Here is a 53,976-nt window from a genome sequence, read left to right as displayed (position 1 = left end):
CAGAACCAGAAGGAACTCAAGGCGTACTACGGTCAGGTTGACGCGCTCGGTCATGCCCAGTGGAAGGGGTGCTCCCTCAGCCGGGACGACCTGATCCGCCGGGAGGTGATCAAGCGTCTCATCTGTGACTTCAGCCTGAACTTCGCCGCCGTGGAGCAGGCACACGGCCTGGTCTTCAAGGAGTATTTCGCCGAGGATCTCAAGCTGTTGCAGACCTTCATCGACGACGACCTGGTGCGGATGACGGATGACGGGCTGGAGGTGGTCTCCACCGGTCAGCTGCTGATCCGCAACATCTGCATGTGCTTCGACGTCTACCTGCGCAGCAAGGCACGTCAGCAGCAGTTCTCCCGGGTGATCTGATCCGGCCATGCTCGGAAAATAAAAAAACCGCCTCTCGGCGGTTTTTTTATTGGGGGCGGGATGGCATTTAGTCCCGGCGGCTGGCGGCGCGGGCGCTCAGCTCGGCCTTTTCGGCATCGCTCAGGAAGGCCAGCGTCAGGCCATTTTGCTGGGCGGTACGGATTTCCACTGCGGTCATGCCGGCAGCGGGCGCCGCGACTTCGTATTCGTATGGCAAATCTATGCCTTCCACCGCAGGATCGTCGGTGTTGAGGCAGGCCAGCACGCCGGTGGCCAGGAACTGGCGGATCGGGTGCTCGGTGAGGCTCGCCACCGTGGTAGTCTGGATGTTGGAGGTGAGGCAGGATTCGATGCCGATGCGATGCTCCGCCAGATAGGCCATCAGGGCCGGATCCTGAATCGCCTTGACGCCATGGCCGATGCGCTCGGCACCGAGATCGCGAATGGCCTGCCACATGCTCTCGGGGCCGGCGGCTTCACCAGCGTGCACCGTTACGCGCATGCCCGCATCGCGCACCTTGCGAAAATGTTCGATGAACAGCTCACCCGGGAAGCCGAGCTCGTCACCGGCCAGATCGATGGCGACCAGACGATCCCGGTGGGCCAGGCAGGCGGCCAGTTCGGCCTGGCACTGCCCGGTGCCGAAGGTACGGCTCATGATGCCGATGAGATTGGTCTTGATGCCAAAGTCGCGGCTGCCGGCGGCCACGCCGTCGATGATGGCCTCCACCACGCCTTGTGGGTGCAGCTTGTGGGCCATGGCCATGTAGGCGGGGCTGAAGCGCAACTCGGCATAGTCGATGCCGGCGCGCAGCAGATCTTCCACGTTCTCGTAGGCGACCCGGCGGCAGGCATCGTAATCGGCCAGCACGGCCACCCCCCAGTCCAGCTTCTTCAGGAAGGCAACCAGACTCGGCTCATTCTCGACGATCTGCACGTGGGGGCGCAGTGCCTCCAGCTCATCGGCGGGCAGCTGGATGTTGTGCAGGCGGCCCAGCTCGAGAATGGTCTGCGGACGGATGTTGCCGTCCAGATGGCGGTGCAGGTCGGTCAGGGGGAGGGATCTGTCAATCATGGTGGCGCCTTCTGCGAGTCGGTGGAAAGCCTGCCATTCTAGGCAGGGCCCTTAAAAAAGATACCCCGTTTGCATGCAAACGGGGTCTTATTGGCAGGGGATTCGTCAAGGCGTGATGGGAATCGTTTTTCCCAAAGGCTCAAGGAATGTCGAGTTCCTTGAGCTTGCGGGTCAGGGTGTTGCGGCCCCAGCCGAGCAGGCGGGCGGCCTCCTGCTTGTGGCCACGGGTATGTTCCAGCGCGGTTTCCAGCATGATCCGCTCGAACTGGGGCAGGGCATCGGCCAGGATGTCGATCTCCCCCAGCGCCAGCTTGGCGGCCACCCAATCCTGCAACTGCTGCTGCCAGCCACCGGTGAGGGCAGGCTGGCCCGGTTCCGCCGTGCTGGTGATGGGGGTGAGCAGCTCGGTGGGCAGATCGCTCACCAGCACCTCCTGTCCCGAGGCCATCACCGTCAGCCAGCGGCAGACGTTCTCCAGCTGGCGTACGTTGCCCGGCCAGGGCAGGCGACTGACGTAGGCCTGGGTATCCGGGTGCAGGCTCTTGGCCTCCACGTTCAGCTCTTTGGCGGCCCGCAGCAGGAAGTGATGGGCGAGTTGGGGAATGTCCTCTCGCCGCTCCTTGAGGGCGGGGATGTGGATGCGGATGACGTTGAGGCGATGGAACAGATCTTCGCGAAACTCGCCGTCGGCGACCCGCTTCTCCAGGTTCTGGTGGGTGGCGGCGATGATCCGTACATCCACCTGCACCGGTTGGTGGCCACCGACCCGATAGAATTGGCCATCCGCCAGCACCCGCAGCAGCCGGGTCTGCACGTCCAGCGGCATGTCGCCTATCTCGTCGAGGAACAGGGTACCGCCGTCGGCCTGCTCGAAGCGGCCGTGGCGGATGTTGTTGGCACCGGTGAAGGCGCCCTTCTCGTGGCCGAACAGCTCGGATTCGATGAGATCTTTCGGGATGGCCGCCATGTTGAGGGCGATGAAGTTCTTGTGGGCACGGGGGCTGTGCTTGTGCAGGGCATGGGCGACCAGCTCCTTGCCGGTACCGCTCTGACCGTTGATCAGTACCGAGATGCTGGAGCGGGAGAGCCGGCCGATGGCGCGAAACACCTCCTGCATGGCGGGAGCCTCGCCGATGATCTCGGGGCTGTTGCCGGGCTCCTGCTGGCGTGCCTTGCGTTTGGTGCGCTGTTCCTTGAGATGATTCTCGGCGCGGCGTACCAGGGTGACCGCCTCGTCGATGTCGAACGGCTTGGGCAGGTATTCGAAGGCGCCGCGCTGGTAGGCGTTGACCGCACTGTCGAGATCCGAGTGGGCCGTCATGATGATGATGGGCAAGTCGGCCTGTCGACGGTGGATCTGCTCCAGCAAACTGAGGCCATCGATACCCGGCATGCGAATATCGGACAGGATCACGTCCGGTGAACGCATCTCCAGCGAGCTCAGCAGGGCTTCGCCATCGGCAAAGCTCTCGCATTCGAAGCCCTCGCTGCCAAGGGTACGCTCCAGAACCCACCGGATGGAGCTGTCGTCGTCGACGATCCACACTTTTGCTGTCATGAGGTTCCCTTATTTGCGAAGCGGTAGATAGATGGTGAATTCGGTATGGCCGGGCCAGCTGATGCAGTCGATGCGTCCCTTGTGCTGATCGATCAGGTTCTGGGCGATGGAGAGACCGAGGCCGGTGCCCCCCTCCTTGCCGGTGATCATGGGATAGAACAGGGTGTCGCGAATGGCATCGGGGATGCCGGGGCCGTTGTCGATGATCTTGATCTCGGCCGCCAGCCGGTAACGCTGGCCGTGGATGGTGATCTGGAAGGCGGTGCGGGTCTTGATGCGAATAAGGCCGGCCTGCTCACCCAGTGCCTCGGCGGCGTTGCGCACCATGTTGAGGAAGGCCTGCTGCAGCTGATCCGCCTCCATCTCGAACTCGGGAATGCTGGGGTCGTAGTCCCGCTCGATGCGGATCTGGGGCGGTAGTTCCAGATCCACCAGACGGCGCACCTGCTCCAGCACCGAGTGCACGTTGTGCATCTGGTGGCGACCGGGACGCTGGGGGCCGAGCAGGCGATCGACCAGTACCCGCAGGCGGTCCGCCTGTTCGATGATGATGCCGGTATATTCGCGCAGGGCAGGGTCGGGCAACTCCTTTTGCAGCAATTGGGCCGCTCCGCGCAGGCCGCCAAGCGGGTTCTTGATCTCGTGGGCCAGACCGCGCACCAGCTCCTTGGCGGCCTGCTGCTGGGCGTGTTGCTGCAACTCCTGGCTGATCTTCTTCTGTTGATCGATCTTGCGCAGCTCCACCACCATCAGCCGCTGCTCATTGTCCCCCAGGCTGTCGGCCATGGGGCTCACGCTGATCTCGACCAGCCTGGGCTCCCCCTCCACCACCAGGGTGACTTCGCTGTCGGTGAACCCCTGCCCCGAAATGAGGCACTGCTTGAACCGTTGCAAGTCGAGGGAAATGTGCTCAAGCAGATGGGGCAGCTCGATCCCGATCAGTCGTCGTTCGCTGAGGGAGAGCAGCTGTTCGGCCGCCGGGTTGACGAATTGGATGCAGAGCCGCTCATCCATCAGGATGACGGCGGTCAGCAGATTGTCCAAGAGTGTCTTGGCGTGGTCCAGGCGGGTTGGCACAGGTTTCTCCCTAAAACGGTGCTGCACACCAATTATGCACCGATATGGTGCATTGAGTTTACCCGCATCGGTGCATCACATCACCCCTAATTGGCCTTGGGGGTGGCTTTGGGAGCCTGATCCACTGTCGTTCTATGCAGGTAGAAGGTGGTTAGCTTGGATTTAGCAAGGATCGTACCGTCTTTGGCGAGCAGCTCGAGCTGTGCCTCATGGGCACCCCGATCGAGGTTCTCGACCCGGATAGCCAGGCTGTTGTGGGCGAGGGGGGCAGCCTTGCCGTCCAGGGTCAGGCGCACATCGAACTGCACCGGGGCCTGAGGGTGGATCTGGCCCTGGAAGACGATGTTGCCTGTGTTGTCACGCAGGGTGCTGCCGGGCTCAGGAGAGAGCAACTCTATGGTCAGCTGGGTGGCTTCCTGTGCCTTCTTGGCATCGACGCCGGTCAGGCTGTTGAAGTTGTCGACCTGAACCGAGTGCGGTGAGGTGCCGATGAGGGGAGAGACTCGCAGGTCTATCTCCTTGGCATTCTTGCCGGGGGGAGGGGCATCCGTGTAGTGGGTGACGCCATTGGCATCGGTCCAGGAATAGACTCTGGCAGCCTGGGCGGTGCAGGACATCATCAGCAATAGGCCCAGCATCCATGGTACTGTTTTCATCCATCTCTCCTTGACGGGGTTTCACATAATCCTATCAGAGAAAAAACTGTCAGACCGATTGTCGGGTTTGTGGTGGTGATATAGATCCTTTAGTTAGCAAACGCGCCAGCCTGGCCGACGGGACCATGATATTTCAGCCCCTTAGATAAAAAACCCGCCAGATGGCGGGTTTTTCAATTGAGACAAGCTTTCCGGCTTAGACGGAGTAGTACAGCTCGAATTCCAGCGGATGCGGGGTCATGCGGACACGATCCACGTCATGCTGCTTCAGCTCCAGGTAGGAGTTGATGAAGTCATCGCTGAATACGCCACCACGGGTCAGGAATTCGCGATCGCTGTTCAGGGCGGACAGCGCCTCGTCCAAGGAACCGGCAACGGTCGGCACTTCTGCGGCTTCTTCCGGCGGCAGGTCATACAAGTTCTTGTCCATGGCATCGCCCGGATGGATCTTGTTGATGATGCCGTCCAGACCGGCCATCAGCTGGGCGGCGAAGGCCAGGTAGGGGTTGGCAGCCGGATCCGGGAAGCGCACCTCGATACGGCGGGCTTTCGGGCTCGGTACCACCGGGATACGGATGGAGGCAGAGCGGTTGCGGGCGGAGTAGGCCAGCATGACCGGTGCTTCATAACCCGGTACCAGACGCTTGTAGGAGTTGGTGGTCGGGTTGGCGAAGGCGTTGATGGCCTTGGCGTGCTTGATGATGCCGCCGATGTAGTGCAGTGCCATCTCGGACAGACCGCCGTACAGGTCACCGGCGAACAGGTTGACGCCGTTCTTGGCCAGGGACTGGTGGCAGTGCATGCCGGAGCCGTTGTCACCGAACATGGGTTTTGGCATGAAGGTGACGGTCTTGTTGTAGGCGTGGGCCACGTTGTGGATCACGTACTTCAGTACCTGTACTTCATCCGCTTTCAGGGTAAGGGTGTTGAAACGGGTCGCGATCTCGTTCTGACCGGCGGTCGCCACTTCGTGGTGGTGAGCCTCAACGACCTGGCCCATCTCTTCCAGCACCAGACACATGGCGGCGCGGATGTCCTGGGAGGAGTCAACCGGTGCAACCGGGAAGTAGCCACCCTTGACGAAGGGACGGTGACCCTTGTTGCCGTGCTCGTACTCGGTACCCGAGTTCCAGGCCGCTTCTTCGGATTCGATCTTCACGAAGCTGTGGCCCATGGTGTTGGAGAAGGTGATGTTGTCGAACATGAAGAATTCCGGCTCCGGCCCGAACAGCACGGTGTCAGCGATGCCGCTGGACTTCAGGAAATCTTCGGCGCGCTTGGCGATGGAGCGCGGGTCACGGTCGTAGCCTTGCATGGTGGCAGGCTCGAGCACGTCACAGACGATGTTCAGGGTGGTCTCTTCGGTGAAGGGATCCAGCTTGGCGGAGGCCGCATCCGGCATCAGCACCATGTCAGACTCGTTGATGCCCTTCCAGCCGCCGATGGAGGAACCATCGAACATCTTGCCGTCTTCGAAGAACTCTTCGTTGACCTGATGGGAAGGGATAGATACGTGCTGCTCTTTACCCTTGGTGTCGGTAAAACGCAGATCAACAAACTTGACTTCGTGTTCCTGGATCAAGGCCAAAACGTTCTGGGCTGACATGCTAAGTAACCTCCGGTGTTAAAACTCTTTGAGTGAATGCGTCGTCATATTCACATAAGCCAGTATCGTGCCAAGTTTGTGACAGCTTGATTTCAGGGCATTTGCACCGTTTCAGGCTGTCGGGTCACCCGCTCTCGTGCATGGTCGCGCCTCAAAGTGGTGCAACCTTGGATCGTTTTGGTGCACCAGGATGGTGCGCCCACGCCCCGATGCCATCTAAGCAGGCTTTCCACGCGGGGTCCATGATCCAGATCCCCTGTTGTATGCGAATGTGCTGCAATTCTGCTAGGCAGATCACAAAGGCGAGAGTACAATTAGCGCCCAATTTTACCCGGTGATTTGAGGCGAGAATGTTAGAGAATTTACGCAATATTGCGATTATTGCGCACGTTGACCACGGCAAAACGACTCTGGTTGATAAGCTGCTGCAGCAATCCGGTACTCTGGATCGCACCAGCGAAGGTCAGGAACGGATCATGGACTCCAATGATCTGGAACGGGAACGTGGCATCACCATTCTCGCCAAGAACACTGCGATCCGCTGGAACGACTACCGCATCAACATCGTTGATACCCCGGGTCACGCCGACTTCGGTGGTGAAGTTGAGCGCGTGCTGTCCATGGTTGACTCCGTGCTGCTGCTGGTTGACGCCGTTGACGGTCCGATGCCGCAAACCCGTTTCGTGACCCAGAAGGCGTTCGCCCAGGGTCTGAAGCCGATCGTGGTCATCAACAAGATCGACCGTCCGGGTGCTCGTCCTGATTGGGTAATGGACCAGGTATTCGACCTGTTTGACAACCTGGGTGCCACCGATGACCAGCTGGACTTCAAAGTGGTCTACGCCTCTGCACTGAACGGTTGGGCCACCATGGATCTGGACACCGAGTCCGAGAACATGGAACCCCTGTTCCAGGCCATCGTTGACAACGTAGAAGCCCCTGCAGCGGACGCTGACGGTGGTTTCCAGATGCAGATCTCCCAGCTGGACTACAACTCCTACGTCGGTGTTATCGGTATCGGCCGCATCACCCGTGGTCGCGTCAAGACCAACCAGCAAGTCACCATCGTCGGTGCCAACGGCAAGACCCGTACCGGTAAAGTTGGCCAGGTGCTGGGTTACCTGGGTCTGTCCCGTACCGAAGTGACCGACGCCGAAGCTGGCGACATCATTGCCATCACCGGTCTGGGCGAGCTGAAGATCTCCGACACCATCTGTGACAACAATGCCGTCGAAGCCCTGCCGCCGCTCTCCGTTGACGAGCCGACCGTGAACATGACCTTCCAGGTCAACACCTCACCGTTCGCCGGCAAAGAAGGCAAGTTCGTGACCTCCCGCAACATCATGGAGCGTCTGAACCAGGAGCTGGTTCACAACGTGGCCCTGCGCGTGGAAGAGACCGAAGATCCGGACAAGTTCCGCGTCTCCGGCCGTGGTGAACTGCACCTGTCCATCCTGATCGAAAACATGCGTCGCGAAGGCTACGAGCTGGCGGTATCCCGTCCGGAAGTTATCCTGCGCACCATTGACGGCGTTCTGCAGGAACCGTTCGAAACCGTAACCGTCGACGTGGAAGAGATCCACCAGGGTTCAGTGATGGAGCAACTCGGCCTGCGTAAGGGCGAGATGACCAACATGACCCCGGATGGCAAGGGTCGTGTCCGTCTGGACTTCATGATCCCGAGCCGTGGTCTGATCGGTTTCCAGACCGAGTTCCTGACCATGACTTCCGGTACCGGTCTGCTGTACCACACCTTCGACCATTACGGTCCGCACAAGGGTGGCAGCATCGGTGAGCGTCAGAACGGCGTGCTGATCTCCAACGCTACCGGCAAGGCCCTGACCTTCGCCCTGTTCGGTCTGCAAGACCGTGGTCGTCTGTTCATCGGTCACGCGACCGAAGTGTACGAAGGCCAGGTGATCGGTATTCACTCCCGCTCCAACGATCTGACTGTTAACTGCCTGAAGGGCAAACAGTTGACCAACATGCGTGCCTCCGGTACCGACGAAGCCCAGGTGCTGACTCCGCCGATCCGCATGACCCTGGAGCAGGCGCTCGAGTTCATCGACAACGATGAGCTGGTCGAGATCACGCCGAAGGCGATCCGTATCCGCAAGAAACTGCTGACCGAGATGGATCGCAAGCGCGCCGGTCGTGCTTGATATCTGTTCATCGACAGACAGAGAGAGGCCTTCGGGCCTCTTTTTTTATGGCCATTTGTCGCCTTGTCGCCCGCCATCGGCCATCTCCGGCCGGCCATGGGTGGTCAAATGGCCACCCTATCTGACACAATATCCCCATGATGAATTGTTCGAGAACCACGATGCAGCACAAAATCAGCGGCCGCCTGGCTCATGTAATCTCCTTCTTGCGCCACGACGGTGGCCACTTCGCCCAGTTTGTCTGGGGTCGTTTCCAACAGGACAGATTGACCGTGACTGCCGGCTATCTGGCCTATGTGACCCTGCTCTCCCTGGTGCCCATGGTCGCCGTGGTGTTCGGCATGATGTCGGCCTTTCCCGTATTCCAGAGCCTGAAACAGGCGATGGAGCAGTTCGTCTATCACAACTTCGTGCCCACCGCCGGCGAGATGCTCAAGGAGTACATCGACGGCTTCGTGGCCAATGCCACCAACACCACGGCGGTCGGCATCGGCGCCCTGATCGTGGTGGCGCTGATGCTGATCTCGGCCATCGACAAGAACCTCAACTACATCTGGCGCTCGACCCAGAACCGGCCGCTGGCCCAGGCCTTCGCCATGTACTGGATGATCCTGACCCTGGGGCCCGTGCTCATCGGCGCCAGTCTCGCCATCTCCTCCTATATCCTGTCGCTCAAGCTGTTTGCCGCCGACAGCCTGTTCGGGGTGGGCTATCTGCTGCTGCGCAGTCTGCCATTCCTGTTCTCGGTGCTCACCTTCCTGCTGATCTATACCGTGGTGCCGAACTGCAAGGTGCGGCTGAGCCATGCCTTGATCGGTGCCCTGGTGGCAGCCACCCTGTTCGAGCTGGCCAAGCGTGGCTTTGCCATCTACATCACCAACTTCCCCTCCTATCAGGCCATCTACGGTGCCCTGGCGACCATCCCCATCCTGTTCGTCTGGGTCTACCTGAGCTGGTTGGTGGTGTTGCTGGGGGCGGAGACCACCGCCTGCCTCGGTGAATATGAGAAACCGGGGGCGGAGGAGCTGGGCTGAGTCCGGGGCCTGTTGCGGTGATGGCCGTGCCGAGAAGTTGGCCTCTGCCCGCCGCTTATTGCTAACATTGACGACCGCCTTCGGGCGGTCGCTTATTTTTGACATGGACTAAGGAGTCACGGGTGATTGCATTGATTCAACGGGTATCCGAGGCCAGCGTGACCGTGGAGGGCGACGTGGTCGGTGCCATCGACGGCGGTCTGCTGGTGCTGCTCGGGGTGGAGCAGGGGGATGATGAGGCCAAGGCCGACAAGTTGCTGCACAAGGTGAGCGGCTACCGGATCTTCTCCGACGAGGCCGGCAAGATGAATCTCAACGTGAGCCAGGCGGGCGGCAGCCTGCTGGTCGTCTCCCAGTTCACCCTGGCGGCGGATACCGGCAAGGGGATGAGACCCAGCTTCTCCGGCGGGGCCCATCCGGTGGAGGCTGAGCGACTCTACGATTATTTCGTCACCCGGGCGAAGGCGAGTGGCCTGCCGACCGAGACCGGCCGCTTCGCCGCCGACATGAAGGTGCGGCTGCTCAACGACGGCCCGGTGACCTTCTGGCTGCAGGTCTGACGGGCAGTTTATTGTTTGTTTTAGTGGGTTTCATTAGCGTATTCGGTAGGTAAATGTAAATTAATCGATATTAAACACTGCCTCCGGGTGGCATGCCGCCCGGCTCAGGCCTCTCTGCCTCGGCGCTAGGCCTGCTGGCTCATGCTGTGCAGGATGACATTGCGGTAGCCGGGCACGGCGTGGATCTCGGTCGGCCCAATCCACTCCCGGGCCAGCCGCAGCGCCTGCTCCTGCTCCAGTCGGGTGCGGGGCAGCAGGTTGATGATGAGGGTGCCAGAGAGGCGCTGGGCCAATGCCTGATAGAGCGGAGCCTGGAACAACAGCAGCGGGTTGCCATCCTGATTGAACAGATCCAGCAGCACCAGGTCGTAGTGCGCTGTGCTCTGGAGCAGGAACTGGAGGGCATCGGCATGGTGCAGCCGGGGTTCGCGCCTAGAGGAGGGCTGAAAGAACTGCTGGAACAGGGTGATGATCTCGGCGTCCAGATCCACGCAGTCGTGGTGCGCTTCGGGCCAGCGCGTGGCCAGATGGCGGCTGAGATCGCCGCCGCCGAGCCCCAGCTCCAGGATGCGACTCGCCTGGGCTGGCAGCCGTTCTGCGATATGGCGCTGATGGGGCAGGCAGAGCGCGGCCGGATCGGCGAGGCTCATTGCCGACTGCACCACGCCGTCCATCTCCAGCCAGCGGTGCTGGCCATTTTCCAGGATGCAGAGCCGGCGCTCGGGCTTGGCGCTGAGGTGCAATAAGTGGTCGGCTTGGTACGCTTGCAGATTGAAGTCCATGAATTTGCACGGCAAGATGGTTTTCGACCAGTGTAACTCAAGGATGTATCTATGTACCGGGTGGTCACCCCTCAAACGGCAGCCGAACTGGATGCCTACTACCTGTTGCGCTGGGAACTGCTGCGCAAACCCTTCAACCTGCCCATCGGCTCCGAGCGGGACGAATACGACAGCGTCGCCATCCATCGGCTGATGCTGGCCGAGGATGGCACCCCCATCGCCGTCGGCCGGCTGTTCGTCGGAGGTGACGAGGCCCAGATCCGCTTCATGGCGCTGCGCACCGAGTACCGAGGTCAGGGGCTGGGGGCCCGCATGGTGGACGATCTCGAGCAACTCGCCCGCGACGAGAAGGTGACACGACTGGTGATGAATGCGCGCCAGGAGGCGGTGGAGTTCTACCGCCGCTGCGGCTTCCTCGAGGTGGGGGAAGGTCCCGTCTCCTTTGGCCGCATCGCCCACCGCCAGATGATCAAGTCCCTGAGTCCGCTGCAAACCATCCAGTATCGCCCGGAGTGGTGCCAGGATCTCACCACTCGCTGGTCGCGGGGCATTCCCATCAGCGAGAAGATGGGGGTTCACATCACCCATTACGACGGCCAGACCTTCCATCTCAAGGCCAAGCTGGCGGCCAACCTCAATGTGCACGACACCATGTTCGCCGGCAGCATCTACAGCCAGTGCGTGCTGGCGGGATGGGGGCTCATTTGGCTGCAGCTCAAGGAAGCCGGGCTCGGTGGTGATACCGTGCTGGCCGAGGGCAACATCAAGTATTACCGTCCGGTGAACGAGGAGCCGGAGGCGAGGGTGGCCCGCGAGGGAATGCCCGCCGTGCTGGCACCGCTCAAGGAGGGGGAATCGGCCAAGTTCAGCCTCAAGGTGCAGCTATTCAGCGGCCGCAAGTTGGCGGCGGAATTCCAGGGGCAGTACGTGGTGCTGCCGATCAAGCGGGCCGGACACTAGTCTTTCTCTCCCCTGCTAACAAACAAGGCCTCATCGCGAGGCCTTGTTTGTTATTGGGTGCTTGCCGCGGTGGCGGGCCGCCACAGCGGGCTGCTGCGGCCCTGGGCCGGATAGCGCACGCCGGCCTCCCAGTCGCAGGGGGCCTGGGCCGGCAGCTCCCAATTCAGGCTGGGATCATCGAGCGGGCCGCGCCAGCGGGCCAGCAGTTCGGCGCAGCGCTGGCCGTTGAGCACGCCGAGATCCAGCTGCCATTCGCCTTTGGCCAGATCCACGCCCCCCTGTAGGGCGAGCAGGTGGGTGATGGTGGCGGCGCCGGCTTGCTCGATCTCAAGCCGACCCTGCTGTGCCTTGGCCTGCAGCCTGATGCGATAGAAGGGAGTATCGCCCTGCTGCAGCGCCTGCCATAGCTCCGCCGGCGTCAGGCTGGGGGGCTTGCTGCCCTTGAACCACTGATCCAGCAGGGGATCGATCCCGACCTTGTCCCAGAAGGGATCCCTGGCGTCCAGGCTCAGGCTGCCCTGCAGCGTGCTGCGCCAGCCGCCAGGCTCCTGCGTCATCGCCGCCTGCAGATCGGCGCCTATGTCCACCTTGCCCGCCAGAGAGAGGGAGGATGGCGACAGCGGGCGCAGGATCTTGCCCCACTGCTCCAGATCCAGCTGCTTGCCCTGCAGTTGCAGCTGGCTGATCTGACCGGGCTCCTTGCCCCACTGGCCGCTCAGGCTGAGGGAGCCTTCATCCGGCAGTGCGCTGGTCAGCTTGTTGAGCTGCCAGGAGCTGGGGGTCAGTTCCCCATCGAGCTCGCCGTTGCGGGCCGGGAGGCCATCCCACACCAGTTCGAACCACTTGCTCTCGACCCTGGCCCGGCCGAGCAGGGGCCCGGGCTGGCTGCCGCGCAGGCTGAGGTCGGTCAGGTAGAACTGCCAGCCGGTCAGGGACAGCGGCAGGGCATCGTCGAAGGAGAGCACCTTGAGCCTGTCGAACGTCAGCTTGCGCACGTCGATCTGTTGCGGCCGCCAGCTCTGCCAGTCCTGCCACCAACCGTCCGGCAGGCTGATGTCCATGCCGCTCAGCGCCATCTCCTTGAGGGTCAGCTTCTGCAGATCGGGATCCGCAGCCAGCTCCAGGCTGAACTCCCCTTCGTACGCCTTGCCCTGCAACTCGGCATCGATCTGCTGGGGCGAGAAGGCGAGCCGCCCCTTGATCGCTTCCAGCTGGAACAGGCCACGGCCGAGATCCGCGAGGGAGCCGGAGAGGTAGCCGCTCGGCCGCTGGCCGGCCTGCCAGTCGAAGGCGGTCAACTGGCCGCTGAAGTTGTTGAGGGCGATCTCCTGGGCGATGGCATTGACACTGGTCTGGTCGAACTGGCCCCGATCCAGGCTGATCTGGCGCAGGGGAAACTCCCCTTGCTCGAAGTCGCCGAGCTCGACCCGCATGGCGCGCGCCTTGAGTGCGTGCAGCTGCAGACTGCGCTCGGGCCAGTTCAGCACCATGCCGGTCTCCAGCAGGCCATCGAACAGGTTGGCGGTCAGCTTGTCCGCGCTCAGCACCTGACCCTCCAGCCGTCCCTTCAGGTTGAGACGGGCGAGGGTGAACTGGGGCGTCTCCAGCTGGTTGATACTGAGGCTGAGATTGGCCTGGGGTTGGCGCTTGGGATCGATCAGCTCCCAGTCGCTCAGGGTGGCGCTCAGGCCGCGCAGGGTCAGGTCCTGGCTCAGCAGGCTGAGGTTGTCGATGGTGCTGTCGCCGATGGTGAGTGAGCGTACCGGCAGGGTCGGCAATTGGTTGGGGAGCGGCAGCTTGATGACGGGGCGGATGAGGTCCAGATGGGCGATGCGCACATCCCGGTTCAGCCAGTCGATGTTGTCTATCTCCAGATAGATCTTGTCCAGCTGCACCGCATCCCCGTAGTGCACCTGTTCCGCCAGCAGGGTGTAGGGGTGCAGCGGATTGAACACCAGCCGGCCGATGGAGACGGGCACGCCGGTCTGCTGACTGAGCCAGTCGGCGATGGGGCCCCTGGCCCGTTCGGCGTCGAACAGGCCCAACCCCATCCAGACGAACAACAACAGGAAGGCGAACAGATAGAGCAGGGCGCGTAGCCAGGAATTCATCGGTGTGTTCCCTCCCTCGGGGTCTCGTCAGGCATTGGAATCGTGATCCCGCAGTCCCAGCTTGTGGCGGGTCAGCGGGGTGACGGGGGATGGACCATCAGGCCGTCTGGCCATCATCTGCATCTTTCCCTCATCAGGCATTGGAGTAGTGGTCTCTCAGCCCCAGCCAGCGGCGGATCAGCGGGTCGACGTGGCCCGGGTGTTTGTCCATCAGGAAGCGCGCCATCTTCTGCACCTGGGGAATGAGCGACTGGTCACGCACCAGATCGGCGATCTTGAGATCCGCGAGGCCAGTCTGGCGGGTGCCGAGCAGTTCCCCCGGGCCCCGCAGTTCCAGATCCCGCTGGGCGATCAGGAAGCCGTCGCTGGTCTCGCGCAGTACCCCGAGCCGGCTCTGGGCCGTCTTGGAGAGCGGGGCGTGGTAGAGCAGCACGCAGTGAGAGGCCACCGAACCGCGACCGACCCGGCCACGCAGCTGGTGCAACTGGGCTAGCCCGAGCCGCTCCGGGTTTTCGATGATCATCAGGCTGGCGTTCGGCACGTCCACCCCCACCTCGATGACGGTGGTGGCGACCAGCAGCTGCAGTATGCCGGCCTTGAACTCCTCCATCACCCGCTGCTTCTCCACCGGCCGCATCCGGCCGTGCACCAGCCCGATGTGCAGACCGGGCAGCTGGGCCTGCAGCTCGGTGGCGGTATCCTCGGCGGCCTGGCACTCCAGCACCTCGGACTCCTCGATCAGGGTGCAGACCCAGTAGGCCTGCTTGCCCTCCTGGCAGGCCAGCTTGACTCGCTCGATCACGTCGCCCCGGCGGCTGTCCGGCAGGGCGACCGTGGTGATGGGGGTGCGGCCTGGCGGCAGCTCGTCGATGACCGAGGTGTCGAGATCCGCGTAGGCGGTCATCGCCAGGGTGCGGGGGATGGGGGTCGCGGTCATGATCAGCTGATGGGGGTGAACCCCCTCCCGCTCGCCCTTCTCCCGCAGGGCGAGGCGCTGATGCACCCCGAATCTGTGTTGTTCGTCGATGATGACCAGGGCGAGGCGCTGGAACACCACCTGCTCCTGGAAGATGGCGTGGGTGCCCACCACCATCTTGACGCTGCCATCGGCGATGGCGGCCAGCGCTTCTTCTCGCGCCTTGCCTTTCTGCTTGCCCGCCAGCCAGCCGACCTGGATACCGAGGGGCTTCAGCCAGTGGGCGAAGTTGATGGCGTGCTGCTCGGCCAGCAGCTCGGTCGGCGCCATCAGCCCGACCTGACAGCCGTTGCCGATGGCCTGCAGCGCCGCCAGCGCTGCGACGAGTGTCTTGCCGGAACCCACGTCCCCCTGCACCAGCCGCATCATGGGGTAGCTGCGCTGCAGATCCTGGCTGATCTCGGCGACCACTCGGCTCTGGGCTCCGGTCGGCTTGAACGGCAGGGCGCCGAGCAGTTGCTTGACCAGGGTCGGTGCCGGTTTGAGCATCCGGGCCAGCTGGGTTTGCGCCTGGGCGCGCACTTTCAGCACCGACAGGTTGTGAGCCAGCAGCTCTTCGAGCACTAGTCGGCGCTGGGCCGGGTGCTGGCCGCTTTCCAGCAACGCCAGTGCCACCGAGGGGGGTGGGCGGTGCAACAGCCGCAGGGCGGCGGCCAGATCGATTTGTTGGGGATAGAGACCGGCGGGCAGCAGTTCATCCACGCCATAGAGATCAAGCTGGGCCAAGGCCTGATCGGTGAGGCTGCGCAGGCTGAGCTGACGCAGCCCTTCGGTAGTGGGGTAGACGGGAGTGAGGGCCTCTTCGGTCTGGCCGGCCTGCTCCTCGCCGAGCAGCTTGTACTCGGGATGGGCCATCTCCAGCCCGTATTTGCCGGGGCGTACCTCGCCGAAGCAGCGCAGCAGGCGGCCCTGGCTCAGACTGTTCTTCTGGGCGGCGGTGAAATTGAAGAAGCGCAGGGTCAGGCTGCCGGTGCCATCGCTGATGCGACACACCAGCATGCGGCGGCGCCCCATCACCAGCTGGGTATCCTGGATCTCGCCCTCGACTGCGCCATGCAGCCCCGGCGGCAGATCGCCGATGGGCCACACCTGGGTGCGATCCTCGTAGCGAAGGGGGAGGTGGAACATCAGATCCTGCACCGTCGCCAGACCCAGTCGTTCGAGTTTCTCCAGCATCTTGCTGCCGACGCCCTTGAGGCTGTCGAGGGAGATTTTATCCAATTTCATCAATTAGATGCCCAGAAATACTGTAAATATGTCCAGATAATAACAAAGCCCTGCCGAAAACGGGAGGGCTTTGGATTGGGCATAAACGGGAACCGGAAAACGGTTTAGATGATGCGCTTAAGCAGGATATGCGCCTTGACCCTGTGGATGCGGGCCAGCAGTTTGCGGACCTGTTCCGGGTAGTCCTTGATCTGCTCTATCTGATCGAAGTGGCTGATGCGGCGGGTGTGCGCCAGAATGTTGGCCCGCTCCTCGCTGAACCTCTCCTGCAGATGGTGGTGCTGATCGTGCACCAGCAGGCCATTCTCCAGATCCAGCGCCCAGGCGCGGGGATTGAGGTTGTTGCCGGTCAGCAGCGCCCACTCCTTGTCCACGAACAGTCCCTTGAGGTGATAGGAGTTCTGCTCGCAGCACCAGAGCATCAGGTTGAGACGACCGGCGTCGATGTGACGCTGGTTGCGCTCGGCAAACTTGCGCAGATTGGTCTCGTACAGATAAGGCAGGCCGCCGATGGTGGAGAACTTCTCCTGTGGCGGGATGAAGAAGTCGTTGGCGGTCTTGTCGCCCACCACTATGGTCACCTTGCAGCCGCGCTTGAGCAGTGACTCCACGTCCTTGCTCAACTCCTTTGGCGGGTTGAAGTAGGGGGTGCAGATGAAGAGCTCGCGCTCGGTGGCACGGATCAGGTTGCGGATCATCCGGTTGAGCTGGTTGCCGCGCTTGCCCAGCCCCGCCATGGGGGTGATGGCGATCTCCTGGCTGTTGGCCGGGATGCTCTCGAAACGGTACTGGCTGGTGCGCAGGCTCTGCTTGAAGCGGCGGATCGGCCCCTTCAGCTGTTTGGCGCTGGGGATCTCGCGACGATCCAGTCGTTGCACCGCCTCGCTGCGCAGGAACACATCGTCCACGTAGTTGACCATGCTGCGGGTCAGCGCCTGGCTGTTGATCTGGTGGTAGCGGTCGAAACGGTAGCGATCCTGCTGGTGCAGGTAGATGTCGTTCAGGCTGGCGCCGGAATAGAGCAGGGTATCGTCGAAGATGAAGCCCTTGAGGTGCAGGACGCCGAGCAGCTCGCGGCCCTTCACGGGCACGCCGTAGATCTCGATCTGATGTTCATGGCGAGCGGCCATCTCCTGATACATCAGGTGGTTGCCGCCCTGCTTGCCCTTGCCGATGAGGCCGCGCTGGGCGCGGTGGAAGTCGACGAAGACCTTGATGTCGAGGGCCGGGTTGCGCTGCTTGGCGGCATAGAGTGCCGACAGTATCTCCCGTCCCGCCGCGTCGTCCTGCAGATAGAGGGCGATCAGATAGATGCGGTGGGTCGCGCCGGCGATGAGCGAGAGGATCCGGCTCTTGAAGTCTTTGGCGCTGCTGAGTACCTGGAACTGATCCGCGGCAACCGCGATCTGGGGTAAACGTGTCAGCAACTGTCGATAATGTGCCGATGAATGCATAGAGAAACCTGAAATCACGGGGTTAAGCGTTCCACTCGGGGCAATGAATAGGCGATTCTAGCAATCTCGGCGCTGAATACCCAATAAAGAATCCACGTCGGTGTGACCCTGCTAAAAGAATACGGGTCGGGACAAGAGCCCGACCCGCATGGAGGCGTCATGACGAGGCGCGTGCTTAGAACACGATGCTGGCCAGTGCCACTATGAGGAAGGCGATGGTGCCGAGCAGGGTCTCCATCACGGTCCAGGTCTTGAGGGTGGTCTTCACATCCATGTTCAGGAAGCGACCGACCAGCCAGAAGCCGGAGTCATTGAAGTGGGACAGCACGGTCGCGCCGCCGGCGATGGCGATGACGATGAAGGTCAGATCCAGCTCGCTCAGGCCAGGGGTCGCGGCCACCATGGGGGCCATCAGCGCGGCGGTGGTGGTGAGGGCCACGGTGGCGGAGCCTTGCGCCACGCGCAGTGCGGTGGAGACCAGGAAGGCGGCCAGGATCACCGGCATGCCGGTATCGCCCAGTACGTCTGCCAGTGCCGAACCGATGCCGCTGGCGCGCAGCACGCCACCGAACATGCCACCGGCGCCGGTGACCAGGATGACGGCACAGACCGGGGCCAGCGCATCGTTGCAGAACTTCTCGAGCTGCACCTTGCCTTGCTGGCGACGGAAGATCCAGAGGGCGTAGAGCAGGGTGATCATCAGGGCGATCGGGGTCTTGCCGATCATGCGCAGCAGGTTGACCCAGTCAGCGCCCTTCTCGACCAGCCCCATGGAGCCCAGGGTGTTGAGGCCGGTATCCATGAAGATGAGCACCAGCGGCAGCAGCAGGATGGAGATGACCTGAGCGAAGCTCGGCAGCATGTTGGCCGGGATCGCTGGCTGTGAGGTGAAGCTCGGCGGCAGCGGCAGCTCGAATTTCTTGCCGGCCCAGAGGCCAAACAGATAGGCACCCAGGTACCAGGTCGGGATGGCGACCAGCAGGCCGACTATGGTCAGCAGGCCGATGTTGGCACCGAGCAGCTCGCTCGCGGCGACGGGACCCGGGTGCGGCGGCATGAAGGCATGCATCACCGCGAAGGCACCGGCGGAGGGCAGGGCATATTTGAGGACGGAGCCGCCAAACTGCTTGGCCACGCTGAAGATGATGGGCAGCATCACGATGAGGCCTGCATCGAAGAAGATGGGGAAGCCGAACAGCAGGGAGGCAATCCCCAGCGCGAAGGGGGCACGGTGGGCGCCGAAACGGCTGATGAGGGTGTCGGCCAATACCTTGGCACCCCCTGTCATCTCCAGGATCCGGCCGATCATGGCGCCGAGGCCGACCAGCAAGGCGACCGAGGCCAGGGTGCTGCCGAAGCCACCGAGGATGGTGGGCACGACCTGGTCATAGGCGACGCCGGTGGCGAGGGCCGTGACCACGCTGACCAGCGTCAGGGAGACGAAGGCGTGGATTTTGAAGCGCATGATCAACAGCAGCAGCAGAATAATTGCACCGCCTGCTACCGAGAGCAGATAGGCGACATCGGGGGTATTTACCGCACCATCCATAATTTTTATTTCCTCACGAGTTCCAATTTATTGTCCTGCACAATTTTGTGCACCACTTCACACACCGTAACGTTACCGGTAACATGTTACCGGTAACGTGGTAGCTTAGAACCCATCAACGACAGGTTATTTAAGAATTGAGATAGAGGTCAAAAAATGGCGGGAAAGAGCATTATCGTGATGGGCGTCTGTGGTAGCGGCAAATCCAGTGTCGGCCTCAAGCTGGCGCAAGCCCTGGGTGCCAAGTTCATCGACGGGGACGATCTGCACCCCCGCGCCAACATTCAGAAGATGGCCAGCGGCGCCCCGCTCAACGATGAGGATCGCGCTCCCTGGCTGGAACGGATCCGTGATGCGGCCTACAGCCTTGAGCAGAAGAACGAGGTGGGGGTGATCGTCTGTTCCGCCCTCAAGCGCCAATACCGGGACCAGATCCGCGAGGGCAACGATTCGGTGCACTTCCTGTTCCTGGATGGCAGCCAGTCGCTCATTCTCGAACGGATGCGGGCCCGCAAGGGTCACTTCATGCGCGAAGGCATGGTACAGAGTCAGTTTGATGCCCTGGAGCGGCCGGATGGCGAGGCCGGGGTATTCCATATCGATATAGACGGGCCCTTCGAACAGGTTGTCGATCGCGCCGTCACCACCTTGGGGCAGGCCCTGTGAGCCGTCTGCCGATCCCGACGGTTGTCGACCGCCGCCTAATTACCGTACTGGAGCAATCACTATGACCCATCCCGTCATCATCGCGGTCACCGAGCGCATTCGCGAGCGCAGCCGCAGCCGCCGTGCGGCCTTCCTTGCCCGCATCCAGCGTCAGGCCGCGCAGGGCAAGACCCGCGCCGCCCTGGCCTGTGGCAACCTGGCCCATGCCGTGGCCGCCTCCGGCTGCGACGAGAAGGGCCGGATCCTCGACATGACCCGCGCCAACGTCGGCATCGTCACCGCCTACAACGACATGCTGAGTGCCCATCAGCCCTATCAGGGCTACCCTGACCGGATCAAGGCCGCGCTGGCGGCGCTCGGCCACAGCGCTCAGGTCGCCGGCGGCGTGCCCGCCATGTGCGACGGCGTCACCCAGGGCCAGCCGGGAATGGACATGTCGCTGTTCTCACGGGATCTGATCGCCCAGGCCACCGCGCTGTCACTGTCCCACAACACCTTCGACGCGACTCTGCTGCTCGGCATCTGCGACAAGATAGCCCCTGGCCAGATCATGGGGGCGCTCTCCCATGCCCATCTGCCCACCGCCTTCGTGCCCGCCGGCCCCATGGCCAGCGGCATCAGCAACGACGAGAAGGTGAAGGTGCGCCAGCAATACGCCGCCGGCGAGGTGGGCCGCGAGGCCCTGCTGGAGATGGAGTGTGGCGCCTATCACTCGGCTGGCACCTGTACCTTCTACGGCACCGCCAACACCAACCAGCTGGTGTTCGAGGCCATGGGTCTGATGCTGCCGGGCTCCGCCTTCGTGCACCCGCACAGTGAACTGCGCCATGCCCTGACCGCCGAGGCGGCCCGCCGTATCAGCGCCATGATCCCCGGCTCCCCGGCCTACCGTCCCCTCTGCGAGGTGCTGGACGAGCGCGCCCTGGTCAACGGCCTGGTGGCCCTGCTCGCCTCCGGAGGCAGCACCAACCACAGCATCCACATGGTGGCGCTGGCCCGCGCCGCCGGTCTGGAGCTGACCTGGGACGACTTGAGCGATCTGTCCGATGTGGTGCCGCTGCTGGTGCGCATGTACCCGAACGGCCCGGCGGACGTGAACGCCTTCGAGCAGGCGGGTGCCGTGCCCGGTCTGATGCGCCGTCTGGCACAGGAGGGGCTGATCCACATGGATGCGACCCCGACCTTCGGCGAGATGCAGGATTACCTCAGCCGCCCCGTGCTGGTGGATGGTAAGCTGGCGTGGCAAGAGGTCGGCGAGAGCACGGATCCGAGCGTGCTGTCACTCTCCGGCGCCCAGTTCCAGGCCACCGGCGGCACCAAGCTGCTCTCCGGCAACCTGGGCCGTGCCGTGGTCAAGGTCTCGGCCGTGGCGCCGGAATACCGGGTCATCGAGGCGCCCGCCCGGGTCTTCTCCTCCCAACACGCGGTGGAGGCGGCCTACAAGGCCGGTGAACTGAATCAGGATGCGGTCATCGTCGTGCGCCACAACGGCCCCGCCGCCAACGGCATGCCGGAGCTGCACATGTTAATGCCGGTGCTCGGCAACTTGCAGAAGGCGGGTCACAAGGTGGCGCTGGTCACCGATGGCCGCCTCTCCGGTGCCTCCGGCAAGATCCCGGCCGCCATCCATGTCACCCCGGAAGCGCTGCACGGCGGCGCCATCGGCCTGCTGCGCGACGGCGATCTGTTGCGGGTGGATGCGGAATCCGGCCGCCTGGATTGCCTGACCGATTTGACCGGCCGCACCCAGGCCGAGATCGATCTCAGCCTGGAGCAAGAGGGCTGGGGCCGTGAACTGTTCAGCGTGATGCGTCGCGCGGTATCGAGCGCCGAGTGCGGCGCCACCATCTTTGACTGAGGAAGAGCTATGCAAAACTGGAAAGTGACCCCTGCCGAGGTGTTTGCCGCCTCCCCGCTGGTTCCCGTGATGGTCATCAGCGATCTGGAGCAGGCCCTGCCGATGGCCAGGGCACTGCTGGCCGGCGGCATCTCGGTATTCGAGATCACCCTGCGCACCCCGGTGGCGCTCGACGCCATCGCCCTGATCGCCAAGGCGATGCCGGAGGCCATGGTCGGTGCCGGTACCGTGCTCAACTGCGCACAGTTCGATGCCGCCGTGGCCGCCGGTGCCCGTTTCGTCATCTCACCCGGGATGACCCCGGCGCTGCTGGCTCACGCCGCCCAAAGTACCGCGCCGCTGATCCCCGGGGTGGCCACCGCCTCCGAGGTGATGCAGGCGCTGGAAGCCGGCTATGACCACCTGAAATTCTTCCCGGCCGAGGCCAACGGCGGCACCAAGGCGCTGGCCGCCATCGCCGCGCCCCTGCCCCAGGTACGCTTCTGCCCCACCGGCGGCATAGGCCCGAAAAACGTGGCCGACTATCTGGCGCTCAAGTGCGTCGCCACCGTCGGCGGCTCCTGGATGCTGCCGGCCGATGCCATCAAGGGGGGTGACTGGGATGAGGTGACTCGTCTGTCCCGCGAAGCGGTTGAATTGGTTAAACGCTAAGCAAGAGTCGTTTAGAAAAACCAAACAGGCCACCTCAGGGTGGCCTGTCTGTTTTCGACCTCAGCCCGGTGGAGGAGGGGGCCGGGGCGGCAGATAAGGGGCGGTCAGCCCAGGCTTTCCCCCTGATAGAGGGAGAAGCCGAGATCCCGGCAGGTCTCGGGCAGCGACTGGCCATTGAGTCGGGCCAGCAACATGGTCGCCGCCTCGCGGCCTATCTCCTGGCGCGGGGTGATGATGCTGGCGAGCTTGGGGGTCATGGCCTGGCCGATGTCGAGGCCATTGCTGCCGGCGATGGCGATCTGTTGCGGCACCGGTATCCACTTGGCCTGGCACTGCAGCAGGGCGCCGACCGCCAGATCGTCGTTGGTGCAGAACAGGCCGTCGAGATCGGGATGGCACACCAGTGCCTGCTCCAGCAGCTGACCCCCCAGGGTGAAGCTGGAGGATTGCTCGGTCAGCAGGTGCTGGCCGGCGAGGCCATAATCGCTCATCGCCTGGTAGTAGCCCTCCATTCGCAGCTGGGTGCGCACGTCGAGCCGGGCGCCGAGATAGACCACCTTGCGCCGACCCCGCCGCAGCATCTCTGTTACCATGGCCCGGCCAGCCGCTCTGTGATCCATGCCGGCCACCATGTCGATGGGGGTCTGCGGCAGATCCATGGTCTCCACCACCGGGATGCCGGCGGTGGCGATCATCTTGCGGGTGCGCTCGGTGTGAGCGCTGTCTGACAGGATCAGGCCATCTACGTTGTAGGAGAGCAGGGCGGCGACCTGCTCCTCCTCTCGCTCTGGGCTGTAGCCGTAGTGGGCGAGCAGGGTCTGGTAGCCGGCGGGGCGGGTCACCGCCTCTATGCCCTGCACCAGGGCGGAAAAGACCTGATTGGAGAGGGACGGGATCAGGATGCCGATCGCTTTGCTGGTGGCGTTGGAGAGCATCTCCGGCGCCCGGTTCGGGATGTAGCCAAGCTCTTCCACCGCGGCGGCGATGCGCTCGCGAGTGCCCTCGGCCACGGCCTGCGGATCGCGCAGGTAGCGACTGACGGTCATCTTGGTGACCCCGGTCAGGTCGGCGATGTCTTGCAGGGTGGGGCGGCGCTTGCGGGTGTCGTTCATCTTGGGATCCGGCATCAATGTTACAGGTAACATTACCGTTTTTAGGCGAGGGTGTCAGCATATGGCGCCATAAACAGGGGGAAGCTTGGGATGATCAAGGGCAAAACGTTCGAGGGGAAGCGGTTTGAGCAGCAGGAGGTCGAGGGGGAGCAATTTTCTGACTGTCGCTTCATCGGCTGCAACTTCTCCTGGCTCGATCTCGGCGAGAGCCGTTTCGTCGACTGCAGCTTCTACGAGCGGGAACGCGAGCTGGGTTGCCAGTTGCAGGGTTGTGACCTGCGGGAGGCGAGCTTCCTGCGCTGCGATCTGACCCTGGCTGATCTGAGCCGCAGCCAGTGCCTCGGGCTGGAACTGCGGGATTGCCAGGCGATGGGGATCAACTTCGCCCAGGCCAGCTTCGCGAACCAGATCACCGTCAAGAGTTACTTCTGCGAGGCCCATCTCACGGGAAATAATTTCAGCTATGCGAACTTCGATGGCTGCCTGCTGGAGCGCTGCGAGCTCGGCGGCAATCGCTGGCAGGGGGCCAGCCTGCGGGGAGCGTCGCTGGCGGGATCCGATCTGAGTGGCTCCGAATTCGGCCAGATAGACTGGACCAGCTTCAACCTGCAGGGCTGCGATCTGCGCCAATGCGATCTGCCCGGGCTGGATCTGCGGCGGGTCAATCTGGACGGGGTGAAAATAAGTGAAGAGCAGCAGCAGGGGCTGCTGGAGCAGATAGGCATGATCGTCTTCCCCTGAGTGACCCGCCAAAACGAGGTAAGTTTTCGTCATTTGGCGTGAGGCGCCGGGCACCGATTGGGATCAAAAAAGCCTGCGCGATGCAGGCTTTTTTTGATGGATTGTGCGGTGAACACCATGGTGTTGCCGCCTTTCGCTCCCTTCTCCCTTCGCGGGAAAGGGGTGAGGGAGGACGTGGCAGAGAGCCGAATTCTCAGCGCTTTGCCAACCATTTGGTGGGGTTGATGGCCTCGCCCTGATAGCGGATCTCGAAGTAGAGGCCGGGTCTGTCCTGGCCGCCGCTGTCACCGACCAGTGCCACGGGTTCACCCTGCTCCACCTTCTGGCCGACCTGGCGCAGCAGCGACTGATTGTGGCCGTAGAGGCTCATGTAGCCCTTACCGTGGTCGATGACCAGCAGCATGCCGAAGCCGTCCAGCCAGTCCGCATAGACCACCTGACCCGCCGCCACCGCCTTGACCTGGGTGCCTTCGCTGGCGCCGATCAGGGTGCCTTTCCACTTGAGTTCGGCGGTGCGCGCCGAGCCGTAGGAGATGAGGATGGGGCCCTGCACCGGCCAGCGCAGGCTGCCATTGGTGCTGAGGCCGCCGTAGCCATTGCTGCTGGCCTTGGCGCTGTTGCGGGCGGCGGTTTGCTGCTGCGCCACTCTGTTCTGCTGTTCGCTGACTCTCTTCTGCTCGGCGGCGAGCCGTTGCTGCTCGCCGGCCTTCTGCTGTTGGGCCGCGATCCGCTGCTGTTCTGCAATGCGCTTCTGTTCGGCAGCTAGACGTTGCGCCTCCAGACGGCGCTGGCGCTCCTGCTCGGCCTTGATCTTGGCGAGCCGCTCCCGTTCGGCGCGCTCACGGCGCTCCTGCTCTTCCCGCTGCCGGCGCAGCTCTTCCAGCCGGGCCTTCAGGGCCTTCTCCGCCTTGACCAGCTTGGTGAGTTTCTGTTCGTCATTTTGCACCGACTGCTGCAACTGGTTGCGCACGGTGGCACGGCTCTGCTGGCTGGCCAGCAGACTCTGGTGATGTTGCTGCTGTTCGCTCAGCAGACTCTGCAGCTTGCTTTCGGTTTCTTGGGTGGCCTGCTGGTTCTTGGCCAGCTTGGTGCGGGTGGCTCGCAGGGTGTCGATGGCCTCGATGCGGGCCTTGTTGAGATAGTCGAAGTAATCGAGGGCACGGCTCAGTTTGGCCGGATCCTGCTGGTTGAGCAGCAGCTTGAGGTAATCGTGATTGCCCGCCTGGAAGGCGCTTTCCGCCTGCTTGGCCAGCAATTGTTTCTGATGTTTGGCCTGTTGCTCCAGATCCAGCTTGTCTCGCTGCAGTGTTACCAGCGTCTGCTGATTCTGCTTGAGTTGCAGCCTGGTCTGATCGAGCTTGGCGGCAGCGACCGAGATGGCCTGCTCATCGGCCTTGAGCTGGGTATTGAGTTTGGCCAGCTCCTGCTTGCTGAGCTTGATGGTCTTCTGCTGTTCCTTGATCTCGGTCTGCATGGCGCCGAGCTGCTGGTTGGCAGCCAGGGCCTTGCCTGCGCCGAACGACAGACAAAAAAACAGCGCGCCGGCCAACAGGCCGACGCGACTGGTTTTGGTTGAAATCACTTCGCATCCCCGCATGGGGAAGGATTATTTCAGAATCATCAGGGGCTTGCCAGTCATTTCCGGCGGCACCGGCAGACCCATCAGGGTCAACATGGTCGGGGCCAGATCGGACAGTTTGCCGCCTTCCAGCACCTCGGCCTTGCGACCGAAGTAGATGAGCGGGACGGGCAGATTGGTGTGGGCGGTGTGGGCCTGACCGGTCTCTTCGTCCAGCATCTTCTCGGCGTTGCCGTGATCGGCGGTGATCAGGCATTCGCCACCCACTTCGGCCAGGGCCTCGGTGACACGACCGATGCAGTGGTCAACCGCCTCACAGGCTTTGACGGCCGCGTCGAACACGCCGGTGTGGCCGACCATGTCGCCGTTCGGGTAGTTGCAGATGATGGTGTCGTACTTGCCGCTCTTGATGGCCGCGACCAGCTTGTCGGTCAGCTCTTCGGAGCTCATCTCCGGCTGCAGGTCGTAGGTAGCCACTTTCGGGCTGGCGACGATCTCGCGATCCTCACCGGTGAAGCAATCTTCCTCGCCACCGTTGAAGAAGAAGGTGACGTGAGCGTATTTCTCGGTCTCGGAGATGCGCAGCTGGGTCTTGCCCTGCTTGGCCAGCCACTCACCCAGAGTGTTCACCAGGGCAGTCGGCGGGTAGGCGCAAGGGGTTTTGATGTCGGCCGCGTATTCGGTCAGCATCACGAAGTTCAGCTTGGGGGTTGCGGCACGGGCGAAGCCGGTGAAGTCGCTGTCGACGAAGGCGCGGGTGATCTCGCGGGCACGGTCGGCACGGAAGTTCATGAAGATCAGCGCATCGCCATCCTGCATCGGGGCGGCGGCACCGATGCGGGTCGCCTTGACGAATTCGTCGTTCTCGTCGCGAGCGTAGGCGGCGGCCAGGGCTTCGCTGGCACTGTCGGCGGTGAACTCGCCCTTGCCCTGAGTCATCAGGTCATAGGCTTGCTGCACGCGATCCCAACGGTTGTCACGGTCCATGGCGTAGTAACGGCCGATCATGGAGGCGAAACGACCCTTGCCCAGACGGGCGAACAGGGCATCGAACTGTTCGATGGAGGACTGGGCACTGCGCGGCGGCACGTCGCGGCCATCCAGGAAGGCGTGGAAGTAGATCTGCTCGGCGCCACGCTTGGCGGCCATCTCGATCATGCCCATGATGTGCTCTTCGTGGCTGTGTACGCCACCCGGGGACATCAGACCCATGATGTGCACGGCCTTGCCGTTGGTCACGGCGCCGTCAACAGCCTTGGCCAGCTCGACGTTCTGGAAGAAGTCGCCGTCCTGGATCTCTTTGGAGATGCGGGTCAGCTCCTGGTACACGATGCGACCGGCACCGATGTTGACGTGACCCACTTCGGAGTTGCCCATCTGACCATCGGGCAGGCCCACGTCCAGGCCGGAGCCGGAGATCAGGGTGCTGGTGTAGTCACGGGCGAGGCGGTCGAGGTTGGGGGTCTTGGCGGCGGCGACGGCGTTGTGCTCTTGCTTGGTGCTGTAGCCCCAACCGTCCATGATGACCAGAACCAAAGGTTTCTTAGCTGTTGACATAAGGCTATGTCCTCTCGGATAGGAATGAATTGCGGGAAGTGAAACTAGCGTAATATTACTACATCTGCCGAAATAGTCACCTGATAGCCAAGTCCCTCTGTAGCTTGGCTTTTTGGTTGTTAAGACCGCGTTTTAGGCATGTTGCCGGCTTGTCTGACAACCGCCATTTTCCCCTCATTTACCCCCTTTTTTGTCCGTCTGATCCCCGTTTTTCGCCCGCCGACTCCCCGTTCAGACTCACTTTTTCGATGGGGGCAATCGAGGGGCACCCCCGATGGGAGCTTGCTCTCGCTTTGCCGCCAAGATGGCTGATCTTATCAAGGGCCCCATGTATACTCGGGCCCTTGTCTTGGTCCCTGGATAGTAGAAGATGCAAGAGTATTTGGATTTTGCGACCCGCAACCCGCTGCTGACCGCAGCCTGGTTGGGTCTGGCAGGCACTCTGGTGTATACCACCGTGCGTGCTCGTTTTTCTCCGGTCAAGGCGGTGAACAACCACGCCGCCACCCTGCTGATCAACCGTGAGAATGCCACCGTAGTGGACATTCGCAGTCAGGATGAGTTTGCCAAGGGTCATCTGGCCGGTGCCCATCACCTGCCACTCACCCAGATCCAGGCCAACAATCTGGGCCCGGTTGAAAAACACAAAGACGCCCCCATCATAGTGGTGTGCGAGTCGGGGATGACCGCTGGTGGCGCGGGTCGCCAACTGAGCAAGGCCGGTTTCAAGCAGGTATATACGCTCAGCGGTGGCATGGCCCAATGGCGTGCAGAGAATCTGCCGGTGACCAAAAAACGCTGATTTAAGGGCCTGCGCCCACACATTTTCTTAAAAAGGAATCAAACGAAATGGCTGACGAAATCAACAATCAGGAAGTGCAACCGGAATTCCACATCCAGCGTGTCTACACCAAGGATGTTTCCTTCGAAGCCCCGAATACTCCGCACATCTTCCAGAAAGAGTGGCAGCCGGACGTCAAGCTGGACATGGACACCAAGACCAACGTGCTGGCTGACGGCGTGTTCGAAGTCGTGCTGACCCTGACCGTGACTTGCAAGCTGGAAACCGAAACGGCCTTCCTGTGCGAAGTACAGCAAGCCGGCATCTTCACCATCGGCAACCTGCCGGAGCCGCAGCTGGCTCACTGCCTGGCCGCCTTCTGCCCGAACATCCTGTTCCCGTACGCCCGCGAAGCCGTGGCCAACCTGGTGAGCAAGGGTTCCTTCCCGCAGCTGAACCTGGCACCGGTCAACTTCGATGCCCTGTTTGCCCAGCACATGGCGCAGGCACAGGCCCAGCAGGCGACAGCGGAAGCCTGATAATGGCCGACCAGATCGCTATTTCGGTCTTGGGGGCGGGGTCTTACGGCTCCGCCCTTGCCATTTCTCTGGCGCGCAACGGTCATCCGACCCTGCTGTGGGGCCACGATGCCGCCCATGTCGCCGTGCTGGAACAAGATCGCTGCAACAAGGCTTTCCTGCCGGATGTTCCTTTCCCCACGGATCTGCAACTGACGGCGGATCTGCAGGCCGCGGTGCAAGCCGCGCCCGTGCTGCTGCTGGTGGTACCGAGCCATGTGTTCGGCCAGGTGCTGACCCGGATCAAGCCCTTCCTGCGTCCCGATACCCGTATCGCCTGGGCCACCAAGGGGCTGGAGCCGGACAGTGGTCGTCTGCTGCAGGACGTGGCCCGCGAGGTGCTGGGTGACGAGATACCGCTGGCGGTGATCTCCGGCCCTACCTTCGCTCGCGAGCTGGCCGCCGGCATGCCGACCGCCATCTCGGTGGCTTCGACCCACGACGATTTCGCCGACGATCTGTCCCACCTGCTGCATTGCGGCCGCTCGTTCCGGGTCTATACCAACCCTGACTTCATCGGTCTGCAGCTCGGTGGCGCGGTCAAGAACGTCATCGCCATCGGTGCCGGTCTCTCCGACGGGTTGGGTTTTGGCGCCAACGCCAGAACCGCGCTCATCACCCGGGGCCTGGTGGAGATGCAGCGTCTGGGCGCCGCGTTGGGCGCCGATGCAAAGACCTTCATGGGGATGGCGGGGCTCGGGGATCTGGTGCTGACCTGTACCGACAACCAGTCTCGCAACCGTCGTTTCGGTCTGGCCCTCGGAGCGGGCAAGAGCGTGGACACCGCCATGGCCGAGATAGGCCAGGTGGTGGAAGGTTATCGCAACACCAAGGAGGTGCATCTGCTGGCGGCCCGTTTCGGCGTCGAGATGCCCATCTGTGAGCAGATCTTCGAAGTCCTCTATCAGGGCAAGAACCCGAAAGAGGCCGCCATCGCCCTGCTGAGCCGGGACAAGCGCGACGAATAGATCGTTGTTGCTTCGGTTCGCCGGATAGCAAAAGGCCCCGCCAATCTGGCGGGGCCTTTTTCATGTGCTCATCAGGTCAGCGACTGCCTCGCGGCGGGAGTCACTGCAGCGGCATCAATAGTAGGAGTGATCGCCACGCTGGTGCTCGGTGGCATCTTTCACGCCGTTGAGCTCACCCGGGAATTTCTCCAGCAGCTGCTTCTCGATCCCCTCTTTCAGAGTGTAATCCACCTGTGAACAGCCGTTGCAACCGCCGCCAAACTGCAGAATCGCCAGCTTGTCGTCGGTGATGTCAATCAAGGTCACCTTGCCACCGTGACCGGCCAGCATGGGGTTCACCTCGGACATCAGCACGTATTCGATGCGATCGGCCAGGGGGGCATCGTCGTCGACCTTGCGCATCTTGGCGTTCGGCGCTTTCAGGGTGAGCTGGGAGCCCATCTGATCGGTGACGAAGTCGATGGTGGCATCTATCAGGAAGGGGGCGCTCAAGGGATCGACCAGGCAGTCGAAGCCGCTGAAGGGCAGGTGTTGATCTTCCGGATCGACCGCGTCGGGTGGGCAATATGATACGCCGCACTCGGCATTCTGGGTTCCCGGATTGACCACAAACACCCGGATGTTGGTGCCATCAGGCTGCTTTTCCAGCAACTTGCGGAAATGGGCCTGGGCGGTGTCGGAAATGCTGATCATCACTATCCTCATAAACCTGAGTGTACGACTAGGGTATTCATGATAACTCTCTTGGCCTGGCTTGGGTAGCGTGTCGATGGCTACCCGGTGTGACCCTGAGCGCAACAAGTGCCTGACAAGACGCCAGACCGCGATTTCCTCTTCTCCATGCCGTCCCGACTATTTGATCTGTCTCTGTGTGCGACAGAGTGCCCACACTTCCACTTGTTCAACGCCGCTTGCGCGGAGCAAACGGCTGAGCTGGCCGGCCGTGGCGCCGGTGGTGACTACGTCGTCGAGCAGGGCCACGTGCCGATAGTGGTGGGGCGCTATCTGAAAGGCGCCGCGCAGGTTGCGCCTGCGTTGCCCCGCACTCAGGCTGGTCTGCCGAGGGGTTGCCCTGATCCTGCGCAGCAGCCGGGTATCGCAGGGAATGCCGGTGATCTCGCCGAGGGCCAGCCCTATCTCCTGCGCCTGATTGAAGCCGCGCCACCACTGGCGCCACCAATGTAGCGGCACCGGGATGATGACCTCGGGCGGCGTGTCCAGCACCAGATGGTTGGCCAGCAGGCGAGCCAGGGGCGGCGCCAGCAGGATCTGGCCTCCGTATTTCAGGCGGGGGATCAGCAAGGGATAGGGGGGCAGATAGTCACCGATCACCTGCAGCCGTTGCCAGGGCGGTGGTCTGCGCTGGCAGCGGCCGCAGATCGACTCTGCTACTGCCACCTGCTCCGGCAGCGGCGCCGCGCACAGCCTGCACCTGTGGCCGGGTTGGTGCAGGGCCTGCTGACACCAGCTGCACAGCAGCGGCTGGGTGTCACAGGGCTGGCGGCAGAGCAGACAGAGGCCCAGCCAGTCGGCCCGGCTACCGAGGATCGGACTTGCTTTGGCGAGCAGGCGCTTTAACATGCTGGATCCAAGCAGATAAACAGGAATCTTGAGTCTAGATGAGCGTATCGGTTGAGCGGTTTGGCCAGGGCCAGGACCTGGTGTTGTTGCATGGCTGGGGCATGAACGGGGCCGTCTGGCACGGTATCGTCCATGAACTGGCGGTCCATTATCGACTCCATCTGGTGGATCTGCCGGGGTTTGGCAATAGCCCCTTGGCGAGCGACGTCGAATACAGCCTGCCCTGGCTGGCGGAGCAGGTCGCCGCCGTCTTGCCGGAAAAATGCCATCTGCTCGGCTGGTCCCTCGGCGGTCTGGTGGCGGGTCAGCTGGCACTCACCCGCCCCGATCGCTGCCAGAGCCTCATCACCGTGGCGAGTTCCCCCTGTTTCATGGCCCGTGACGAGTGGCCCGGGATCGCCCCCAAGGTGCTCGCCGGTTTCAACCAGATGCTGGCGGGTGACTTCAAGCAGACCATAGAGCGCTTCCTGGCGATCCAGGCCATGGGCAGCGAGCACGCCAGAGACGACATCCGTCAGCTTCGCCACTGGTTGGCAGAGCGGCCGGCGCCCCAGCTTGCTGCCCTGGAGGCGGGCCTCAGTCTGCTGGCCGACGTCGATCTGCGCGATGAGCTGACCGTGTTGGATCTGCCCTGGCTGCGGATCTATGGCCGACTGGACTCGCTTGTGCCCAAGGCGGCCATCCCGCTGCTGGACGAGCGCTATCCCGACAGCCGCAGTCTGGTGCTGGACAAGGCCTCCCACGCCCCCTTCATCTCCCATCCAGCCCAGTTCATCGAGATGGTACGGCAGTTCATCGGCTGAAAAATGAGCGGCAGGCTTCAATAATTCCTCCGACTGGTGAATAATCAGCCAACAGCCAGAGGAGCAACAAGATGCGCATCGATTCTGCCATGAGCACGGGGGTACAGGGATTCCAGCGGGCGGAGCAGCTGGCCGATCGGGCATCCGACCAGATAGCCCGCCTCAATACCCCGGCCGGTGAACGGGTGGAGCTGCCTGAGGAGCTGGTCAATCTCAAGGTGGCCGAGCTGCAGGTTGGTGCCTCCGCCAAGGTGATCCAGACCGCCAGCGACATGATGGGTACCCTGATCGACATCCGGGTGTGAGATGAACATCAACGTCAGTCTGCCACCTCTGATCCCCAATCAGCTGCAACCGCAGACGGAAGCGGCGCATACTGACAACCGCCGGGCAGAGCTGGTTCCCCAGACTCGCCAAAGCGAGGCCTTCGGTGCCGAATCCGGCCTCGGCTCCCAGAAAGACAAGTCCAGCACTCCCCAGACCCATCCCAATGCGCTGCCCCAATCGACCAGAGACAACCCTCAGGCCAATCCGGCGGCCTTGCCCCAGCGTTTCGTCGAGGCCACGGACGAAGAGGGCAAGCGCAGGCAGCAGCAGGACTCCGGCCAGCAGGAGCAACAGAAGCAGCAGCGACAGATAGAGGTGCTGGTCGAGCGGGATCTGGAGGTGCGCAAACACGAGCAGGCGCACCAGAGTGCGGGTGGTCAGCATGCGGGCAGCCCGACCTATGAGTATGCCTATGGGCCTGATGGCAAGCGCTACGCCAGCGGAGGGGAGGTGGCTATCGATATCGCCGCCGTCCATGGTGATCCGGCGGCGACCCTCGCCAAGATGCAACAGGTACGCGCCGCGGCGCTGGCACCGGCCGAGCCTTCCTCTCAGGATATGAGCGTGGCCCGCAGTGCCACCGTCAAGGAGGCGCAGGCCCGCAAGGAGCTGATGGCAGCAGTGCCGGATGAAGGCTCGTCCAGCCCGCTCGGGACTTACATGGACAGACGCAATCAGATCATCGCCCAGCACTATCGGCAGGCGGTCAGGCCGGCCCCTCGCCAGAACTTTGGTCTGGATATCTGAGCAGGCGGATCCACCGCTCCTGTGATGACAAATCTTTCCAGCGCCCAGTAAAAAGCCCCTCGCGGGGCTTTTTGTATTTTTGGCTTCTTATTTCTTGGTCTTGGAGAGGGCGGCGGCGAAGGCGTTGCCCATGGCACCCCCCATGGCACTGGCCGGGGCTGGCTTGCTGCCGGGGGCACTCCTCGGCTTGGCATTGCCCGCCGCGGATTGACGCGGCTCGGCTGGCTTGCGGGCAGGTTGTCCCGGCTTCTCGTCCAGGCGCATGGTCAAGCTGATGCGCTTGCGCGGGGCATCCACCTCCAGCACCTTGACCCTGACTATGTCGCCGGCCTTCACCACCTCGCGGGGATCCTTGACGAAGCGGTCGGTCAGCGAGCTGATATGTACCAAACCATCTTGGTGTACCCCGATATCGACGAAGGCGCCGAAGTTGGTGACGTTGGTGACCACCCCTTCCAGCATCATCTCGGGCACCAGGTCGCTTATCTTCTCCACTCCGTCCTTGAAGGTGGCGGTCTTGAACTCGGGGCGCGGATCCCGGCCCGGCTTGTCCAGTTCGCCGATGATGTCGGTGACGGTGGGCACCCCGAACCGCTCATCGGTGTAGTCGGCGGGTTTGAGGCTTTTGAGCAGGCTGCCGTTGCCGAGCAGGCTCTCAACCTGTTGCTGGAGCCGCGCCAGGATCCGCTCCACCACAGGATAGGATTCCGGGTGCACCGCCGAGCCGTCCAGCGGGTTGCTGCCACCGCGGATGCGCAGGAAGCCGGCACATTGCTCAAACGCCTTGGGCCCGAGCCGGCTCACCTTCAGCAGCTGCTGGCGGTTGTGGAAGGCACCGTTGTCGTCTCTGTAGGCGACGATATTCTGGGCCAGGGTCTGGGAGAGGCCGGAGACCCGGTTGAGCAGGGCAACCGAGGCGGTGTTCACATCCACCCCGACTGCGTTCACGCAATCCTCGACCACGGCGTCCAGTCGGCGCGCCAGCTGGCTCTGGCCCACGTCGTGCTGGTATTGGCCGACGCCGATGCTCTTGGGATCGATCTTGACCAGCTCGGCCAGGGGATCCTGCAACCGGCGGGCGATGGAGACTGCGCCACGGATGGAGACGTCGAGATCCGGGAACTCCTGGGAGGCGAGCTCTGAGGCGGAGTAAACCGAGGCGCCGGCCTCGCTCACCACTATCTTCTGTGCCTTGGCGGCGGGGTAGCGCTCGAACAGCTCAGTCACCAGCCGGTCGGTCTCTCGGGAGGCAGTGCCATTGCCGATGCTGATGAGTTCGACCCCGTGCTTCTGGCACAGCTCGCTCAGGGTCTTGAGGCTCTGATCGATCTGGCGCTTCGGTTCGAACGGATAGACGGTGGCGTGATCGACCAGCTTGCCGGTGGCATCGACCACGGCCACCTTGACCCCGGTGCGGATGCCCGGATCCAGCCCCATAGTGCAGCGCATGCCGGCCGGCGCCGCCATCAGCAGATCCTGCAGGTTCATGGCGAACACCTTGATCGCCTCTTCCTCGGCGCTCTCGCGGATGCGGCCGATAAGCTCCGTCTCCATCTGCAGGGAGAGTTTGATCTTCCAGGTCCAGCTCACCACCCCCTGCAGCCACTTGTCCGCCGGGCGGCCTTGCAAGTTGAGCCTGAGGTGATGGGTGATGATCCCCTCGCAGGGGCTGGTGCTCTCGTCTTCACCTGTGACTAGCGCCAGGTTGAGCACTCCCTCGTTGCGGCCGCGCAGCATGGCCAGCACCCGGTGGGAGGGGGCCTTGTGCAGCGGCTCGTCGTGCTCGAAGTAGTCCTTGAACTTGGCCCCTTCCTGCTCCTTGCCCGCCACCATGCGGGCACGCAGGGTGGCGTTGTGCCACAGATAGTCCCGCAGCTTCTCCAGCAGATCCGCCTGCTCGGCGAAGCGCTCCATCAGGATGTAGCGGGCGCCGTCGAGGGCGGCCTTGGGGTCGGTGATGCCTTGTTCCGTATTGAGGAAGGCCAGCGCCTCCTGCTCGGGATCCCGCATGGGATCGGTGAGCAGCAGGTTCGCTAGCGGCTCGAGCCCGGCCTCGATGGCCATCTGCCCCTTGGTGCGACGCTTAGGCTTATAAGGAAGGTAGAGATCCTCCAGCCGGGTCTTGCTGTCGGCCTCGTTCAGATCGCGGGCCAGCTCGGGGGTGAGTTTGCCCTGCTCCTCGATGGAGCGCAGGATCACCTGGCGGCGATCGGCCAGCTCGCGCAGATAGCCGAGCCGGCCCTCCAGGGTGCGTAGCTGGCTGTCATCCAGGCCGCCGGTCACCTCCTTGCGGTAACGGGCGATGAAGGGCACGGTCGACCCCTCATCCAGCAGGCGCACGGCGGCCTCTATTTGCTGTGGGCGAGCATTGAGCTCGGTGGCGATCTGTCTCTCAATTACATGGCTGTGCATTGGGGATCTCTGTGGTCGGGTCTATCCAGCTGGCCTGCCGTGGCTGGGGTGCCGCTCGTCCGTTAGCTGTCTCCCTGTTGCATGGGGAGGTGCATCGAGCATTGCCGTGGCCGGTTTGCGCCCTGGGGCGCCGAGTGTGAGCACTATATGGGGTCGAGGCGGGGGATGCTACCCCGGCTGCCCAGCATAGGGGGAGGGGGTATGCACCCCTGGCCGGATCACTTGGGATAGGTTATCTCGTTGACATACCAGCAGGCGTCACCCACTGGCGTACGCACTATGGCCTCATCCCCGACCTCCTTCTTGAGCAGGGCACGGGCCATGGGGGAGTCGATGGAGATGTAGTCCTTGCGGCCGAAGATCTCGTCGTAGCCGACGATGCGAAAGCGCTTGGTCTCCCCCTCTTCGCTCTCCACCTCGACCCAGGCGCCGAAGAACACCTTGTCCTCCTGGGACGGGGCATAGTCGACTATGGTCAGCTCCTCCAGACACTTGCGCAGATAACGGACGCGTCTATCGATCTCCCGCAACCGCTTCTTGTTGTACTGGTAGTCGGCATTCTCGCTGCGATCCCCGAGGCTGGCCGCCCAGGCGACCTTCTTGGTGGTCTCGGGCCGCTCCTCCCGCCACAGGGTGTCGTGCTCTTGCCGCAGTCTGTTGTAGCCTTCACGGGTAATGAGTTTGGTTTTCATGGGGTTATCAGTCCCTGGCGCCAGCTGGTGGGTTAGGTTGTACTGCACGGGATAGTAGAGTCTGTCGATGCCTGGGCACAAGCCGCCTCGTTGTATCAGCGGGTCTCGCACCTTGTGGTCTGGCTGTCGAACAACGGTGCGCTGCCAGTGGCTCTTTGCCTGCCGCCTCGCTGGTGCAACGGCCCGCGATGGGCCGGTCGAGGGTAATAACCGGTAACATTTTTATGCTTTGTCGATGCAGGGGGGGCACCCTAGTATTGGGAGCAGAGAAAGAGGAGTGGCAAGCATGAGTCAGCAATACAAGGTTCTGGTGGTCGACGACGACCTGAAATTACGTTCCCTGCTGGAGCGTTACCTCACCGAGCAGGGATTCATGGTGCGGGGCGTCGCCAATGGAGAGCAGGCCGATCGCCTGCTGACTCGCGAGAACTTCAGTCTAATGGTGCTGGATCTGATGCTGCCGGGGGAGGACGGCCTCTCCATCTGCCGCCGTCTGCGCGAGGCGGGCAACCAGATCCCGGTACTGATGCTTACCGCCAAGGGGGACGAGGTGGATCGTATCGTCGGACTCGAGATGGGGGCCGACGACTACCTGCCCAAGCCGTTCAATCCACGCGAGCTGCTGGCCCGGATCCGCGCCGTGCTGCGCCGCCATACCGTCGAGCTGCCCGGTGCGCCTTCCGTTGCCGAGAAGATGGTGAGCTTCGGTGCCTATCAGCTCAACCTGGCGACCCGGGAGTTGAGCCGGGACGGCGAGCCGGTGGCCCTGACCAGCGGCGAGTTCGCCGTGCTCAAGGTGTTGGTGAGTCATCCCCGCGAGCCGCTCTCCCGCGACAAGCTGATGAACCTGGCCAGGGGCCGTGAATATACCGCCACCGAGCGCAGCATCGACGTGCAGGTCTCCCGCCTGCGTCGCCTGCTGGAGCAGGATCCGGCCCAGCCCCGTTACCTACAGACCGTCTGGGGTCTCGGCTATGTGTTCGTGCCGGACGGTGACGGCACATGAAGAAAGTGAGCAGCATGTTCTCCCGCATGCTCTGGTTCCTGGCTGCCGTGCTGGTGGTCTATCAGTTTGTCTCCTACGCCACCTTCTACAACTACCTGCTGGCGCCCACCGTCAAGCAGATCAGCCACCTGCTGGCCAATCAGGTCAAACTCATCTTCCCCATCGACAGCAAGCAGCTGGCCCTCAGCGAGGATGCCGAGGCGCTGGTCTATGTGGCGACCGGCAGCGACATCTATACCCAGGCCGAGGCGGAGCAGCATGGGCTCAAGGAGTCCAAGCCTTATATCTACCTGGAGCAGAGCATCAGCCGCGAGCTGAAGGGGGAGACCAAGGTCAGGGTCGAGATCCAGGATCACTACATCATCTGGATCCAGCCGCCCCAGGCCAAACAGATGTGGGTGCGGATCCCGCTGACCGAGATCGAGGATGACGACATAGAGCCGCTGATCCTCTACATGAGCGTGCTGCTGGTGGTGACCCTGTTCGCCGCCTGGCGCTTCGCCCGCCAGTTGGTGCGGCCGCTGGAGGATCTGGAGGCGGGCGCCGTGGCGGTGGCCCGTGGCAACTTCCCCGATGCGCTGGGGGAGCAGGGCTCCCGGGAGGTGCGCCGGCTGACGCGTACCTTCAACCACATGTCGAGCTCCATCAAACGGCTGATCGAGGAGCGCAACATGATGATGGCCGGGGTCTCCCACGATCTGCGCACGCCGCTGACTCGCATCCGGTTGGCGACCGAGATGATGTCGTCCGGGGATGAATACCTCAAAGAAAGCATCAACGCGGACATCGACGAGTCCAACGGCATCATCGACCAGTTCATCGACTACATCCGGCCGGATGAAGGGCTGGATACCCGGCAGATCGATCTGACCCAGCTGGTCCACGACGCCTTGCTGATGCAGACCGATCAGGGGCTGGAGGTGGAACTGCTGTTGCCGGAACAGGCGGTGCGAGTGGCCTGCAACCCCATCAGCCTGCGCCGCATCCTCAACAACCTGTCGGGTAACTCCCTGCGCTACGGGGCAACCCGGCTGCAGGCGGAGCTCAAGGATGACGGTCACTGGGTACGGCTGCGCCTGTCGGACAACGGACCCGGCATTCCGGAACAGGACTACACTCGGGTGCTCAAGCCCTTTACCCAGGGTAATGTGGCGCGCACCGGCGGCGGCAGCGGCTTGGGGCTGGCCATCGTCGCCAAGATAGTGTCCCAGCACCACGGCACCATACGGCTGGGCAGCTCCGAGCTGGGGGGGCTGCTGGTGGAGATCCGGCTACCCAAGCACCAGCCACTGGAGTGGGTGGATTGAACAGAGGGCGCATCGATGGATGCGCCCTCTGTGTTTCAGCCCTGTGGCTCGGCCTTGCTGCGGTAGCGTTTGCCGTATTTGAGCTGCTGAATGAGCAGGGCGGCCACGATCAGCGCCAGCCCGATGGGGGTGGCGGGATGGATGGCCTCGCCGATCAACAGGTTGAGCAGCACCAGGGAGGCAAACGGCGAGATGAAGATGAGATTGCTGATGGGGGCCGTGTTGGTGGCGTGGCGCAGGGCCATCAGCCAGAGCACGAAGCCGAAGCCCATCTCGAATAGGCCCACATAGATGGCGCCGGCCCAGCCTTGCCAGGCGGTCATGTGGAAATCGGCGAGCAGCCAGGTTGCCACGACAATGAAAGGCAGGCTGATGATGAAACCGAGCAGCAGGCTGACGATGGGATCCCCCTGATTGCGGGTGTTGAGGATCCAGTAGCCGGCCCAGATGAAGGTAGACACCAGCGCCAGCGTGACCCCGAGCGGGCTGTCGAAGTGCAGGCCGAACACGTCTCCCTTGGTGGCGATCACCAGGGCACCGAAGTAACCCAGCACGATGGCAACCCCGTCGCGGCGGCGCAACTTCTGACCGAGGAAGGGCACCGCCAGCAGGCTGAGGGTGATGGCCCAGGTGTAGTTGAGGGTCTGCGCCTGCTGGGCGGGTAGCAGATCATAGGCCTTGAACAGCAGCAGGTAGTAGAGGAAGGGGTTAAGGGCGCCGAGTGCCAGATAGTAGTAGGGGCGCGCCTTGATATAGCTCAGCAGCAGCGGCAGCTTGCCCTGCCTGGTGACGATGAGCCCCAGCGTCAGGGTCGAGGTGAAGGCGGCCACGAGCAGCAGTTGCACCGGCTCGAAGTAGGCGAGGGAGATCTTGAAGGCGGTGGCCACCGTCGACCAGAGGGCGACGGCGCAGAGTCCATATTGGTAGGCTTTCTTCTGATCTTTGATCATCTGGGGTCGTTCCGCTGACAGAGGCAAGGGCGCAGTCTATCAGCCCGATTGGGGCCTTGTCGTCACCACCGCATGGGGGCAATCCGGCCGGTGGTGGCAAGATCCATCCGTCCCACCATATTGCGCACAATCTGTGCGCCCTCTCTTGCGCGAATTGAAAAAATCCGTATAATCCCCTCCGCTTACCCATGAGGTAGCCAGACGATATGTCTGCTTGCTGAGCTTCCCGTTTACGAGTCGCCAGCCTTACAGTCCTCCCGATATGGGAGGAAACGTGAAAAATCACACCTCTGGCTGGAATATTCCCGGTCGGGCGGTGTTGATTTATGTTCTTTTATCTATTGGAGCTCTGTCAATGCAGAACCAAAGAATCCGTATTCGCCTGAAGGCTTTTGATCATCGCCTGATTGATCAATCCACAGCGGAAATCGTTGAAACTGCAAAGCGCACCGGCGCGCAGGTTCGCGGTCCTATCCCGCTGCCGACTCGCAAAGAGCGCTTCACCGTCCTGATCTCCCCGCACGTCAACAAAGATGCGCGCGATCAGTACGAGATCCGCACTCACAAGCGTCTGGTAGACATCGTTGAACCGACTGACAAGACCGTTGACGCTCTGATGCGTCTGGATCTGGCAGCCGGTGTAGACGTCCAGATCAGCCTGGGTTAATTACGGAAAGAGGTTGATAACAATGACAATCGGTCTTGTAGGTCGCAAAGTGGGTATGACTCGCATCTTCACTGAAGATGGCGTTTCTATCCCGGTGACTGTTATCGAAGTTGAAGCTAACCGTGTAACTCAGGTCAAATCTGTAGAAACCGACGGCTACAACGCTATTCAGGTTACCACTGGCGCCAAAAAAGCCAGCCGTGTAACCAAGCCGGAAGCTGGCCACTTCGCCAAAGCTGGTGTAGAAGCCGGTCGCGGTCTGTGGGAATTCCGCTTGAACAACGGTGAAACTTTCACTGTTGGTAGCGAGCTGAAAGTAGATCTTCTTGCTGACGTTAAGCTGGTAGACGTTACCGGCACATCCAAGGGTAAAGGTTTTGCCGGTACTGTTAAGCGCTGGAACTTCCGCACCCAGGATATGACCCACGGTAACTCCTTGTCTCACCGCGCTCCGGGTTCTATCGGTCAGAACCAGACTCCGGGTCGTGTATTCAAGGGCAAAAAGATGGCTGGTCACATGGGTGCTGAGCGTGTAACGACTCAGAACCTGGAACTGGTTCGTGTTGACGCTGAACGTAACCTGCTGCTCATCAAAGGTGCAGTACCGGGTGCAACCAACGGCAACGTGATCGTCAAACCTGCCGTCAAAGCGTAACGTCTGAGGAGATAGTAATGGAATTGGTAATGAAAGACGCCAAGAGCGCTCTTGAAGTTTCCGAGACTACCTTCGGGCGCGAATTCAACGAAGCTCTGGTTCACCAGGTCGTCGTTGCATATGCCGCAGGTGCCCGTCAGGGTACTCGTGCGCAGCTGACTCGCTCTGAAGTGTCTGGTGGCGGCAAAAAGCCGTGGCGTCAGAAGGGTACTGGTCGTGCCCGTGCTGGCTCCATCCGTTCGCCCATTTGGCGTTCCGGTGGTGTGACTTTTGCTGCTAAGCCGCAAGATCACAGCCAAAAAGTTAACAAGAAGATGTACCGCGGCGCTATCCGTAGCATCCTGTCCGAGCTGGTACGTCAAGAGCGCCTGATCGTTGTTGAGAAATTCGGCATCGAAGCGCCGAAGACCAAAGAACTGATCGCCAAGCTGAAAGAGATGGAACTGACTGACGTTCTGATCGTGACTGCTGAAGTCGATGAGAACCTGTTCCTGGCTGCTCGCAACCTGTACAAAGTTGACGTGCGTGACGTTGCCGGTATCGACCCGGTCAGCCTGATCGCTTTCGACAAGATTCTGATGACTGCTGACGCAGTTAAGCAAATCGAGGAGATGCTGGCATGATCCGCGAAGAGCGTTTGTTGAAAGTTCTGAAGGCTCCGCATATCTCTGAAAAGAGCACCATGGTCGCAGAAAAGCAGAACACTATCGTGTTCAAGATTGCTGTTGATGCCACCAAGGCGGAAGTCAAAGCTGCAGTTGCGAAACTGTTCGAGGTCGAAGTTGAGACCGTCCGTACCCTGAACATGAAGGGTAAAACCAAGCGCTCAGGTGCGCGTGTAGGCCGTCGTTCCGATTGGAAAAAGGCTTATGTGACCCTGAAAGCTGGTCAGGACATCGACTTCATGGGCGCAGCCGAGTAAGAGGAGTTCTGAAAAATGGCAATCGTTAAGTGCAAGCCTACTTCTCCGGGCCGCCGCCACGTCGTTAAGATCGTCAACCAAGAGCTGTACAAGGGTAAGCCCTTCGCCGCTCTGCTGGACAGCAAAAGCAAGTCCGGTGGTCGTAACAACAACGGCCGTATCACCACCCGTCATATCGGTGGTGGTCACAAGCAACACTACCGTCTGGTCGACTTCAAGCGCGACAAAGACGGCATTCCGGCCAAAGTAGAGCGTCTGGAATACGATCCTAACCGTACCGCTAACATCGCCCTGGTGTTGTATGCAGACGGTGAGCGTCGTTACATCCTGGCCCCGAAAGGCCTGAAAGCTGGTGATGCAATCGCTTCTGGTGCTGATGCTGCGATCAAGGTAGGTAACACCCTGCCGATGCGTAATATCCCGGTTGGTTCTACCGTTCACGCCGTTGAGATGAAACCTGGTAAAGGCGCCCAGCTGGCTCGTTCCGCTGGTACCTTCATCCAGATCCTGGCTCGTGATGGTAACTATGTAACTCTGCGTCTGCGTTCCGGCGAAGTACGTAAAGTTCTGGCCGAGTGCCGCGCCACCATCGGTGAAGTGGGTAACTCCGAGCACATGCTGCGTCAACTGGGTAAAGCCGGTGCAAACCGCTGGCGTGGTATTCGTCCGACCGTTCGCGGTATGGCGATGAACCCGGTTGATCACCCGCACGGTGGTGGTGAGGGTCGTAACAAGGGCATGCAGCCTGTGTCCCCATGGGGCCAGAAGGCTAAGGGCTTCAAGACCCGTAAGAACAAGCGTACCGACAAGTACATCGTACGTCGTCGTAACAAGTAATTGTTAACATAGAGGAATCACCATGCCACGTTCTCTCAAGAAGGGTCCATTTATTGACCTGCACTTGCTGAAGAAGGTAGAGAAAGCGGTGGAAAGCGGGGATAAAAAGCCGGTTAAGACCTGGTCCCGTCGTTCAATGATCATCCCGAACATGATCGGTTTGACCATCGCTGTCCATAATGGTCGTCAGCACGTTCCGGTTTTCGTTACCGAAGAAATGATCGGTCACAAACTGGGTGAATTCGCACCGACTCGTACTTATCGCGGCCATGCTGCTGATAAGAAGGCTAAGAAGCGCTAAGGGATAAATGATGGAAGCTATCGCTAAACACCGTTATGCCCGTACTTCTGCCCAGAAAGCTCGTCTGGTAGCCGATCAAGTACGTGGTCTGTCCGTAGACAAGGCTCTGAACCTCCTGACCTTCAGCCCGAAAAAGGCTGCAGTTCTGGTGAAGAAAGTGCTGGAATCTGCCATTGCAAACGCTGAGCACAACGAAGGCGCCGACATCGACGCCCTGCGTGTTGCCACCATCATGGTAGACGAAGGTCCCTCCATGAAGCGCATCCGCCCGCGTGCTAAAGGTCGCGCGGATCGTATCCTCAAGCGTACCGCTCACATCACTGTAGTGGTATCCGACGCTAAGGCTGGGAGATAAGCAATGGGTCAGAAAGTACATCCTAATGGCATTCGCCTGGGTATTACCAAGCCTTGGAATTCTACCTGGTTCGCGAACACCAAAGACTTCGCTGACAACCTGTACAGCGATTTCCAAGTACGCCAGTTCCTGACCAAGGAGCTGAAAAACGCTTCCTTGTCCAAGATCACTATCGAGCGTCCGGCCAAGAGCATCCGTGTGACCATTCACACCGCTCGTCCGGGTGTCGTGATCGGCAAGAAAGGCGAAGACGTTGAGAAACTGCGCAAAGCCGTCGCCGTAATTGCTGGCGTGCCTGCTCAGATCAACATTTCCGAAGTCCGCAAGCCGGAGCTGGATGGCAAACTCGTTGCCGACAGCATCACTTCCCAGCTGGAACGTCGCGTTATGTTCCGTCGTGCCATGAAGCGCGCCGTACAGAACGCCATGCGCCTGGGTGCCAAGGGCATCAAAGTGGAAGTGTCCGGTCGTCTGGGCGGCGCTGAAATCGCGCGTACCGAATGGTACCGTGAAGGTCGTGTGCCGTTGCACACCCTGCGTGCCGACATCGACTACGCCACTTCTGAAGCCCATACCACTTACGGTGTGATCGGCGTCAAAGTTTGGATCTTCAAGGGCGAAGTTCTGGGCGGTCTGGCTGCAGTCAATGCTGCCGCTGCTCAAGAGCAAGCTCCTGCAAAGCCCAAGCGTGACCGTGACAACAAGCGCCGCGCTGCTAAGTAAGGAGATTCGGTAAATGTTGCAACCTAAGCGTACTAAATTCCGCAAGACCCATAAGGGTCGTAACCGCGGTCTGGCCAACTCTGGTAACGAAGTATCCTTCGGTACCTTTGGCCTGAAGGCGACTACCCGTGGTCAACTGACTGCTCGTCAAATCGAAGCAGCCCGTCGTGCCATGACCCGTCACGTTAAGCGTCAGGGTAAAATCTGGATCCGTGTGTTCCCGGACAAGCCGATTACCGAAAAGCCCCTCGAAGTTCGTATGGGTAAAGGTAAGGGTAACGTCGAATACTGGGTATGCCCGATTCAACCTGGCAAGGTTCTGTACGAGATGGACGGCGTTCCTGAGGCCCTGGCTCGCGAAGCCTTCGCCCTGGCTGCTGCCAAGCTGTCCGTTCAGACCACTTTCGTAATTAAGACGGTGATGTGATGAAAGCCCAAGATCTGCGTCAAAAGAGCGTCGATGAACTGAACCAGGAACTGCTGGGTCTGCTGCGTGAGCAATTCAACATGCGCATGCAAGCTTCCACCGGTCAGCTGGCTCAGACTCACACTCTGAAACAAGTGCGTCGTGACGTCGCACGTATCAAGACTGTACTGACAGAGAAGGCAGGTGCGTAATGACTGACAAAATCCGTACTCTGCAAGGTCGTGTTCTTAGCGACAAGATGGACAAGTCCATCACCGTCGCTATCGAGCGCAAGGTAAAGCACCCGATCTACGGTAAGATCATCAAGCGCACTACCAAGCTGCACGTACACGACGAAAACAACGAGTGTAAAGCTGGTGACCTCGTGGAAATCCGCGAATGCCGCCCGCTGTCCAAGACCAAGTCCTGGACCCTGGTTGCTGTCGTAGAAAAGGCCTAATTAGGTTCTTTTTTGCCCAAACGGCCCCCCTTCGGGGCCGTTTGTTTTTTAGGCTACCTTTTCAAAAAGAGCTGTGTTATAGTTTCGCGCCTTTTGAAGGCAGCCAGATCCCGAAAGGGATAAGAAGTAAACAAAGCGGAGCACTAAAATGATCCAGATGCAAAGTATGCTGGGTGTAGCCGACAACTCCGGCGCTCGCAGTGTAATGTGTATTAAGGTTCTGGGTGGCTCGCACCGCCGTTACGCCGGCATCGGCGACATCATCAAGGTTTCCATCAAGGAAGCCATTCCTCGCGGTAAAGTGAAGAAAGGTGATGTGTATAACGCGGTGGTCGTACGCACCCGTAAAGGCGTTCGTCGTCCGGACGGCTCTGTCATCCGTTTCGACAACAATGCGGCTGTTTTGCTTAACGGCAACCAACAGCCAATCGGTACTCGTATTTTTGGCCCGGTGACCCGTGAACTCCGTAATGAGAAGTTCATGAAGATTGTGTCCCTGGCACCCGAAGTACTGTAAGGAGTCGAACGATGGCAGCTAAAATCCGTCGCGAAGACGAAGTGATTGTTCTTACCGGCAAAGACAAGGGCAAGCGTGGCAAAGTCACTCAAGTTCTGATCGCTAAAGGTAAGGTTCTCGTGGAAGGCATCAACCAGGTGAAGAAACACCAGAAGCCGGTACCCGCTTTGGGTCAGGCTGGCGGTATCATCACCAAAGAAGCCCCGATCGATGTTTCAAACGTAGCGCTGTTCAACTCTGCCACTGGCAAAGCTGATCGCGTTGGTTTCCGGATTGAAGACGGCAAAAAAGTTCGCTTCTTCAAATCTACCGGCGAACTTGTGAAGTAATTGGAGTTTAACGATGGCGAAACTGCATGATTACTACAGATCCGATGTAGCACAAGAACTGTCAAAGCAGTTCGGTTACAAGACGATCATGCAAGTCCCTCGGATCGAGAAAATCACCCTGAACATGGGTGTTGGTGAGGCGATTTCTGACAAGAAACTGCTGGAAAATGCTGCTGCCGATATGGCTGCCATTTCCGGTCAGAAGCCACTGATCACCAAAGCTCGCAAATCTGTTGCGGGCTTCAAGATTCGTGAAGGCTACCCGATAGGTTGTAAAGTAACCCTGCGTGGCGAGCGTATGTGGGAGTTCCTGGAACGGCTGATTTGCATCTCCGTACCGCGTATCCGTGACTTCCGTGGCCTGAACGCTAAAGCGTTCGACGGTCGTGGTAACTACTCCATGGGCGTGCGTGAGCAAATCATCTTCCCGGAAATCGACTATGACAAAGTCGATCGCGTCCGTGGTCTGGATATCACCATCACCACTTCCGCGAATACCGATGAAGAAGGCCGTGCTCTGCTGGCTGCCTTTAACTTCCCATTCCGCAAGTAAGGTTAGGGTTATGGCTAAAACATCCATGAAAGCACGTGAAGCAAAGCGTGCGAAGCTGGTAGCCAAGTTCGCCACTAAGCGAACCGAGCTGAAAGCTGTCATTGTTGATATGAACGCTTCTGAAGAAGCGCGTTGGGATGCTGTCTTGCAACTGCAACAGCTGCCCCGTGATTCCAGTCCGTCCCGCCAGCGTAACCGTTGCAATATTACTGGTCGTCCGCACGGTTTCCTGCGCAAGTTTGGCCTGTCTCGCATCAAGGTGCGTGAGCATGCCATGAAGGGCGAAATTCCAGGTCTCAAAAAGGCCTCTTGGTAAGAATCTCGGGAGTTAGACTATGAGCATGCAAGATCCGATCGCGGACATGCTGACCCGCATCCGTAACGGTCAAGCGGCGAGCAAAGTTGCGGTTTCCATGCCTTCTTCCAAGCTGAAAGTGGCAATTGCCAAAGTGCTGAAAGAAGAAGGTTACATCGCTGGCTACTCCGTAGCAGGTGATGTGAAACCGGAACTGGAAATTGAATTGAAATATTTCCAGGGCAAGCCGGTTGTAGAACTGATCCAGCGCGTGAGCCGTCCCGGCCTGCGTATTTACAAGCGCACTACTGATCTGCCGAAAGTTATGGGCGGTCTCGGTGTTGCTATCGTGTCCACGTCTAAAGGTGTGATGACCGACCGTGCTGCCCGTCAGGCAAGCATGGGTGGTGAGATCATCTGCTACGTCGCTTAATAGGAGGTCGGAAATGTCTCGCGTTGCTAAGGCACCCGTCACTATTCCTGCTGGCGTAGAGGTGACTCTGAACGGTCAGGAACTGTCCATCAAAGGTGGTAAAGGTTCTCTGGTTCGTTCCATCCACGCCGGTGTAGAAGTGACCAAAGAAGACAATGTACTGAAGTTCGCCCCGCGCGACGGCATCGCTGGTGCTGACGCTCAGGCCGGTACTGCACGTGCATTGGCTAACAACATGGTAATCGGTGTTACCCAAGGCTTCGAGCGTAAGCTGCAGCTGGTTGGTGTAGGTTACAAAGCCTCCATCAAGGGCAATGCTGTCGCGCTGGCGCTGGGCTTCTCCCACCCGGTAGAGCATGCGTTGCCGGCTGGTGTCACCGCTGAATGCCCGACTGCTACTGAGATCGTTCTCCGTGGTGTGGACAAGCAGCTGGTTGGCCAAGTCGCCGCCGATATCCGTTCTTACCGCGCTCCGGAGCCCTACAAGGGCAAGGGTGTACGCTATGCCAACGAGCAAGTGCGTACTAAAGAAGCTAAGAAGAAGTAAGGTAACACTATGGACAAGAAAGCAGCTCGTCTCCGTCGTGCTACTCGTGCTCGGAAGAAGATGCAGGAACTGGGAGCCACCCGTCTGGTTGTTCACCGTACCCCGCGTCATATCTACGCGCAGGTTATCGCAGCCAACGGTTCCGAAGTTCTGGCCTCTGCTTCTACAGTAGAGAAAGCCATCAGTGAAGCGCTCAAGTCTACCGGTAATGCTGATGCAGCTACCGCAGTAGGTAAAGCTATCGCTGAGCGAGCTATTGCCAAAGGCGTTCAGAACGTATCTTTCGATCGTTCCGGTTTCAAGTATCACGGTCGTGTAGCCGCTCTGGCTACCGCTGCTCGTGACGCTGGTCTTCAGTTCTAAGCTAGGAGTCGAAGATGGCTAAAGTCGAATCTCAAGCCGGCGAACTGCAAGAAAAGCTGATTGCAGTCAACCGTGTTTCGAAAACTGTTAAAGGTGGTCGTATCATGTCCTTCACCGCGTTGACCGTGGTGGGTGATGGTAACGGCCGTGTAGGTTACGGTTACGGTAAAGCCCGTGAAGTTCCAGCTGCCATTCAAAAGGCAATGGAACAGGCTAAGCGTAACCTGAATAAGGTTGAGCTGAACAATGGCACTCTGCACCATCCGGTGCGTGGTGTTCACTCTGGCTCCACCGTGTTCATGAAGCCGGCCTCACAAGGTACTGGTATCATTGCAGGCGGCGCTATGCGTGCCGTGCTGGAAGTTGCTGGTATCCACAACGTGCTGGCCAAGACCTACGGTTCCACCAACCCAATCAACGTTGTTCGCGCAACTGTCGACGCTCTGGTACAGGGTCAATCCCCGGCCCAGATCGCTGCCAAGCGTGGTCTGCGCGTTGAAGAAATTCTGGGGTAATGCGACATGGCTAACACTGTAAAAGTAACTCAAACTCGCAGCTCTATCGGCCGTCTGCCAAAGCACAAGGCGACTCTGCGTGGTCTGGGTCTGCGTCGCATTGGTCACACCGTCGAGCTGGAGGATACTCCTTGCGTACGCGGTATGATCAACCAGGTTTATTACATGGTTAAGGTGGAGGGCTAAGCATGCGTCTGAACACTCTGTCTCCGGCCCCAGGTTCCAAGTCTGCTAAGCACCGTCCGGGCCGTGGTATCGGTTCTGGTCTGGGCAAGACTGGTGGTCGTGGTGTTAAAGGCCAAACCTCTCGTTCCGGTGGCGGCAAAGTCCGCAACGGTTTCGAAGGCGGCCAGATGCCTTTGAAAATCCGTCTGCCGAAGTTCGGTTTCTTCTCTCGCAAGTCTTTGGTTTCTGCCGAAGTACGCCTGAACGAAATCGCCCTGGTAGAAGGTGATGTGGTCGATTTGAGCACTCTGAAGCAAGCCGGTGTTGTTACTAAGAACATCGTTTTCGCTAAAGTTGTTCTGTCTGGCAACATTGACCGTGCTGTGACCGTTCGTGGTCTGTCCGTCACCAAAGGTGCACGCGCAGCCATCGAGGCCGCTGGCGGTAAAATCGAGGAATAATCAGTACAATGGCTAAGAAACCAGGATTGGATGTTAAAGCACAGGGTGGTCTGAGTGAACTGAAGAGCCGTCTGCTCTTCGTTCTCGGGGCGATTATCGTTTTCCGTGCAGGCTCTTATGTGCCGATTCCTGGTATTGACGCCGCCGTACTGGCCGAGTTGTTCCAACAACAGAAGGGCACCATCATTGAGATGTTTAACATGTTCAGTGGTGGTGCACTCTCGCGTGCTTCTATTCTTGCGCTGGGGATCATGCCGTACATTTCGGCATCGATCATTATCCAGCTGCTGACTGTGGTTCACCCCGCTCTTGCTGAACTCAAGAAAGAAGGTGAATCCGGCCGTCGCAAGATTAGCCAATATACCCGTTGGGGCACGCTGGTTTTGGGAACTTTCCAGGCCATTGGTATTGCAACCGGTCTGCCGAATATGATGCAAGGACTCGTGAGTCATCCGGGTTTGGGCTTCTATTTCACGGCCGTTGTGAGTCTGGTCACCGGTACCATGTTCTTGATGTGGTTGGGTGAGCAGATTACCGAGCGTGGGATTGGTAATGGTATCTCGTTGATTATCTTCACGGGTATCGTCGCTGGTCTGCCTCATGCCATTGGCGCTACGGCCGAACAGGCACGTCAAGGGGAATTGCACATCCTGCTGTTGTTGTTGCTGGGCTTGATTGTTTTCGCAGTGACTTACTTTGTGGTGTTCGTGGAGCGTGGTCAGCGTCGTATCGTCGTCAACTACGCCAAGCGTCAACAAGGCCGCCAGGTATTCGCTGCGCAAAGCACACACCTGCCATTGAAAGTGAATATGGCCGGTGTGATTCCTGCGATTTTCGCATCCAGCATCATCCTCTTCCCAGGGACCATTACCTCTTGGTTTGGTCAGGGCGAGGGCAAGGTAGCTGACATTCTGCAGCAGGTCTCTATGGTCCTGCAGCCAGGTCAACCCTTGTATGAGATGCTGTATGCAGCAGCCATTATCTTCTTCTGCTTCTTCTATACCGCGCTGGTGTTCAACCCCCGCGAGACAGCAGATAACTTGAAGAAGAGTGGAGCCTTTATCCCGGGGATCCGCCCGGGCGAGCAGACAGCACGTTACATCGATAAGGTTATGACTCGCCTGACATTGGCAGGTGCGCTCTATATCACCTTTATCTGTCTGGTACCCCAGTTCTTGATGACTGCCTGGAACGTACAGTTCTATTTCGGTGGCACCTCGCTGCTGATTATTGTGGTAGTTATCATGGACTTCATGGCTCAGGTACAAACCCATATGATGTCTCATCAGTATGGTGACGTCCTGAGGAAGGCCAACCTGAAGGGCTACGGCCGCTAAAGGTCGGCGTAGTTACGGAGTTAAGCAATGAAAGTTCGTGCTTCCGTTAAGGCAATCTGCCGTAACTGCAAAATCATCAAGCGTCACGGTGTGGTGCGTGTGATTTGCAGCGAGCCAAAGCATAAACAGCGCCAAGGCTAATTTTTACGGTTAGTACTTGCAACAAATAGTTGTGCTGGCTATTATAGCCAGCCAACTTTTGTTGTGTATTGGTTGACCGCCACGTATCCGCTCACGGGCTTTGTGGTGGTCGTTATCTACTCTACGTAGGAGTGAACAGTGGCCCGTATCGCTGGCATTAACATTCCTGACCATAAGCATGCAGTCATTGCGTTGACTGCGATTTATGGCGTCGGTCGTACCCGCTCCAAGGCCATCTGTGCCGCAGCCGGTATTGCTGAGAATGTGAAAATTAAAGACTTGGACGAAGCTCAGATCGAAAGTCTGCGCGAGCAAGTAGGTAAATTCACCGTTGAAGGTGACTTGCGTCGTCAGATTTCCATGAACATCAAACGCTTGATGGATCTGGGTTGCTACCGTGGTTTGCGTCACCGTCGTAGCCTGCCTGTTCGTGGTCAACGTACCAAGACCAACGCTCGTACCCGTAAGGGTCCGCGCAAGGCTATCAAGAAGTAACGGGAAGGTAGAAAATGGCTAAAACTCCGACTCGTGCTCGCAAGCGCGTTAAAAAGCAAGTGAGCGACGGTATTGCGCACGTTCATGCATCTTTCAACAACACAATCGTGACCATTACTGACCGTCAGGGCAATGCTCTGTCTTGGGCTACCTCTGGTGGTTCCGGTTTCCGTGGTTCCCGTAAGTCCACTCCGTTTGCTGCCCAGGTAGCTGCTGAGCGTGCTGGTGAGATCGCCAAAGAATACGGCGTGAAGAACCTGGAAGTCATGGTCAAAGGTCCGGGTCCCGGTCGTGAGTCTTCCATCCGCGCTCTGAACGCGGCTGGTTTCCGCATCACTAATATTACTGATGTGACTCCGATCCCGCACAACGGTTGTCGTCCTCCCAAGAAGCGCCGCGTATAACGCTGTAGCTACTTGGTCTAGGATTGTTGGAGAAAGAAGATGGCAAGATATATCGGTCCTAAGCTTAAGCTTAGCCGTCGTGAGGGCACCGACCTCTTCCTGAAGTCTGGTGTTCGTGCGATTGATTCTAAGTGCAAGATTGACACCGTTCCTGGTCAACACGGTGCGCGTAAAGCGCGTCTGTCTGACTACGGTGTGCAACTGCGCGAGAAACAAAAAGTACGTCGTATCTACGGCGTATTGGAAAAACAGTTCCGCAACTACTACCGCGACGCTGCCCGTCAAAAGGGTAACACCGGTGAGAACCTGTTGCAGCTGCTGGAAGGTCGTCTGGACAACGTCGTCTACCGTATGGGCTTCGGCGCTACCCGTGCTGAATCTCGTCAGCTGGTAAGCCACAAGGCTATCATGGTAAACGGCCGCGTTGTGAATGTTCCTTCTTTCCAGGTATCCCCTGAGGACGTGATCTGCGTTCGTGAGAAGGCTAAGAAGCAAGCGCGTATCAAAGCTTCCCTGGAAGTTGCTGGTCAGCGCGAGAAGCCGACTTGGGTAGAGGTTGACACTGCTAAGATGGAAGGTGCTTTCAAGCGTCTGCCAGAGCGTTCCGACCTGTCTGCCGACATTAACGAACAGCTGATCGTCGAGCTTTACTCCAAGTAAAGCTAGCTTCTAAAGAGAGGACACAATGCTGGGTTCTGTAACAGATTTTCTTAAACCGCGGCTGGTTGACATCGAGCAAGTTAGCCCGACTCACGCAAAAGTGACTCTCGAGCCGCTTGAGCGTGGCTTTGGTCACACGCTGGGTAATGCCCTGCGTCGTATTTTGCTGTCATCTATGCCCGGTTGTGCGGTTACTGAAGTCGAGATCGACGGAGTACTGCACGAGTACAGCAGCAAAGAAGGTGTACAGGAAGACATACTGGAAATCCTGCTTAACCTGAAAGGTATCGCTGTGAAGCTGGAAGGCAAGGACGAGGTAACTCTGTCCCTGACCAAGTCTGGAACAGGCCCCGTTACCGCTGGTGATATCACTCACGGTGATGAAGTCGAGATCGTAAACCCGGAGCACGTAATCTGCCACCTGACTGGTGCCAATGCTGAAATCAGCATGCGCCTGAAAATTCAGCGCGGTCGTGGTTATGTGCCTGCTTCTGCTCGTGTTCACAACGATGATGAAGAGCGTCCTATCGGTCGCCTGCTGCTGGACTCCGCGTTCAGCCCCATCGTTCGCATTGCCTACAATGTTGAAGCGGCACGTGTAGAACAGCGCACCGACTTGGACAAGCTGGTTATCGACATGGAGACCAATGGTACTCTGGATCCTGAAGAAGCCATCCGTCGTTCTGCCACTATACTGGCCGAACAACTGGAAGCCTTCGTGGATCTGCGCGATGTCAGCGTGCCTGAGAAGAAAGAAGAGAAACCCGAGTTTGATCCGATTCTGCTACGTCCTGTCGATGATTTGGAGCTGACAGTTCGTTCTGCGAACTGTCTGAAGGCAGAAGCAATCCACTATATTGGTGATCTGGTACAGCGTACCGAAGTTGAGTTGCTTAAAACTCCTAACCTCGGTAAGAAGTCCCTGACTGAGATCAAGGATGTGTTGGCCTCCCGTGGTCTGTCTCTTGGCATGCGCCTTGAGAATTGGCCGCCCGCCAGCATCGCTGACGAGTAATCCAGATTACGGGTTTCACAGATTTAGTTAGAAGGATAAGGTCATGCGCCATCGTTTGAGTGGTCGTCAACTGAACCGGAACAGCAGCCACCGTCAGGCTATGTTCCGTAACATGGCCAGCTCCCTGGTTCGTCATGAGATCATCAAGACGACTCTGCCTAAGGCAAAAGAGCTGCGTCGTGTAGTTGAACCGCTGATCACCCTTGCCAAGACCGATAGCGTTGCTAATCGTCGTCTGGCATTTGCCCGCACTCGCGATAACGCGATCGTGGCTAAGCTGTTCAATGAACTGGGCCCGCGCTACCTGGAGCGCGCCGGCGGTTATACTCGCATTCTGAAATGCGGTTTCCGTGCTGGCGATAACGCCCCTATGGCTTACATTGAGCTGGTAGACCGCCCGGCCGCTGCTGAAGCAGCTGCTGAGTGATAAAGAAAAAGCCGGGCTTGTCCCGGCTTTTCTTTTAATGGATTCTGATACTGCCTCAACTGCCTCAACTGCCTCAACTGCCTCAACTGCCTCAACTGCCTCAACTGCCTCAACTGCCTCAACTGCCTCAACTGCCTCAACTGCCTCAACTGCCTCAACTGCCTCAACTGCCTCAACTGCCTCAACTGCCTCAACTGCCTCAACTGCCTCAACTGCCTCAACTGCCTCAACTGCCTCAACTGCCTCAACTATATTTCAGTCTTACTTTATAGAGGGGTCTCTATTCACAAAGTGATCGTTCATTAACCTAGTGTTGAATGCCTGTTTAGCAATTGACGAAGAGAGCTGTAGATAAAGGAAGGCACTTAATCTAGCCCTAATTCTATTCTTTCTGTGGGTAAGTCTGTATAAAAGCTGTGTTTCGTTATGAATAACTAAATAAGTGCCGATTTCTGCAGATTTATTGCCATTTTCCGTCAAAAGAAGCTTGCCAGACAGATTCAACTCCCTATAATGCGCCTCCATCG

At 60.1% G+C, this 53,976-nt stretch carries 62 protein-coding genes and 1 pseudogene (1 of these 63 only partly in view); 45 read left to right on the top strand and 18 right to left on the bottom strand.

Annotation, left to right across the window (positions count from 1 at the left end):
• Positions 1-363: pseudogene (hemN, locus tag ACZ9IL_RS16845) on the top strand (oxygen-independent coproporphyrinogen III oxidase) (it extends 1,012 nt beyond the left edge of the window).
• A 67-nt stretch (positions 364-430) separates the two neighbouring features.
• Here hemN and add read toward each other — a convergent pair.
• The 5 genes from add to glnA all read right to left on the bottom strand — a co-directional run bounded on the left by add (position 431) and on the right by glnA (position 6,335).
• Positions 431-1,438, bottom strand: coding sequence for an adenosine deaminase (add, locus tag ACZ9IL_RS16840; RefSeq protein WP_476004504.1), 1,008 nt, complete (start codon positions 1,436-1,438; stop codon positions 431-433).
• A 139-nt stretch (positions 1,439-1,577) separates the two neighbouring features.
• On the bottom strand, positions 1,578-2,996 hold the full coding sequence (gene glnG / locus ACZ9IL_RS16835; RefSeq protein WP_476004503.1) for a nitrogen regulation protein NR(I): 1,419 nt from the start codon (positions 2,994-2,996) through the stop codon (positions 1,578-1,580).
• A 9-nt stretch (positions 2,997-3,005) separates the two neighbouring features.
• Positions 3,006-4,073 carry a nitrogen regulation protein NR(II) gene (glnL, locus tag ACZ9IL_RS16830; protein ID WP_476004502.1) on the bottom strand — a complete coding sequence of 356 codons (1,068 nt, stop codon included), beginning with the start codon at positions 4,071-4,073 and terminating at the stop codon, positions 3,006-3,008.
• An 86-nt stretch (positions 4,074-4,159) separates the two neighbouring features.
• Entirely contained in the window at positions 4,160-4,729 is a 570-nt protein-coding gene (locus tag ACZ9IL_RS16825; RefSeq protein WP_476004501.1) for a DUF4124 domain-containing protein, read from the bottom strand.
• 196 nt (positions 4,730-4,925) lie between these two features.
• Positions 4,926-6,335 carry a glutamate--ammonia ligase gene (gene glnA, locus ACZ9IL_RS16820; protein ID WP_042639233.1) on the bottom strand — a complete coding sequence of 470 codons (1,410 nt, stop codon included), beginning with the start codon at positions 6,333-6,335 and terminating at the stop codon, positions 4,926-4,928.
• A gap of 350 nt (positions 6,336-6,685) precedes the next feature.
• Here glnA and typA point away from each other — a divergent pair, with 350 nt between their 5' ends.
• From typA to dtd, 3 genes are all read left to right on the top strand, one after another.
• Positions 6,686-8,497 (top strand): translational GTPase TypA, encoded by a 1,812-nt coding sequence (gene typA / locus ACZ9IL_RS16815; protein WP_476004500.1) that lies wholly within the window; start codon positions 6,686-6,688, stop codon positions 8,495-8,497.
• Between the two features lie 161 nt (positions 8,498-8,658).
• Positions 8,659-9,531 (top strand): virulence factor BrkB family protein, encoded by an 873-nt coding sequence (locus tag ACZ9IL_RS16810; protein ID WP_476004499.1) that lies wholly within the window; start codon positions 8,659-8,661, stop codon positions 9,529-9,531.
• 122 nt (positions 9,532-9,653) lie between these two features.
• Positions 9,654-10,091 carry a D-aminoacyl-tRNA deacylase gene (gene dtd / locus ACZ9IL_RS16805; protein ID WP_476004498.1) on the top strand — a complete coding sequence of 146 codons (438 nt, stop codon included), beginning with the start codon at positions 9,654-9,656 and terminating at the stop codon, positions 10,089-10,091.
• A gap of 125 nt (positions 10,092-10,216) precedes the next feature.
• Here dtd and ACZ9IL_RS16800 read toward each other — a convergent pair whose 3' ends face one another.
• Positions 10,217-10,873: a spermidine synthase gene (locus ACZ9IL_RS16800; protein ID WP_476005370.1), complete on the bottom strand. Its 657-nt coding sequence runs from the start codon at positions 10,871-10,873 to the stop codon at positions 10,217-10,219.
• 51 nt (positions 10,874-10,924) lie between these two features.
• Here ACZ9IL_RS16800 and ACZ9IL_RS16795 point away from each other — a divergent pair, with 51 nt between their 5' ends.
• The gene (locus ACZ9IL_RS16795) at positions 10,925-11,833 is read left to right on the top strand and encodes a bifunctional GNAT family N-acetyltransferase/hotdog fold thioesterase (protein ID WP_476004497.1); all 909 of its coding nucleotides are present in this window, start codon (positions 10,925-10,927) and stop codon (positions 11,831-11,833) included.
• A gap of 50 nt (positions 11,834-11,883) precedes the next feature.
• Here the strand turns inward: ACZ9IL_RS16795 and ACZ9IL_RS16790 are convergent, their stop codons facing one another.
• From ACZ9IL_RS16790 to ACZ9IL_RS16775, 4 genes are all read right to left on the bottom strand, one after another.
• Positions 11,884-13,944 (bottom strand): AsmA family protein, encoded by a 2,061-nt coding sequence (locus tag ACZ9IL_RS16790; protein WP_476004496.1) that lies wholly within the window; start codon positions 13,942-13,944, stop codon positions 11,884-11,886.
• Between the two features lie 133 nt (positions 13,945-14,077).
• Positions 14,078-16,147 (bottom strand): ATP-dependent DNA helicase RecG, encoded by a 2,070-nt coding sequence (recG, locus tag ACZ9IL_RS16785; RefSeq protein ID WP_476004495.1) that lies wholly within the window; start codon positions 16,145-16,147, stop codon positions 14,078-14,080.
• 104 nt (positions 16,148-16,251) lie between these two features.
• Entirely contained in the window at positions 16,252-17,601 is a 1,350-nt protein-coding gene (pssA, locus tag ACZ9IL_RS16780) for a CDP-diacylglycerol--serine O-phosphatidyltransferase (protein ID WP_476004494.1), read from the bottom strand.
• Between the two features lie 175 nt (positions 17,602-17,776).
• A complete protein-coding gene (locus ACZ9IL_RS16775; protein WP_476004493.1) occupies positions 17,777-19,150 on the bottom strand; it encodes a GntP family permease in 1,374 nt (457 codons plus the stop codon).
• A gap of 156 nt (positions 19,151-19,306) precedes the next feature.
• On the opposite strand from ACZ9IL_RS16775, the gene ACZ9IL_RS16770 reads away from it, so the two are divergent.
• The 3 genes from ACZ9IL_RS16770 to ACZ9IL_RS16760 all read left to right on the top strand — a co-directional run bounded on the left by ACZ9IL_RS16770 (position 19,307) and on the right by ACZ9IL_RS16760 (position 22,325).
• The gene (locus ACZ9IL_RS16770) at positions 19,307-19,816 is read left to right on the top strand and encodes a gluconokinase (RefSeq protein WP_476004492.1); all 510 of its coding nucleotides are present in this window, start codon (positions 19,307-19,309) and stop codon (positions 19,814-19,816) included.
• A gap of 61 nt (positions 19,817-19,877) precedes the next feature.
• On the top strand, positions 19,878-21,674 hold the full coding sequence (gene edd / locus ACZ9IL_RS16765; RefSeq protein ID WP_476004491.1) for a phosphogluconate dehydratase: 1,797 nt from the start codon (positions 19,878-19,880) through the stop codon (positions 21,672-21,674).
• Between the two features lie 9 nt (positions 21,675-21,683).
• A complete protein-coding gene (locus tag ACZ9IL_RS16760; RefSeq protein WP_476004490.1) occupies positions 21,684-22,325 on the top strand; it encodes a bifunctional 4-hydroxy-2-oxoglutarate aldolase/2-dehydro-3-deoxy-phosphogluconate aldolase in 642 nt (213 codons plus the stop codon).
• A 104-nt stretch (positions 22,326-22,429) separates the two neighbouring features.
• Here the strand turns inward: ACZ9IL_RS16760 and ACZ9IL_RS16755 are convergent, their stop codons facing one another.
• A complete protein-coding gene (locus ACZ9IL_RS16755; protein WP_476004489.1) occupies positions 22,430-23,437 on the bottom strand; it encodes a substrate-binding domain-containing protein in 1,008 nt (335 codons plus the stop codon).
• 90 nt (positions 23,438-23,527) lie between these two features.
• On the opposite strand from ACZ9IL_RS16755, the gene ACZ9IL_RS16750 reads away from it, so the two are divergent.
• Positions 23,528-24,178: a Qnr family pentapeptide repeat protein gene (locus ACZ9IL_RS16750; RefSeq protein WP_476004488.1), complete on the top strand. Its 651-nt coding sequence runs from the start codon at positions 23,528-23,530 to the stop codon at positions 24,176-24,178.
• 193 nt (positions 24,179-24,371) lie between these two features.
• Here ACZ9IL_RS16750 and ACZ9IL_RS16745 read toward each other — a convergent pair whose 3' ends face one another.
• Both ACZ9IL_RS16745 and gpmM read right to left on the bottom strand, forming a co-directional pair.
• On the bottom strand, positions 24,372-25,775 hold the full coding sequence (locus tag ACZ9IL_RS16745; protein WP_476004487.1) for a peptidoglycan DD-metalloendopeptidase family protein: 1,404 nt from the start codon (positions 25,773-25,775) through the stop codon (positions 24,372-24,374).
• Positions 25,776-25,784: 9 nt separating this feature from the next.
• Positions 25,785-27,314 carry a 2,3-bisphosphoglycerate-independent phosphoglycerate mutase gene (gpmM, locus tag ACZ9IL_RS16740; RefSeq protein ID WP_476004486.1) on the bottom strand — a complete coding sequence of 510 codons (1,530 nt, stop codon included), beginning with the start codon at positions 27,312-27,314 and terminating at the stop codon, positions 25,785-25,787.
• Between the two features lie 370 nt (positions 27,315-27,684).
• Between gpmM and ACZ9IL_RS16735 the strand changes: the two genes are divergently transcribed.
• From ACZ9IL_RS16735 to gpsA, 3 genes are read left to right on the top strand one after another with little or no spacing between them, the layout of a single operon-like run.
• Positions 27,685-28,116 (top strand): rhodanese-like domain-containing protein, encoded by a 432-nt coding sequence (locus ACZ9IL_RS16735; protein ID WP_476004485.1) that lies wholly within the window; start codon positions 27,685-27,687, stop codon positions 28,114-28,116.
• Positions 28,117-28,163: 47 nt separating this feature from the next.
• Positions 28,164-28,634, top strand: coding sequence for a protein-export chaperone SecB (gene secB, locus ACZ9IL_RS16730; protein WP_033132363.1), 471 nt, complete (start codon positions 28,164-28,166; stop codon positions 28,632-28,634).
• Positions 28,635-28,636: 2 nt separating this feature from the next.
• Positions 28,637-29,641 (top strand): NAD(P)H-dependent glycerol-3-phosphate dehydrogenase, encoded by a 1,005-nt coding sequence (gpsA, locus tag ACZ9IL_RS16725; RefSeq protein ID WP_476004484.1) that lies wholly within the window; start codon positions 28,637-28,639, stop codon positions 29,639-29,641.
• A 114-nt stretch (positions 29,642-29,755) separates the two neighbouring features.
• Here gpsA and nfuA read toward each other — a convergent pair whose 3' ends face one another.
• Positions 29,756-30,334 (bottom strand): Fe-S biogenesis protein NfuA, encoded by a 579-nt coding sequence (gene nfuA / locus ACZ9IL_RS16720; protein ID WP_042639193.1) that lies wholly within the window; start codon positions 30,332-30,334, stop codon positions 29,756-29,758.
• Positions 30,335-30,493: 159 nt separating this feature from the next.
• Positions 30,494-31,222: a ComF family protein gene (locus ACZ9IL_RS16715; RefSeq protein WP_476004483.1), complete on the bottom strand. Its 729-nt coding sequence runs from the start codon at positions 31,220-31,222 to the stop codon at positions 30,494-30,496.
• A 38-nt stretch (positions 31,223-31,260) separates the two neighbouring features.
• Between ACZ9IL_RS16715 and bioH the strand changes: the two genes are divergently transcribed.
• From bioH to ACZ9IL_RS16700, 3 genes are all read left to right on the top strand, one after another.
• The gene (gene bioH, locus ACZ9IL_RS16710) at positions 31,261-32,025 is read left to right on the top strand and encodes a pimeloyl-ACP methyl ester esterase BioH (RefSeq protein WP_476004482.1); all 765 of its coding nucleotides are present in this window, start codon (positions 31,261-31,263) and stop codon (positions 32,023-32,025) included.
• Between the two features lie 71 nt (positions 32,026-32,096).
• Positions 32,097-32,330 carry a flagellar biosynthesis protein FlgE gene (locus ACZ9IL_RS16705; RefSeq protein ID WP_476004481.1) on the top strand — a complete coding sequence of 78 codons (234 nt, stop codon included), beginning with the start codon at positions 32,097-32,099 and terminating at the stop codon, positions 32,328-32,330.
• Position 32,331: 1 nt separating this feature from the next.
• A complete protein-coding gene (locus ACZ9IL_RS16700; RefSeq protein WP_476004480.1) occupies positions 32,332-33,099 on the top strand; it encodes a putative metalloprotease CJM1_0395 family protein in 768 nt (255 codons plus the stop codon).
• 87 nt (positions 33,100-33,186) lie between these two features.
• On the opposite strand, the gene ACZ9IL_RS16695 is transcribed toward ACZ9IL_RS16700, so the two are convergent.
• A complete protein-coding gene (locus ACZ9IL_RS16695) occupies positions 33,187-35,511 on the bottom strand; it encodes a Tex family protein (protein WP_476004479.1) in 2,325 nt (774 codons plus the stop codon).
• 218 nt (positions 35,512-35,729) lie between these two features.
• The gene (greB, locus tag ACZ9IL_RS16690) at positions 35,730-36,203 is read right to left on the bottom strand and encodes a transcription elongation factor GreB (protein ID WP_476004478.1); all 474 of its coding nucleotides are present in this window, start codon (positions 36,201-36,203) and stop codon (positions 35,730-35,732) included.
• A gap of 286 nt (positions 36,204-36,489) precedes the next feature.
• Between greB and ompR the strand changes: the two genes are divergently transcribed.
• Both ompR and envZ read left to right on the top strand, forming a co-directional pair.
• Positions 36,490-37,209 carry an osmolarity response regulator transcription factor OmpR gene (gene ompR, locus ACZ9IL_RS16685; protein ID WP_476004477.1) on the top strand — a complete coding sequence of 240 codons (720 nt, stop codon included), beginning with the start codon at positions 36,490-36,492 and terminating at the stop codon, positions 37,207-37,209.
• Positions 37,206-38,516, top strand: a complete 1,311-nt coding sequence (gene envZ, locus ACZ9IL_RS16680; protein WP_476004476.1) for a two-component system sensor histidine kinase EnvZ — start codon at positions 37,206-37,208, stop codon at positions 38,514-38,516. Before ompR ends, envZ begins: the two co-directional genes overlap by 4 nt.
• A 35-nt stretch (positions 38,517-38,551) precedes the next feature.
• Here envZ and ACZ9IL_RS16675 read toward each other — a convergent pair whose 3' ends face one another.
• A complete protein-coding gene (locus tag ACZ9IL_RS16675; protein ID WP_476004475.1) occupies positions 38,552-39,466 on the bottom strand; it encodes a DMT family transporter in 915 nt (304 codons plus the stop codon).
• Between the two features lie 355 nt (positions 39,467-39,821).
• On the opposite strand from ACZ9IL_RS16675, the gene rpsJ reads away from it, so the two are divergent.
• From rpsJ to rplQ, 28 genes are all read left to right on the top strand, one after another.
• Positions 39,822-40,133 carry a 30S ribosomal protein S10 gene (gene rpsJ, locus ACZ9IL_RS16670; protein ID WP_005307944.1) on the top strand — a complete coding sequence of 104 codons (312 nt, stop codon included), beginning with the start codon at positions 39,822-39,824 and terminating at the stop codon, positions 40,131-40,133.
• A gap of 22 nt (positions 40,134-40,155) precedes the next feature.
• The gene (gene rplC / locus ACZ9IL_RS16665) at positions 40,156-40,788 is read left to right on the top strand and encodes a 50S ribosomal protein L3 (RefSeq protein WP_476004474.1); all 633 of its coding nucleotides are present in this window, start codon (positions 40,156-40,158) and stop codon (positions 40,786-40,788) included.
• Between the two features lie 17 nt (positions 40,789-40,805).
• Positions 40,806-41,411: a 50S ribosomal protein L4 gene (gene rplD / locus ACZ9IL_RS16660; RefSeq protein ID WP_025325386.1), complete on the top strand. Its 606-nt coding sequence runs from the start codon at positions 40,806-40,808 to the stop codon at positions 41,409-41,411.
• A complete protein-coding gene (rplW, locus tag ACZ9IL_RS16655; protein WP_005319747.1) occupies positions 41,408-41,710 on the top strand; it encodes a 50S ribosomal protein L23 in 303 nt (100 codons plus the stop codon). Before rplD ends, rplW begins: the two co-directional genes overlap by 4 nt.
• 15 nt (positions 41,711-41,725) lie before the next feature.
• Entirely contained in the window at positions 41,726-42,547 is an 822-nt protein-coding gene (gene rplB / locus ACZ9IL_RS16650) for a 50S ribosomal protein L2 (protein ID WP_033130006.1), read from the top strand.
• A 22-nt stretch (positions 42,548-42,569) separates the two neighbouring features.
• The gene (gene rpsS / locus ACZ9IL_RS16645; RefSeq protein WP_005307960.1) at positions 42,570-42,848 is read left to right on the top strand and encodes a 30S ribosomal protein S19; all 279 of its coding nucleotides are present in this window, start codon (positions 42,570-42,572) and stop codon (positions 42,846-42,848) included.
• Positions 42,849-42,858: 10 nt separating this feature from the next.
• Entirely contained in the window at positions 42,859-43,203 is a 345-nt protein-coding gene (gene rplV / locus ACZ9IL_RS16640) for a 50S ribosomal protein L22 (protein WP_033130007.1), read from the top strand.
• A 3-nt stretch (positions 43,204-43,206) separates the two neighbouring features.
• A complete protein-coding gene (gene rpsC / locus ACZ9IL_RS16635) occupies positions 43,207-43,926 on the top strand; it encodes a 30S ribosomal protein S3 (RefSeq protein WP_476004473.1) in 720 nt (239 codons plus the stop codon).
• A gap of 13 nt (positions 43,927-43,939) precedes the next feature.
• Positions 43,940-44,353 (top strand): 50S ribosomal protein L16, encoded by a 414-nt coding sequence (rplP, locus tag ACZ9IL_RS16630; RefSeq protein WP_033130009.1) that lies wholly within the window; start codon positions 43,940-43,942, stop codon positions 44,351-44,353.
• On the top strand, positions 44,353-44,544 hold the full coding sequence (rpmC, locus tag ACZ9IL_RS16625; protein ID WP_005319733.1) for a 50S ribosomal protein L29: 192 nt from the start codon (positions 44,353-44,355) through the stop codon (positions 44,542-44,544). The genes rplP and rpmC overlap by 1 nt, the downstream gene beginning before the upstream one ends.
• Entirely contained in the window at positions 44,544-44,792 is a 249-nt protein-coding gene (rpsQ, locus tag ACZ9IL_RS16620; RefSeq protein ID WP_476004472.1) for a 30S ribosomal protein S17, read from the top strand. Before rpmC ends, rpsQ begins: the two co-directional genes overlap by 1 nt.
• Positions 44,793-44,940: 148 nt before the next feature.
• Positions 44,941-45,309, top strand: a complete 369-nt coding sequence (rplN, locus tag ACZ9IL_RS16615) for a 50S ribosomal protein L14 (RefSeq protein ID WP_005890908.1) — start codon at positions 44,941-44,943, stop codon at positions 45,307-45,309.
• A gap of 11 nt (positions 45,310-45,320) precedes the next feature.
• On the top strand, positions 45,321-45,638 hold the full coding sequence (gene rplX, locus ACZ9IL_RS16610) for a 50S ribosomal protein L24 (protein WP_042652872.1): 318 nt from the start codon (positions 45,321-45,323) through the stop codon (positions 45,636-45,638).
• Positions 45,639-45,651: 13 nt separating this feature from the next.
• Positions 45,652-46,191, top strand: a complete 540-nt coding sequence (rplE, locus tag ACZ9IL_RS16605; protein WP_005890912.1) for a 50S ribosomal protein L5 — start codon at positions 45,652-45,654, stop codon at positions 46,189-46,191.
• 10 nt (positions 46,192-46,201) lie between these two features.
• Entirely contained in the window at positions 46,202-46,507 is a 306-nt protein-coding gene (rpsN, locus tag ACZ9IL_RS16600; RefSeq protein ID WP_042652870.1) for a 30S ribosomal protein S14, read from the top strand.
• Positions 46,508-46,526: 19 nt separating this feature from the next.
• A complete protein-coding gene (gene rpsH / locus ACZ9IL_RS16595) occupies positions 46,527-46,919 on the top strand; it encodes a 30S ribosomal protein S8 (protein ID WP_050719327.1) in 393 nt (130 codons plus the stop codon).
• Positions 46,920-46,932: 13 nt separating this feature from the next.
• Positions 46,933-47,466, top strand: coding sequence for a 50S ribosomal protein L6 (gene rplF, locus ACZ9IL_RS16590; RefSeq protein WP_005319720.1), 534 nt, complete (start codon positions 46,933-46,935; stop codon positions 47,464-47,466).
• 9 nt (positions 47,467-47,475) lie between these two features.
• Complete coding sequence (gene rplR / locus ACZ9IL_RS16585; protein ID WP_033130012.1) at positions 47,476-47,829, top strand: 50S ribosomal protein L18; 354 nt, start codon at positions 47,476-47,478, stop codon at positions 47,827-47,829.
• A gap of 14 nt (positions 47,830-47,843) precedes the next feature.
• Entirely contained in the window at positions 47,844-48,344 is a 501-nt protein-coding gene (gene rpsE / locus ACZ9IL_RS16580; RefSeq protein WP_011704318.1) for a 30S ribosomal protein S5, read from the top strand.
• Positions 48,345-48,350: 6 nt separating this feature from the next.
• A complete protein-coding gene (gene rpmD, locus ACZ9IL_RS16575; RefSeq protein ID WP_005307985.1) occupies positions 48,351-48,530 on the top strand; it encodes a 50S ribosomal protein L30 in 180 nt (59 codons plus the stop codon).
• Between the two features lie 2 nt (positions 48,531-48,532).
• On the top strand, positions 48,533-48,970 hold the full coding sequence (rplO, locus tag ACZ9IL_RS16570) for a 50S ribosomal protein L15 (protein ID WP_033130013.1): 438 nt from the start codon (positions 48,533-48,535) through the stop codon (positions 48,968-48,970).
• 8 nt (positions 48,971-48,978) lie between these two features.
• Positions 48,979-50,307, top strand: coding sequence for a preprotein translocase subunit SecY (secY, locus tag ACZ9IL_RS16565; protein ID WP_476004471.1), 1,329 nt, complete (start codon positions 48,979-48,981; stop codon positions 50,305-50,307).
• A 27-nt stretch (positions 50,308-50,334) separates the two neighbouring features.
• On the top strand, positions 50,335-50,448 hold the full coding sequence (gene rpmJ / locus ACZ9IL_RS16560) for a 50S ribosomal protein L36 (RefSeq protein ID WP_005319705.1): 114 nt from the start codon (positions 50,335-50,337) through the stop codon (positions 50,446-50,448).
• 138 nt (positions 50,449-50,586) lie between these two features.
• A complete protein-coding gene (gene rpsM, locus ACZ9IL_RS16555; protein ID WP_005307991.1) occupies positions 50,587-50,943 on the top strand; it encodes a 30S ribosomal protein S13 in 357 nt (118 codons plus the stop codon).
• Positions 50,944-50,957: 14 nt separating this feature from the next.
• Positions 50,958-51,347: a 30S ribosomal protein S11 gene (rpsK, locus tag ACZ9IL_RS16550; protein WP_005319702.1), complete on the top strand. Its 390-nt coding sequence runs from the start codon at positions 50,958-50,960 to the stop codon at positions 51,345-51,347.
• 39 nt (positions 51,348-51,386) lie between these two features.
• Complete coding sequence (gene rpsD / locus ACZ9IL_RS16545) at positions 51,387-52,007, top strand: 30S ribosomal protein S4 (RefSeq protein ID WP_033130015.1); 621 nt, start codon at positions 51,387-51,389, stop codon at positions 52,005-52,007.
• A 25-nt stretch (positions 52,008-52,032) separates the two neighbouring features.
• Positions 52,033-53,022 carry a DNA-directed RNA polymerase subunit alpha gene (locus tag ACZ9IL_RS16540; protein WP_476004470.1) on the top strand — a complete coding sequence of 330 codons (990 nt, stop codon included), beginning with the start codon at positions 52,033-52,035 and terminating at the stop codon, positions 53,020-53,022.
• A gap of 43 nt (positions 53,023-53,065) precedes the next feature.
• Entirely contained in the window at positions 53,066-53,449 is a 384-nt protein-coding gene (gene rplQ, locus ACZ9IL_RS16535; protein WP_005307999.1) for a 50S ribosomal protein L17, read from the top strand.
• Positions 53,450-53,976 lie beyond the last annotated feature (527 nt).

This window comes from Aeromonas sp. TECH754, assembly GCF_056279295.1.
Note: the sequence above shows the minus strand (reverse complement) of the source record. Positions and strands in the feature narration are given on the sequence as shown.

Excerpts from the sequence above, each read along its gene's own strand:
- rpmC (WP_005319733.1), top strand. The coding sequence starts at position 44,353 with ATGAAAGCCCAAGATCTGCGTCAAAAGAGCGTCGATGAACTGAACCAG.
- ACZ9IL_RS16775 (WP_476004493.1), bottom strand. The coding sequence starts at position 19,150 with ATGGATGGTGCGGTAAATACCCCCGATGTCGCCTATCTGCTCTCGGTA.
- ACZ9IL_RS16760 (WP_476004490.1), top strand. The coding sequence starts at position 21,684 with ATGCAAAACTGGAAAGTGACCCCTGCCGAGGTGTTTGCCGCCTCCCCG.
- rplF (WP_005319720.1), top strand. The coding sequence starts at position 46,933 with ATGTCTCGCGTTGCTAAGGCACCCGTCACTATTCCTGCTGGCGTAGAG.
- rplP (WP_033130009.1), top strand. The coding sequence starts at position 43,940 with ATGTTGCAACCTAAGCGTACTAAATTCCGCAAGACCCATAAGGGTCGT.
- rplW (WP_005319747.1), top strand. The coding sequence starts at position 41,408 with ATGATCCGCGAAGAGCGTTTGTTGAAAGTTCTGAAGGCTCCGCATATC.
- rplX (WP_042652872.1), top strand. The coding sequence starts at position 45,321 with ATGGCAGCTAAAATCCGTCGCGAAGACGAAGTGATTGTTCTTACCGGC.
- rpsH (WP_050719327.1), top strand. The coding sequence starts at position 46,527 with ATGAGCATGCAAGATCCGATCGCGGACATGCTGACCCGCATCCGTAAC.
- ACZ9IL_RS16755 (WP_476004489.1), bottom strand. The coding sequence starts at position 23,437 with ATGAACGACACCCGCAAGCGCCGCCCCACCCTGCAAGACATCGCCGAC.
- rpmJ (WP_005319705.1), top strand. The coding sequence starts at position 50,335 with ATGAAAGTTCGTGCTTCCGTTAAGGCAATCTGCCGTAACTGCAAAATC.
- ACZ9IL_RS16540 (WP_476004470.1), top strand. The coding sequence starts at position 52,033 with ATGCTGGGTTCTGTAACAGATTTTCTTAAACCGCGGCTGGTTGACATC.
- rpsJ (WP_005307944.1), top strand. The coding sequence starts at position 39,822 with ATGCAGAACCAAAGAATCCGTATTCGCCTGAAGGCTTTTGATCATCGC.
- rplE (WP_005890912.1), top strand. The coding sequence starts at position 45,652 with ATGGCGAAACTGCATGATTACTACAGATCCGATGTAGCACAAGAACTG.
- glnA (WP_042639233.1), bottom strand. The coding sequence starts at position 6,335 with ATGTCAGCCCAGAACGTTTTGGCCTTGATCCAGGAACACGAAGTCAAG.
- gpmM (WP_476004486.1), bottom strand. The coding sequence starts at position 27,314 with ATGTCAACAGCTAAGAAACCTTTGGTTCTGGTCATCATGGACGGTTGG.
- rplO (WP_033130013.1), top strand. The coding sequence starts at position 48,533 with ATGCGTCTGAACACTCTGTCTCCGGCCCCAGGTTCCAAGTCTGCTAAG.
- ACZ9IL_RS16695 (WP_476004479.1), bottom strand. The coding sequence starts at position 35,511 with ATGCACAGCCATGTAATTGAGAGACAGATCGCCACCGAGCTCAATGCT.
- edd (WP_476004491.1), top strand. The coding sequence starts at position 19,878 with ATGACCCATCCCGTCATCATCGCGGTCACCGAGCGCATTCGCGAGCGC.
- ACZ9IL_RS16795 (WP_476004497.1), top strand. The coding sequence starts at position 10,925 with ATGTACCGGGTGGTCACCCCTCAAACGGCAGCCGAACTGGATGCCTAC.
- rpsE (WP_011704318.1), top strand. The coding sequence starts at position 47,844 with ATGGCTAAAGTCGAATCTCAAGCCGGCGAACTGCAAGAAAAGCTGATT.
- ACZ9IL_RS16770 (WP_476004492.1), top strand. The coding sequence starts at position 19,307 with ATGGCGGGAAAGAGCATTATCGTGATGGGCGTCTGTGGTAGCGGCAAA.
- rplC (WP_476004474.1), top strand. The coding sequence starts at position 40,156 with ATGACAATCGGTCTTGTAGGTCGCAAAGTGGGTATGACTCGCATCTTC.
- rplB (WP_033130006.1), top strand. The coding sequence starts at position 41,726 with ATGGCAATCGTTAAGTGCAAGCCTACTTCTCCGGGCCGCCGCCACGTC.
- recG (WP_476004495.1), bottom strand. The coding sequence starts at position 16,147 with ATGAAATTGGATAAAATCTCCCTCGACAGCCTCAAGGGCGTCGGCAGC.
- ACZ9IL_RS16825 (WP_476004501.1), bottom strand. The coding sequence starts at position 4,729 with ATGAAAACAGTACCATGGATGCTGGGCCTATTGCTGATGATGTCCTGC.
- ACZ9IL_RS16705 (WP_476004481.1), top strand. The coding sequence starts at position 32,097 with ATGCGCATCGATTCTGCCATGAGCACGGGGGTACAGGGATTCCAGCGG.
- rplV (WP_033130007.1), top strand. The coding sequence starts at position 42,859 with ATGGAAGCTATCGCTAAACACCGTTATGCCCGTACTTCTGCCCAGAAA.
- add (WP_476004504.1), bottom strand. The coding sequence starts at position 1,438 with ATGATTGACAGATCCCTCCCCCTGACCGACCTGCACCGCCATCTGGAC.
- rpsN (WP_042652870.1), top strand. The coding sequence starts at position 46,202 with ATGGCTAAAACATCCATGAAAGCACGTGAAGCAAAGCGTGCGAAGCTG.
- rplD (WP_025325386.1), top strand. The coding sequence starts at position 40,806 with ATGGAATTGGTAATGAAAGACGCCAAGAGCGCTCTTGAAGTTTCCGAG.
- ACZ9IL_RS16745 (WP_476004487.1), bottom strand. The coding sequence starts at position 25,775 with ATGCGGGGATGCGAAGTGATTTCAACCAAAACCAGTCGCGTCGGCCTG.
- rpsK (WP_005319702.1), top strand. The coding sequence starts at position 50,958 with ATGGCTAAAACTCCGACTCGTGCTCGCAAGCGCGTTAAAAAGCAAGTG.
- ACZ9IL_RS16700 (WP_476004480.1), top strand. The coding sequence starts at position 32,332 with ATGAACATCAACGTCAGTCTGCCACCTCTGATCCCCAATCAGCTGCAA.
- gpsA (WP_476004484.1), top strand. The coding sequence starts at position 28,637 with ATGGCCGACCAGATCGCTATTTCGGTCTTGGGGGCGGGGTCTTACGGC.
- glnG (WP_476004503.1), bottom strand. The coding sequence starts at position 2,996 with ATGACAGCAAAAGTGTGGATCGTCGACGACGACAGCTCCATCCGGTGG.
- rpmD (WP_005307985.1), top strand. The coding sequence starts at position 48,351 with ATGGCTAACACTGTAAAAGTAACTCAAACTCGCAGCTCTATCGGCCGT.
- rplR (WP_033130012.1), top strand. The coding sequence starts at position 47,476 with ATGGACAAGAAAGCAGCTCGTCTCCGTCGTGCTACTCGTGCTCGGAAG.
- greB (WP_476004478.1), bottom strand. The coding sequence starts at position 36,203 with ATGAAAACCAAACTCATTACCCGTGAAGGCTACAACAGACTGCGGCAA.
- ACZ9IL_RS16715 (WP_476004483.1), bottom strand. The coding sequence starts at position 31,222 with ATGTTAAAGCGCCTGCTCGCCAAAGCAAGTCCGATCCTCGGTAGCCGG.
- rpsQ (WP_476004472.1), top strand. The coding sequence starts at position 44,544 with ATGACTGACAAAATCCGTACTCTGCAAGGTCGTGTTCTTAGCGACAAG.
- envZ (WP_476004476.1), top strand. The coding sequence starts at position 37,206 with ATGAAGAAAGTGAGCAGCATGTTCTCCCGCATGCTCTGGTTCCTGGCT.
- rplN (WP_005890908.1), top strand. The coding sequence starts at position 44,941 with ATGATCCAGATGCAAAGTATGCTGGGTGTAGCCGACAACTCCGGCGCT.
- secB (WP_033132363.1), top strand. The coding sequence starts at position 28,164 with ATGGCTGACGAAATCAACAATCAGGAAGTGCAACCGGAATTCCACATC.
- rpsD (WP_033130015.1), top strand. The coding sequence starts at position 51,387 with ATGGCAAGATATATCGGTCCTAAGCTTAAGCTTAGCCGTCGTGAGGGC.
- ACZ9IL_RS16675 (WP_476004475.1), bottom strand. The coding sequence starts at position 39,466 with ATGATCAAAGATCAGAAGAAAGCCTACCAATATGGACTCTGCGCCGTC.
- ACZ9IL_RS16800 (WP_476005370.1), bottom strand. The coding sequence starts at position 10,873 with ATGGACTTCAATCTGCAAGCGTACCAAGCCGACCACTTATTGCACCTC.
- ompR (WP_476004477.1), top strand. The coding sequence starts at position 36,490 with ATGAGTCAGCAATACAAGGTTCTGGTGGTCGACGACGACCTGAAATTA.
- bioH (WP_476004482.1), top strand. The coding sequence starts at position 31,261 with ATGAGCGTATCGGTTGAGCGGTTTGGCCAGGGCCAGGACCTGGTGTTG.
- rpsS (WP_005307960.1), top strand. The coding sequence starts at position 42,570 with ATGCCACGTTCTCTCAAGAAGGGTCCATTTATTGACCTGCACTTGCTG.
- rplQ (WP_005307999.1), top strand. The coding sequence starts at position 53,066 with ATGCGCCATCGTTTGAGTGGTCGTCAACTGAACCGGAACAGCAGCCAC.
- ACZ9IL_RS16790 (WP_476004496.1), bottom strand. The coding sequence starts at position 13,944 with ATGAATTCCTGGCTACGCGCCCTGCTCTATCTGTTCGCCTTCCTGTTG.
- pssA (WP_476004494.1), bottom strand. The coding sequence starts at position 17,601 with ATGCATTCATCGGCACATTATCGACAGTTGCTGACACGTTTACCCCAG.
- rpsC (WP_476004473.1), top strand. The coding sequence starts at position 43,207 with ATGGGTCAGAAAGTACATCCTAATGGCATTCGCCTGGGTATTACCAAG.
- ACZ9IL_RS16810 (WP_476004499.1), top strand. The coding sequence starts at position 8,659 with ATGCAGCACAAAATCAGCGGCCGCCTGGCTCATGTAATCTCCTTCTTG.
- secY (WP_476004471.1), top strand. The coding sequence starts at position 48,979 with ATGGCTAAGAAACCAGGATTGGATGTTAAAGCACAGGGTGGTCTGAGT.
- ACZ9IL_RS16735 (WP_476004485.1), top strand. The coding sequence starts at position 27,685 with ATGCAAGAGTATTTGGATTTTGCGACCCGCAACCCGCTGCTGACCGCA.
- nfuA (WP_042639193.1), bottom strand. The coding sequence starts at position 30,334 with ATGATCAGCATTTCCGACACCGCCCAGGCCCATTTCCGCAAGTTGCTG.
- typA (WP_476004500.1), top strand. The coding sequence starts at position 6,686 with ATGTTAGAGAATTTACGCAATATTGCGATTATTGCGCACGTTGACCAC.
- ACZ9IL_RS16750 (WP_476004488.1), top strand. The coding sequence starts at position 23,528 with ATGATCAAGGGCAAAACGTTCGAGGGGAAGCGGTTTGAGCAGCAGGAG.